The 57,671-nt window shown below is 46.1% G+C and carries 52 protein-coding genes, 1 tRNA gene and 3 pseudogenes (1 of these 56 cut by a window edge); 14 read left to right on the forward strand and 42 right to left on the reverse strand.

What is annotated here, in order from left to right:
- Positions 1 to 67 precede the first annotated feature (67 nt).
- From T360_RS0107950 to T360_RS0107960, 3 genes are all read right to left on the reverse strand, one after another.
- A complete protein-coding gene (locus T360_RS0107950) occupies positions 68 to 1,300 on the reverse strand; it encodes a permease (protein WP_028912309.1) in 1,233 nt (410 codons plus the stop codon).
- 60 nt (positions 1,301 to 1,360) lie between these two features.
- Positions 1,361 to 1,513, reverse strand: a complete 153-nt coding sequence (locus tag T360_RS16185) for a hypothetical protein (protein WP_155949442.1) — start codon at positions 1,511 to 1,513, stop codon at positions 1,361 to 1,363.
- Between the two features lie 434 nt (positions 1,514 to 1,947).
- The gene (locus tag T360_RS0107960) at positions 1,948 to 2,568 is read right to left on the reverse strand and encodes a CatA-like O-acetyltransferase, family 2 (protein WP_028912311.1); all 621 of its coding nucleotides are present in this window, start codon (positions 2,566 to 2,568) and stop codon (positions 1,948 to 1,950) included.
- A 320-nt stretch (positions 2,569 to 2,888) separates the two neighbouring features.
- On the opposite strand from T360_RS0107960, the gene T360_RS0107965 reads away from it, so the two are divergent.
- Genes T360_RS0107965 through T360_RS0107975 form a run of 3 tightly spaced genes read left to right on the forward strand, consistent with a single transcriptional unit; the run spans position 2,889 to position 6,933 of the window.
- On the forward strand, positions 2,889 to 4,271 hold the full coding sequence (locus T360_RS0107965) for a TolC family protein (protein ID WP_028912312.1): 1,383 nt from the start codon (positions 2,889 to 2,891) through the stop codon (positions 4,269 to 4,271).
- Positions 4,272 to 4,273: 2 nt separating this feature from the next.
- Positions 4,274 to 5,302 (forward strand): HlyD family secretion protein, encoded by a 1,029-nt coding sequence (locus T360_RS0107970; protein WP_028912313.1) that lies wholly within the window; start codon positions 4,274 to 4,276, stop codon positions 5,300 to 5,302.
- On the forward strand, positions 5,302 to 6,933 hold the full coding sequence (locus T360_RS0107975; protein WP_028912314.1) for a hypothetical protein: 1,632 nt from the start codon (positions 5,302 to 5,304) through the stop codon (positions 6,931 to 6,933). Before T360_RS0107970 ends, T360_RS0107975 begins: the two co-directional genes overlap by 1 nt.
- A 238-nt stretch (positions 6,934 to 7,171) precedes the next feature.
- On the opposite strand, the gene T360_RS0107980 is transcribed toward T360_RS0107975, so the two are convergent.
- Positions 7,172 to 7,516, reverse strand: a complete 345-nt coding sequence (locus T360_RS0107980) for a helix-turn-helix domain-containing protein (protein ID WP_028912315.1) — start codon at positions 7,514 to 7,516, stop codon at positions 7,172 to 7,174.
- A 298-nt stretch (positions 7,517 to 7,814) separates the two neighbouring features.
- Here T360_RS0107980 and T360_RS0107985 point away from each other — a divergent pair, with 298 nt between their 5' ends.
- Positions 7,815 to 8,270, forward strand: coding sequence for a cupin domain-containing protein (locus T360_RS0107985; RefSeq protein ID WP_028912316.1), 456 nt, complete (start codon positions 7,815 to 7,817; stop codon positions 8,268 to 8,270).
- Positions 8,271 to 8,275: 5 nt separating this feature from the next.
- Positions 8,276 to 8,731 carry a pyridoxamine 5'-phosphate oxidase family protein gene (locus tag T360_RS0107990; RefSeq protein ID WP_036929255.1) on the forward strand — a complete coding sequence of 152 codons (456 nt, stop codon included), beginning with the start codon at positions 8,276 to 8,278 and terminating at the stop codon, positions 8,729 to 8,731.
- An 86-nt stretch (positions 8,732 to 8,817) separates the two neighbouring features.
- Here T360_RS0107990 and T360_RS16350 read toward each other — a convergent pair.
- Positions 8,818 to 8,913 (reverse strand): annotated as a pseudogene (locus T360_RS16350) (YjbQ family protein); the annotation flags it as partial.
- A 178-nt stretch (positions 8,914 to 9,091) separates the two neighbouring features.
- Between T360_RS16350 and T360_RS0107995 the strand changes: the two are divergent.
- The 4 genes and pseudogenes from T360_RS0107995 to T360_RS0108010 all read left to right on the forward strand — a co-directional run bounded on the left by T360_RS0107995 (position 9,092) and on the right by T360_RS0108010 (position 10,575).
- Positions 9,092 to 9,838 (forward strand): DUF1349 domain-containing protein, encoded by a 747-nt coding sequence (locus T360_RS0107995; protein ID WP_231488134.1) that lies wholly within the window; start codon positions 9,092 to 9,094, stop codon positions 9,836 to 9,838.
- A gap of 78 nt (positions 9,839 to 9,916) precedes the next feature.
- Positions 9,917 to 10,186: pseudogene (locus T360_RS14930) on the forward strand (heavy metal-binding domain-containing protein); the annotation flags it as partial.
- 9 nt (positions 10,187 to 10,195) lie between these two features.
- A complete protein-coding gene (locus T360_RS15975; protein ID WP_081772740.1) occupies positions 10,196 to 10,324 on the forward strand; it encodes a YccF domain-containing protein in 129 nt (42 codons plus the stop codon).
- The gene (locus T360_RS0108010; RefSeq protein ID WP_028912319.1) at positions 10,321 to 10,575 is read left to right on the forward strand and encodes a hypothetical protein; all 255 of its coding nucleotides are present in this window, start codon (positions 10,321 to 10,323) and stop codon (positions 10,573 to 10,575) included. The genes T360_RS15975 and T360_RS0108010 overlap by 4 nt, the downstream gene beginning before the upstream one ends.
- 66 nt (positions 10,576 to 10,641) lie before the next feature.
- On the opposite strand, the gene T360_RS0108015 is transcribed toward T360_RS0108010, so the two are convergent.
- The gene (locus T360_RS0108015) at positions 10,642 to 13,143 is read right to left on the reverse strand and encodes an alpha-L-arabinofuranosidase C-terminal domain-containing protein (protein ID WP_028912320.1); all 2,502 of its coding nucleotides are present in this window, start codon (positions 13,141 to 13,143) and stop codon (positions 10,642 to 10,644) included.
- 174 nt (positions 13,144 to 13,317) lie between these two features.
- Here T360_RS0108015 and T360_RS0108020 point away from each other — a divergent pair, with 174 nt between their 5' ends.
- Positions 13,318 to 15,762: an alpha-L-arabinofuranosidase C-terminal domain-containing protein gene (locus T360_RS0108020; protein WP_028912321.1), complete on the forward strand. Its 2,445-nt coding sequence runs from the start codon at positions 13,318 to 13,320 to the stop codon at positions 15,760 to 15,762.
- 284 nt (positions 15,763 to 16,046) lie between these two features.
- Here T360_RS0108020 and T360_RS14935 read toward each other — a convergent pair whose 3' ends face one another.
- Both T360_RS14935 and T360_RS0108035 read right to left on the reverse strand, forming a co-directional pair.
- Positions 16,047 to 17,120, reverse strand: coding sequence for a C45 family peptidase (locus T360_RS14935; RefSeq protein ID WP_081772741.1), 1,074 nt, complete (start codon positions 17,118 to 17,120; stop codon positions 16,047 to 16,049).
- 106 nt (positions 17,121 to 17,226) lie between these two features.
- A complete protein-coding gene (locus tag T360_RS0108035; RefSeq protein ID WP_197019289.1) occupies positions 17,227 to 19,593 on the reverse strand; it encodes an outer membrane beta-barrel family protein in 2,367 nt (788 codons plus the stop codon).
- Between the two features lie 217 nt (positions 19,594 to 19,810).
- Here T360_RS0108035 and T360_RS0108040 point away from each other — a divergent pair, with 217 nt between their 5' ends.
- The gene (locus T360_RS0108040) at positions 19,811 to 20,710 is read left to right on the forward strand and encodes a LytTR family DNA-binding domain-containing protein (RefSeq protein ID WP_028912323.1); all 900 of its coding nucleotides are present in this window, start codon (positions 19,811 to 19,813) and stop codon (positions 20,708 to 20,710) included.
- Between the two features lie 3 nt (positions 20,711 to 20,713).
- On the opposite strand, the gene T360_RS15980 is transcribed toward T360_RS0108040, so the two are convergent.
- From T360_RS15980 to T360_RS14960, 19 genes and pseudogenes are all read right to left on the reverse strand, one after another.
- A complete protein-coding gene (locus T360_RS15980) occupies positions 20,714 to 21,160 on the reverse strand; it encodes a DUF418 domain-containing protein (protein WP_231488135.1) in 447 nt (148 codons plus the stop codon).
- Between the two features lie 210 nt (positions 21,161 to 21,370).
- Positions 21,371 to 21,844: a GNAT family N-acetyltransferase gene (locus tag T360_RS0108055; RefSeq protein ID WP_028912326.1), complete on the reverse strand. Its 474-nt coding sequence runs from the start codon at positions 21,842 to 21,844 to the stop codon at positions 21,371 to 21,373.
- Positions 21,845 to 21,902: 58 nt separating this feature from the next.
- Complete coding sequence (locus tag T360_RS0108060; RefSeq protein ID WP_051523468.1) at positions 21,903 to 22,622, reverse strand: esterase family protein; 720 nt, start codon at positions 22,620 to 22,622, stop codon at positions 21,903 to 21,905.
- Positions 22,623 to 22,644: 22 nt separating this feature from the next.
- Complete coding sequence (locus tag T360_RS14945) at positions 22,645 to 23,346, reverse strand: flavodoxin family protein (RefSeq protein WP_051523469.1); 702 nt, start codon at positions 23,344 to 23,346, stop codon at positions 22,645 to 22,647.
- A gap of 172 nt (positions 23,347 to 23,518) precedes the next feature.
- On the reverse strand, positions 23,519 to 24,343 hold the full coding sequence (locus tag T360_RS0108070; RefSeq protein ID WP_028912328.1) for a MerR family transcriptional regulator: 825 nt from the start codon (positions 24,341 to 24,343) through the stop codon (positions 23,519 to 23,521).
- A 180-nt stretch (positions 24,344 to 24,523) separates the two neighbouring features.
- Positions 24,524 to 24,742, reverse strand: coding sequence for a GNAT family N-acetyltransferase (locus T360_RS16720; protein ID WP_051523470.1), 219 nt, complete (start codon positions 24,740 to 24,742; stop codon positions 24,524 to 24,526).
- 115 nt (positions 24,743 to 24,857) lie between these two features.
- A complete protein-coding gene (locus T360_RS0108085) occupies positions 24,858 to 25,271 on the reverse strand; it encodes a YjdF family protein (RefSeq protein WP_028912329.1) in 414 nt (137 codons plus the stop codon).
- Between the two features lie 40 nt (positions 25,272 to 25,311).
- The gene (locus T360_RS16195) at positions 25,312 to 25,458 is read right to left on the reverse strand and encodes a hypothetical protein (protein ID WP_155949445.1); all 147 of its coding nucleotides are present in this window, start codon (positions 25,456 to 25,458) and stop codon (positions 25,312 to 25,314) included.
- A gap of 140 nt (positions 25,459 to 25,598) precedes the next feature.
- Complete coding sequence (locus T360_RS15985; RefSeq protein ID WP_081772744.1) at positions 25,599 to 25,763, reverse strand: CDP-alcohol phosphatidyltransferase family protein; 165 nt, start codon at positions 25,761 to 25,763, stop codon at positions 25,599 to 25,601.
- A gap of 1 nt (position 25,764) precedes the next feature.
- The gene (locus T360_RS0108090; protein WP_081772745.1) at positions 25,765 to 27,273 is read right to left on the reverse strand and encodes a S41 family peptidase; all 1,509 of its coding nucleotides are present in this window, start codon (positions 27,271 to 27,273) and stop codon (positions 25,765 to 25,767) included.
- 523 nt (positions 27,274 to 27,796) lie between these two features.
- Complete coding sequence (locus T360_RS0108100; RefSeq protein WP_028912332.1) at positions 27,797 to 28,291, reverse strand: cysteine hydrolase family protein; 495 nt, start codon at positions 28,289 to 28,291, stop codon at positions 27,797 to 27,799.
- Between the two features lie 76 nt (positions 28,292 to 28,367).
- The gene (locus T360_RS0108105; protein ID WP_028912333.1) at positions 28,368 to 29,387 is read right to left on the reverse strand and encodes an acyltransferase family protein; all 1,020 of its coding nucleotides are present in this window, start codon (positions 29,385 to 29,387) and stop codon (positions 28,368 to 28,370) included.
- Positions 29,384 to 29,929: a GNAT family N-acetyltransferase gene (locus tag T360_RS0108110; protein WP_231488136.1), complete on the reverse strand. Its 546-nt coding sequence runs from the start codon at positions 29,927 to 29,929 to the stop codon at positions 29,384 to 29,386. Before T360_RS0108110 ends, T360_RS0108105 begins: the two co-directional genes overlap by 4 nt.
- The gene (locus tag T360_RS0108115) at positions 29,922 to 30,536 is read right to left on the reverse strand and encodes an alpha/beta hydrolase (RefSeq protein ID WP_028912335.1); all 615 of its coding nucleotides are present in this window, start codon (positions 30,534 to 30,536) and stop codon (positions 29,922 to 29,924) included. The genes T360_RS0108110 and T360_RS0108115 overlap by 8 nt, the downstream gene beginning before the upstream one ends.
- A 121-nt stretch (positions 30,537 to 30,657) precedes the next feature.
- Complete coding sequence (locus T360_RS16530; RefSeq protein WP_081772757.1) at positions 30,658 to 31,095, reverse strand: pyridoxamine 5'-phosphate oxidase family protein; 438 nt, start codon at positions 31,093 to 31,095, stop codon at positions 30,658 to 30,660.
- A 42-nt stretch (positions 31,096 to 31,137) separates the two neighbouring features.
- A pseudogene (locus tag T360_RS16535) lies at positions 31,138 to 32,007 on the reverse strand (GNAT family N-acetyltransferase); the annotation flags it as partial.
- Between the two features lie 22 nt (positions 32,008 to 32,029).
- The gene (locus T360_RS0108130; protein WP_028912336.1) at positions 32,030 to 32,599 is read right to left on the reverse strand and encodes a flavodoxin family protein; all 570 of its coding nucleotides are present in this window, start codon (positions 32,597 to 32,599) and stop codon (positions 32,030 to 32,032) included.
- 27 nt (positions 32,600 to 32,626) lie between these two features.
- Entirely contained in the window at positions 32,627 to 33,148 is a 522-nt protein-coding gene (locus T360_RS0108135; RefSeq protein WP_028912337.1) for a hypothetical protein, read from the reverse strand.
- Positions 33,149 to 33,157: 9 nt separating this feature from the next.
- On the reverse strand, positions 33,158 to 34,372 hold the full coding sequence (locus tag T360_RS14960) for a transglutaminase-like domain-containing protein (protein WP_036929190.1): 1,215 nt from the start codon (positions 34,370 to 34,372) through the stop codon (positions 33,158 to 33,160).
- Between the two features lie 132 nt (positions 34,373 to 34,504).
- Between T360_RS14960 and T360_RS15775 the strand changes: the two genes are divergently transcribed.
- Positions 34,505 to 36,109, forward strand: coding sequence for a LytTR family DNA-binding domain-containing protein (locus T360_RS15775; RefSeq protein ID WP_051523471.1), 1,605 nt, complete (start codon positions 34,505 to 34,507; stop codon positions 36,107 to 36,109).
- On the opposite strand, the gene T360_RS0108150 is transcribed toward T360_RS15775, so the two are convergent.
- The 15 genes from T360_RS0108150 to T360_RS0108220 form a co-directional block, all read right to left on the reverse strand.
- Positions 36,104 to 38,248 (reverse strand): outer membrane beta-barrel family protein, encoded by a 2,145-nt coding sequence (locus tag T360_RS0108150; protein ID WP_036929193.1) that lies wholly within the window; start codon positions 38,246 to 38,248, stop codon positions 36,104 to 36,106. The genes T360_RS15775 and T360_RS0108150 overlap by 6 nt on opposite strands.
- Before the next feature lie 131 nt (positions 38,249 to 38,379).
- Positions 38,380 to 38,940, reverse strand: a complete 561-nt coding sequence (locus tag T360_RS15780) for a LiaF domain-containing protein (RefSeq protein WP_081772746.1) — start codon at positions 38,938 to 38,940, stop codon at positions 38,380 to 38,382.
- 131 nt (positions 38,941 to 39,071) lie between these two features.
- A complete protein-coding gene (locus tag T360_RS14975) occupies positions 39,072 to 41,453 on the reverse strand; it encodes a TonB-dependent receptor (RefSeq protein WP_081772747.1) in 2,382 nt (793 codons plus the stop codon).
- Between the two features lie 34 nt (positions 41,454 to 41,487).
- Entirely contained in the window at positions 41,488 to 43,869 is a 2,382-nt protein-coding gene (locus T360_RS0108165; protein WP_028912339.1) for a TonB-dependent receptor domain-containing protein, read from the reverse strand.
- A 150-nt stretch (positions 43,870 to 44,019) separates the two neighbouring features.
- Entirely contained in the window at positions 44,020 to 44,322 is a 303-nt protein-coding gene (locus T360_RS0108170) for a M13 family metallopeptidase N-terminal domain-containing protein (RefSeq protein ID WP_028912340.1), read from the reverse strand.
- Between the two features lie 691 nt (positions 44,323 to 45,013).
- A complete protein-coding gene (locus tag T360_RS0108175; protein WP_028912341.1) occupies positions 45,014 to 45,436 on the reverse strand; it encodes a hypothetical protein in 423 nt (140 codons plus the stop codon).
- A gap of 7 nt (positions 45,437 to 45,443) precedes the next feature.
- Entirely contained in the window at positions 45,444 to 47,204 is a 1,761-nt protein-coding gene (locus tag T360_RS0108180) for a DEAD/DEAH box helicase family protein (RefSeq protein WP_028912342.1), read from the reverse strand.
- Positions 47,205 to 48,061: 857 nt separating this feature from the next.
- Positions 48,062 to 48,892, reverse strand: a complete 831-nt coding sequence (locus T360_RS15995; RefSeq protein ID WP_081772748.1) for a DUF4595 domain-containing protein — start codon at positions 48,890 to 48,892, stop codon at positions 48,062 to 48,064.
- A gap of 13 nt (positions 48,893 to 48,905) precedes the next feature.
- Positions 48,906 to 49,973, reverse strand: coding sequence for a hypothetical protein (locus tag T360_RS14985; protein ID WP_036929197.1), 1,068 nt, complete (start codon positions 49,971 to 49,973; stop codon positions 48,906 to 48,908).
- Positions 49,974 to 50,309: 336 nt separating this feature from the next.
- The gene (locus T360_RS0108195; RefSeq protein WP_036929200.1) at positions 50,310 to 50,948 is read right to left on the reverse strand and encodes a recombinase family protein; all 639 of its coding nucleotides are present in this window, start codon (positions 50,946 to 50,948) and stop codon (positions 50,310 to 50,312) included.
- Positions 50,949 to 51,107: 159 nt separating this feature from the next.
- On the reverse strand, positions 51,108 to 52,127 hold the full coding sequence (locus tag T360_RS0108200) for a DUF3871 family protein (RefSeq protein ID WP_028912345.1): 1,020 nt from the start codon (positions 52,125 to 52,127) through the stop codon (positions 51,108 to 51,110).
- A gap of 276 nt (positions 52,128 to 52,403) precedes the next feature.
- Positions 52,404 to 53,441, reverse strand: a complete 1,038-nt coding sequence (locus tag T360_RS0108205; RefSeq protein ID WP_028912346.1) for a hypothetical protein — start codon at positions 53,439 to 53,441, stop codon at positions 52,404 to 52,406.
- 146 nt (positions 53,442 to 53,587) lie between these two features.
- Positions 53,588 to 54,436: a hypothetical protein gene (locus T360_RS0108210; protein ID WP_028912347.1), complete on the reverse strand. Its 849-nt coding sequence runs from the start codon at positions 54,434 to 54,436 to the stop codon at positions 53,588 to 53,590.
- A 59-nt stretch (positions 54,437 to 54,495) separates the two neighbouring features.
- Positions 54,496 to 55,767: a phage integrase SAM-like domain-containing protein gene (locus T360_RS0108215; protein ID WP_028912348.1), complete on the reverse strand. Its 1,272-nt coding sequence runs from the start codon at positions 55,765 to 55,767 to the stop codon at positions 54,496 to 54,498.
- A 154-nt stretch (positions 55,768 to 55,921) separates the two neighbouring features.
- Positions 55,922 to 55,995, reverse strand: a tRNA-His gene (locus T360_RS0108220).
- 206 nt (positions 55,996 to 56,201) lie between these two features.
- On the opposite strand from T360_RS0108220, the gene T360_RS0108225 reads away from it, so the two are divergent.
- A complete protein-coding gene (locus T360_RS0108225) occupies positions 56,202 to 56,987 on the forward strand; it encodes a Nif3-like dinuclear metal center hexameric protein (protein ID WP_028912349.1) in 786 nt (261 codons plus the stop codon).
- Positions 56,988 to 57,008: 21 nt separating this feature from the next.
- A protein-coding gene (locus T360_RS14990; RefSeq protein WP_051523474.1) for a zinc ribbon domain-containing protein crosses the window boundary here: on the forward strand, positions 57,009 to 57,671 show its 5' portion. Its footprint extends 216 nt past the window's final position; 663 of the gene's 879 nt are visible here — the first part of the coding sequence; it begins with the start codon at positions 57,009 to 57,011; its stop codon lies beyond the right edge, outside the window.

The raw sequence follows: 57,671 nt of genomic DNA on the forward strand, positions 1-57,671 counted from the left end.
CAAGAATTTATAGATGTTTAACATTATGTCGTCTGCGATATATAGGAATAGATTTCCTCTCTTGGGCTTACTGGGCCACCCCTTTGAAGGTGTATCCGGCGCCTTCTACGGCCTGACGGATGTCGGCCTCGGTGGCGCTGCCTTTGATGGTGAGTGTGCGTGCCGATGCGCTGGCTTTGGCTTTCTCTACGCCAGTCACGCTTTCAACGGCTCTCACCACGGCGGCTTCGCAGTGGCTGCAATGCATATCTTCTACACGATACACCACCGTATCAGGATCGGTGGGTTTGTTGTTGCTGAACTTACTGAAAAACTTCATCATAAGGGCAAATATAATTAATAATGTTAATACTGTGGCACAAACCAGTTTGAAGGTGCTGGGCATGGCAGCTTGGTGGGCGCAGCAGGCACCGTCGGCAGCCAGACTGAGTGGCAGACCGCTGGCGTTGAGCAGCAATCCGAAGAGTACCGAGCACACTACGATGGTGAGCAGGTAGATGGTGGTGAATCGGCGGCCCATCGACTTGTGGACCACCAGTATGCTGGCCAGGTTGACGGCTGGTCCTGCCATCAGCATCACCAAGGCGGCGCCAGGCGAGAGACCTTTCATCATGAGTGCTGCAGCCACTGGTATGCTACCCGTAGAGCATATATACATAGGTATAGCTATCAAGAGTATGAGCAGCATCTGCAACAGTGGCTGACTGCCGAACTGCAGGAAGAACTCGTCGGGCACGGCCACCTGTATGAGTGCGGCCACCACCAGTCCTATCAGCAGTCGTAGTCCTATGTCGCGAATCATGTCGTAGTAGGCATATCTCAGTACGCGCCACAGCCGGTTGCCCTGTTGGGTGGAGCATGAGGCGGCCTCGGCGGCTGTCATGTCATCATCTGCCACCAGACGGTTCACCAGCAGTCCGCCGCACACGCCCGTGATGAGAGCTGCCACAGGGCGGATGATGGCAAATCCCAGTCCCATGAGCGAGAAGGTGGCCAGTATCGAGTCGATGCCCGTTTGAGGTGTGGCAATCAGGAAGGAGGCTATGGCACCCTTCGATGCCTTTTCGTTGCGCAGTCCGATGGCAGTGGGTATCACGCCGCATGAACACAGCGGCAGGGGCACGCCCAGCAGGGCCGCCCAGAGCACCGACAGCCTATTTTGCTTAGACAGGTAGCGGCGATAGAAGTTTTGTGGCACAAACACGTGCAGCAGTCCTGCAATGAGGAATCCTAACAGCAGATAGGGTGCCATCTCGCACACCACGTTGAGTAGTGAAATAAAGAAACTCTGTATATTCATCGGCTGCAAAGATACAAAAAAATATTCGCAATTCGGTTGCAATCTTTAAAAAATGCCAATCTAAGGCTTGAAGCCTGTCTGCCATACGGCTTTTACACCCTCACAGAAATCGTAGAGGATGTGGCGGCCCTGAATACGGCGACCGGCTGGCAAGAAACCACAAACGATGCGGGTGATGTGGCGGCGGATATTGAATTCCTTCGGGTCATCCACACCGATGCTTTCTACACGCAGGCTGAAGCGACCTATGCCAGGCAGAACAACCGTTTTTCGTTCTTGTTTGGATTGATAATAGTAATTTTCATTGTTTTTATTGATTAATATGCTACTGTTTTCGCTGTAATTTTATTAGGCGCAAGCCTGTTCTCGCAGTTATTTTTATAACTGCAAAGATACTAAATTTTAAGGCAAAATGCAAGCTTTTTACAAGAAATCTTGCCTATAGCCCCCAGAAAGTGATAGATAAAATCAAAGTATCACTCCACTTATCCGATCAAAAAGAACTACCAGCTATACCCAAACGTGTGTTGAACGCTTTCACAGAGAGTGCCATCAATAAGATTCTGTCAAAGGATGAAATCCGCTACTGAGATACCTGGCAAGTTGGTGCAGAAGACGATAATTAGCCAGGCATGGCACCGCAATATTCAACGTGTTGTATTGATTACTCTTTGTAGTTCTTCTAGGAATCGGGTGGCGTGGGAACCATCCATCTGAGCGTGATGAAACTGGAAAGAGATGGGGAGTGTGGTCTTCAGCCAGCCTTTGCGATAACGGCCCCATGCCAGGAAGGGATTAGTGTAGATGCCGCTGTACTGGTTGACGATACTGTCGAGTTCTGTGCCAGTGACTGCAGATGTGCCGACAATGACGGCTTCATCGTCTAAGATGTCCTGACAGGTTTGTCTGATGGTTTCTGTCAGATGCAGATAATCTGTATTAAACTGTTCCAGATCGTCAGTAACGGCAACGTCGCAGAAACTGAGTCCGCCTTTGATATTGTCGGCTATCACGTTGATGGCCATACGGTCGTATTTATACAGTTTGCCGTTGTGGGGCAACATATAGAACTCATCAATCTTTGATGCTGCTTTGCCGATGCACCAGCATAGAAGCATGTTGAATTTCATGCTGCGCTTACGGCTCACTTTACAGAGCCGCGTCACGTCGAAGGTTTTTGTAAATGTCACCATCGGCATGGGTGACTTGGTCCAGAGTTCGAAGGCTATTGCCCGCTTGGTTTCTTTGGGATTGATTTCTTGTTTCATCTTATCTTATGAAATTATTCTTATTTTGTTTTGCAAAGATATAGTTTATTCTGCATTTTTTGCTACTTTTGAAGCAAAAGTTTTTTAATGAATGTAATTGTTATCGATTTTTTTTCGTACCTTTGCACCCGGTTTTTGGGATTTCGTAATTAATAGTGCTCGAAATTCTTCTCTGGATTTGTTCCCTAATCTGAGAGGTTTGTAGCGCATTGTGGCAAACGTGAGGTTTGTCCGAACCATGATGGTTCATTATTCGTATTTCCGAGGGAAGGAATATTTTAGTACGAGTAATGAATTATAAGAGAAAAAAATTCTTTTTAATGAGTAGTCACAAGTCTTTTTGTGCTCTGACAGTCTCGATGATCGTCGGAGCAGGTTGCTGTGTACCTACGTATGCACAGCACAAGATGAGTCTTCAGTCGCTTTTTGACCTGGCTGACCGTCAGAGTCAGCGCATTAAGGTGAGCGAAGCGGCATTGAAGGCTGCAGAAGAAGGGGTGGCATCGGCTAAATCTGCCATGCTGCCAAGTGTTGAATTCGGTGTGCAAGGCTCTTACACGGGCAATGCTTTCCTGATGTCGCGAGGTTTCTCTACCAATGGCACCACGGAGTATATTGTTCCGGGATTGGGGCCTCAGCAGGTGCGGAATGGCAAACAGCCTACACCACATTGGGGCAACAGCTTCACCGCTCAGGCAAGTCAGGTGATCTATACTGGTGGGGCCATCAGCTCAGGCATTGAAATGGCAAAGCTGGGACGCCAGTTGGCAGAGCTTGATGTGGAGAAGAATCGCCAGGAGGTGCGTTTCTTGCTTACCGGTTATTATCTTGACCTCTACAAACTGCAGAACCAACTGCAGGTGATAGCGAAAAACATAGAACTGACAGAGAAGGTCATCGAACAGATGAAGGCGCGCAGAGAACAGGGGACGGTGTTGAAGAACGACATCACACGATACGAACTGCAGCTGCAAAGTCTTCTGCTTACAAAGACACAGCTTGATGATGCACAGAAGATTATCCGTCATCAGATAAGCACAGCCATCCATCTGCCTGAGGGTGAGGATTTCGATGTGGATACGCAGTCGTTAGAGCAGGAGAGTAGGGCACTCAAAACACTCACCTCTGAAGGCGTGTGGCAACAGACTGCAGCTGAAAACAACATTGGCATTCGTCAGGCTTCGCTGGCCACAGAGATGTCGGAACAGAAAATCAGAAACACGCGTGCGGCTTCACTGCCATCGGTGGCTGTGGTTGCCGAGAACAACCTGGCAGGTCCATACACCTCCGACCTGATTCCAAAGAATGCCAATGTTAACGTGTGGTTTGTTGGCATTGGTGTGAAATACAATCTGTCAAGTCTCTGGAAGAACAAGCATGACATCCGGAAGGCAAGACATGAAAGCACTCAGGCTCGCCAAAGTGTGCAGTTGGCACGCGAAGGCGTAGAGAATGGTGTACAGGCTAACTATACCAATCTGCTGACCAGCTCGGTAGAGGTGAGCACTCAGGAGAAACAGGTGGAGCTGGCCGACCAGAACTATGCGGTGGTGAAGAACCGCTACGACAACGACCTGGCCTTGCTCACCGACATGCTTGATGCCTCAAACATGAAGCTCTCTGCCGATATGGCGCTGGTGAATGCGCGCATCAACATGCTATACAACTATTTCAAACTTAAATATATAACAAATACACTATAAAAATGGAAAAGAATAAGATTACGACCTATATTTATAATGCGATTGTGATACTTTGTATCGTAGGCGGCGCTGTTTATGCTGCCAGTCAGTTTATGTATTTCGGTGGTGGCGAGGTGACGGATAATGCCCGTGTGTGCCAGAATATCGTGCCACAGAACTGCCGCGTGCAGGGTTTTATCCGCGAGGTGCGCTTCAACGAGTTTCAGGAGGTGAAGAAGGGCGATACGCTGGTTGTCATTGAGGATGCCGAGTTCCGACTTCGTCTGGCTCAAGCAGAAGCCGATTTGACCCGTGCTGAGCGCGGTTCGCAGGGTACAGCAAGCAGTATCCATACCACTAAGACCAGTATCGGCGTGACCGAAGCAGGCATTGAAGCTGCTCGTGTGCAGATGGAGAATGCAAAGAGAGAGGATGCGCGTTTTCAGAAACTGCTGGAACAGGATGCTGTAACACAGCAGCAGTATGACAATGTCCACACGGGTTATCTGAGTGCCAAGGCCGGATATGAGCAGGCACTTCGTTCGCGCAACACACAGACGGCCGTTGTGGCAGAGCAAGGACATCATCTCTCAGCTTCAGAAGCTGCCATCGAACTGGCTCGTGCACAGGTGGAGATAGCCCGACTGAACCTCTCGTATTGCTACATCATTGCCACTTGCGATGGTGTGGTGGGTAGCAAGGATATTCATGTGGGGCAGCTGGTTAATCCCGGTCAGACAATGGTGAGCATCGTCGACAAACATGAGAAATGGGTGGAGGCCAACTATCAGGAGTCGCAGATGCCAAATATCAAGGTGGGCGATAAAGTGCGTTTTACTGCCGATGCTGTTCCTGATGTGGAATATACAGGTGTGGTAGAGCGTATCAGCGATGCTACAGGCAGTGCGTTCTCGTTGATTCCTATCGACAATGCAACTGGCAATTTTGTTAAGGTAGAGCAGCGCGTGACGGTACGTGTACGGATTGATGCATGCGATGAGGTAAAGCAGTTGCATGGTGGTTATAACGTGGTTTGTAAGGTAGAAGAGTAATGGGAAAACTGACTGAATTTCTGATGAAGGCACCACCGCCACCAGCTGGCATGCCTTTCTGTATGCCGATGATGAAAGGGTGGGTGCCACGCAGGTTGCAGCCCTGGATCTACGTTCTGACGGCGCTGTGCTTTCAATTCTCAGGAGGCATATATCTGGGTGCTCTCGACGAGATTCGTGGCACGACCAACTTCATGATTGAGGATGTGATGTTTCTGCTCTATGCCACGCTGGCAGGCATGGCTATGTGGTTTCCTATGCTGTTCAGGATGAAGTTCCGATTCACCAATCAGCAGTTGCTATGCACCTCGGCCATCGTGATGGGCATCTGCAATGTTATCACGATGCATAGCCAGTCGATGCCTGTACTCGTTGTGACATGCTTCATTGCAGGAATAGCCAAGATTCAAGGCACATTCGAGTGTATGAGCAACATCCAGTTGTGGATTACGCCAAAGCGCGACTTCGCTGTCTTCTTCCCCGTGCTCCATATCCTCCTGCTCACTGCCATCGAGGGTAGTGGGTGGCTTGCTGCCTGGATGGGGCACCATTTCACATGGCAGATGATGCATGCCTTCACCATAGGTACTATGTCGTTCGTGCTGCTGACACAGACTGTTCTGTGCCGCCCGTTCTGTCCGATGCCTAACAGGTTCTCACTGAAAGGTACCGACTGGCAGGGCGCACTGCTCATCTGCGTCACAATGCTCCTGTTCTCGTATATCTTTGTCTATGGCGATCACTACAGATGGTTCGCCAGCCTGCACATCAGAGTGCTGGGGGCTTTTTCACTCCTCTTTGCAGTACTCACCCTTTACCGGCTGATTCACAACCGCTATCCATACGTCGAGCTTCGCCTGCTGAAATGCCGCAACGTGGTACCCATTCTCATTGTAACCATATTGGCTGAACTGGCTTTCGGTGCCGAGCATACACTTGAAGAGATACTCTATACAGAGGTCGTCGGACTGGAAGAACTCACCAAGGAGAGTCAATATATGTGGGCATTGCCAGGCATGTTCCTGGGTATAGCGTTCGACCTCTACTGGTTGAAGGTTCAGCAATGGAAGGTATGGAAACTGATAGGCATCGCTTTTCTGTCCATCAGCGCTTACGCCTTGCTGATGTATTCCACGTTGGGTATGGCGGTAAACATCGAGCAATACCGGCTGGCTATCGTGCTCCGTGGCTTTGGCTATGGCATTCTTGCACCAACCCTGATGTGGGCATTGGACGAATCGGTACCCAGTCTTGAGATGTTCTTTATGGGACTGTTCGTGTTCAACATCCCGCACATGTATCTTGGTGGTGCTATGGGTTATGGTTTCTATACCACCATTTTCTCGCATTTCCTGAATGAGGACATGATGAACTATGGTCGTCAGCTGACACTCACAAACCTCGACCTCTCACAATTTGATTTCGGGGCGTTCATGGGCAATAGTTATTTGCATTCTATGATGCTCGTAGCTATTAAACAGGTGTATGGTTACGTCATCTGGTTTGCCCTGCTTCTGGCGTCTGTCTTCCTGTTGTGTGATATTCCCGCTGTCAGAACAAACATCCGCAAAGTGCCTCTATGGCCTGTATTGGCAATAGAATATCTGGCGAGGAAACATAAGAATGCTTAACTGAGTTTAATGGATTGTCAGCATAGTTTAGCGAGTTTAAATCCGTGCCAGTTTGACTTCAGCGATTGTCATTCTGGCACGGATTCTTTTAGCAAAACCTCGACATGAAGTGTATCGTGCCTAGGATTCAGAATCAGTCATAATACTCAATCTTCAGTTCCTCGCTGACATTGAAATCATCATGAAAGCCATCGTCATAGTTATCATCGTTATTATGAACTTGGGCAATGTCATACCTTCAATCGGTTACCACTTCATTGAAATGTTCCTTGCCCCAAGCTATCAGAGCCGTAAGTGCTGGCATCAGCGATTTGCCTGTCTCTGTCAGGGAATATTCCACTCGGGGAGGGACCTCTGGATAGACCTCACGATGTACCAGGTGGCTTTGCTCCAGATTCTTCAGCGTCTGCGAGAGCATCTTCTGGGAACAGTCCGTCATCAGACGACGGATCTCATTAAAGCGCAATATACCCGTCTCGCTGGTGTGAAGCATATAGAGCACCAGCATAGACCACTTGTCACCGAAACGACTCACTACTTGCCTGATAGGACAGGCTAAATATTCAGCTTTGATATCTGCCATAACTTCTAATTTTCCCGCAAGGACAGTGCAAACCAAATGCAATCGAGCTCGCTCGAATTGCTGAGGTGCAGCCTGTTCTCGCTGAGTTTACTCAGCAAAGGTAACAAATAGTTACCAAGTAACATCATTATACTTAGTTAATCTAAGTTAAAGATGATTTTGCAAAAGTCCGAATCTGTCACAATTCCTACCATTTGGTAACTATGGCACAAAAAAGTGCCTTCTTGTGGGAATGAAATTCTTGCCGTACCTTTGCAGCGTCAAAACGAACAAATAACATTTTAAACGAATAAGAATTATGAAACAGATTGAGACAATTAAGAGTGGTAAGAATTACAGCGCAGTAAGCGTAGGTAAGATGAGTGAGATTATCGAGCACGTGCTTCCGATGGGCCCCAACGTAACCATTCAAGGTAAGGTATTCGCAGGTCAGGCCGTAGGTGCAACTGGCAGCGAACTGAGTTTCCAGACGCTCGTTCCTGGTCAGGACAGCGGTTTCCTGCACACCCACAAGACTCACGAGGAACTTTACATTATCCTGAAGGGTGAAGGCCAGTATCAGGTGGATGGTGAGATCTTCCCTGTCAGCGAGGGTACCATTATCCGCGTCGCTCCCGATGGCAAGCGTGCGCTGAAGAATACTGGCAGCGAGAACCTGACTATGCTCTGCATCCAGTACAAGGCCAATGCCTTCACTGAGGCTGACAGCCCTATGACCGACGGTGTAATTCTGCAGGAAGAACTGAAATGGTAAGCGAGATGTTCGACAAAGCAATTCAGTTTCTGAAAGGCCACAAAGAGATTGCCCTTGCCACCAGCGAGGGCAATCTTCCTAAGTTGCGCATTTTCCAGATTATGAAGCAGGAAGGGCATGTCCTCTACTTTGCCACCTCTTCAAAGAAAGCAGTCTATCGGGAGTTGCGTCAGAATCCCAATGTAGAGATACTAGCCTACGCAGATAATATTTCCGTTAGATGTTCTGGTATGGTGAACTTCAACGTGGAAGACGATGTGAAGCGATGGATTTATGACCATAATCCCGTGCTGTCCCGCCTCTATACGAGCTATGACCAGATGGAATACTTCTGCCTGCCAATAGCAGAGATGGACTATTACGACCTGTCTCCAACACCGCCGGTATTCCAACATTTCGATCTCATTTCAGGCGAAATAGGCAACGGTTTCGTTGGTGAGAGGTACAAGAATAATCAATAATTTTAATTTCTATAACGATTCAAGATATGAATACAAACAGACTAGCTAATCCGCTATCTCAAAAAGGTAGCGGATTTTTCATATCCTTATTCGCCTATGATTGTTATTACCAACTCTCTGGAACCACCACAATTACGATATTCGCAGAAGTAGATACCCTGCCATGTGCCGAGATTCAACTTTTGTTAAAACTGATGGCAAAGATAGCGATTTTACGCTGATTATTGGTAATTTTGCAACAAAAGTTGCGAAAATGGGCTGCATCTCAGCAAAAAGCAAGCTTTCTGCATTCGATTTGCACCATCTTTGCCACCATATTTAAATGAATTTAGGGCAAAAGAGTATTATAAAACAAATAATATGAAGAGTTTTAAGTCAACAGTAGGATTTATCTGCGCAGTCCTCATGCTGGCAGCGTGTGGACAGCAGAACAAAAATGAAACAACTATGGATTTTACAGATGATGTTCAGGTGGCTCTCGCCGACAGCGGGCGCATCGATTTAAACAGCCTGCAGTGGACAAGAGAGCCAAAGGGCTACGAGGTGAAGGGCGACACCATCCTCATCACCACTGCACCAAAAACCGACCTCTGGCAGCGCACGTACTATCACTTCCAGAACGACAACGCCCCCGTTCTGCAGATGAAGACCCGTGAGAAATTCTTTAGTTTCGTGGTGAAGACCGACTTCACAGGCAGTCACCATCGCTTTGACCAGTGTGGTATCGTGATGTATCTTGGCAGCGAGAACTGGCTGAAAGGCTCGGTGGAATACGAGAACGATGAGTTTCAGCATCTGGGTAGCGTAGTGACGAACAATGGCTACTCCGACTGGGCCACGACGGCTATTCCCGCAAACGTGAAAACCATGTGGTACCGGTTCTCTCGTCGCGAGGATGACTACTGCATCGAGTGCTCTTCCGACGGACAGGCGTTCAGTCAGATGCGCGTCTGCCACATGCCAGCAGCAGCCGATGAAATCAGCTTCGGCATCTATGCCTGCTCGCCCGAAGAATCGTCTTTTACAGCCACCTTCTCCGATATGAAGATTACCGAATGTGCCTGGAAGGCTCACGACGGCCAACAGCCAGACAAGACATTGCAATAACAATGGACTAATATGGCAATAAAAGAATATTCAAAGTGAACGACTACATCACCATGCTCGGTACGGGTATTCTTACCCAACATGTTCAAAGCTCTCTTTGCAGGCATCCGCGACATCGTAGGAGGCCGTGCTGGCGCTTACGAGAAGGTGCTTTCCGAAGCCAAGGACACCTCCATGCAGGAGATGATACAGCGTGCTCAGGCTCTTGGAGCCCGCTCGAGCTCTGCTCGCTTGCTACCAACGGGACGCAAGAATGCCATCGTAGGCATTGACATCGACTATGAGACTGTCGGAGCCAATGGCTCAATGCTCATGGTAGCCACCAGCGGAACGGCCGTGGTCATCTAAATCAGATCAATGAAGACGTTAGGAAACATCATCTGGATCGTATTCGGGGGCCTGCACATAGCCTTGGAGTATTTCATCGCAGGACTGATACTATTGGGCTTAAGGGGGGCCTCAAAGACCTCAACTACCAGACGATGAGTGCTCATCCGATAGAGGTTAAGTCGGGCAAGGATTATACGGTGCATAGTGCTCTCAATAACCTCCTTAAGGTTCCTGAGTACAATGTACTTGCTGCGACTGTCATTTCTGACGAGCGTGAAGTATATCAAGAAGGTAAGATTACTTATATGCCTGTGTATTTCGTGATGTTCTTCGACGAGCGGAGCGGCAGAGCCGAGCGTACGGAAGCTGATATGTCACAGACAGATGAATCAGAATATATCTTTTAAATTGCACTACCTAAATCATCTGTGCCAACTGCTATATTATTGCCTAACTTTTATATAAACTTGTTTTTATAACTCTATCACACGGAAAGTGTAAGGGGGTAGCGTGAGGGCGTTGGGGCCTGCTACTCCTTGCTTCATCTCAAGCGTCTGGTCGGTGGGCTGACCGCTGAACTCCTCGGTCTTGCTGTCGGCTGGGATAGTGAGGCCGTTGGCTTTGATGGTGAGCTCTACGGGCAGGGCGTTTACCAACTTGAGATAGCGACGGCCGGTGGCACTGTGGCGAACCAGACTGACGCCTACGCGATGTTTAAGTTCGGGGGCAATCTGGATGTCGGTGCTCACGTACTTGTCGCCACCATATACCGAGAACATGCGCTGAACATGGTAGGCAGGGGTGGGGCGGACTTCGGTGTTAGAGAAGTAGATCATGTCGGGATCCCAGTTGTGGTGCTTATCCTTGGCCAGCATCGGGGCGTAGCTGGTCATCTCTACCACGTCGCCATTGCGCTCAACATCGGTGAGATAGAGGGCTTCGGCCAGTGCGGTCTCGATATTGGGACGCTTGACATTGGTTGAGGCTGCATATTCGCCAAGATAAACCTTAGGCATGGTGCGATCGTAACCGTCGTAATAGTTGCGATGGTGCATGAACCAACCGGTTGACTCGTAGTAGTGCTCATCAACCATATACTGCAGCTCGGGATGGCGCTTGGTGAAGTCCCATCCTTCGACGTAATCGGCACTTGGGGCGTGGAAAGGTCCTACGGTGCCACAAATCTTAATCTCGGGATATTTCTGACGGATGGCCTTGCAGATCATCTCGTAGCGCTCTTCGAACACGGTGCCGATGATGTCCTCGTTGCCTATACCTATATATTTAAGGTTGAATGGGGCGGGGTGACCGGCATCAGCGCGAAGCTTGGCCCACTTGGAGGTGGCGGGATCGCCATTGGCCCACTCAATCAGGTCGAGCAGCTCCTGGATGTAAGCTGGCATCTGATCCATAGGGATGCCGCACTGCTGACCGCCTATACCCTGGGCGTTGGCGGCTGAGTTCTGGCATGGAACGCCTGCTGCAAGCACTGGGAGTGGTTCGGCACCGATGTCTTCGCAGAACTGGAAATACTCGAAGAATCCCAGTCCGCGTGTCTGATGATAGCCCCAGATATTGAAGTCGGGTTTGCGGTCCTGAAGTGGACCTACGGTGTGGTTCCAATGGTAGATATTGTCGAGGCCCTGACCATGGCTCATGCAACCGCCTGGGAAACGGACGAACTTGGGCTTCAGGTCGGCGATGACCTGAGCTAAGTCGCGACGCAGACCGTTAGGACGGTTCATAAATGTTTCTTGTGGAAAGAGCGAAATCATATCGAGTCCCACACGGACGGACTTCTGCGGAATGATGGCCAGACGGGCCTTGGTGCAGCTCTTCTTGGTGCTGAGCACGCAGGTGTACTGTTGCCAATCGGTGCCCTGGGTTTTGAGTTTGCTGCTGGCAAGTATGGTGCCATCGGTGCCTATTAGCTGAATCGTGAAGTTCTGCTTCTGACCGTCGGCCAGAACATACATCGAGAAGTTGTACTTATGGCCGGCTTCTACGGCGATGCCATCCCAACCCTCGTTCCACAGTGTGTCGGCAGCAATCACAGCATAGTGGGGATTGTTGCTGCTGAGTGGGTGCTGGGTGGAAATATCGATAGGACTGGCTGAGTGCCAGGCGGTGGTGGCGTTCCACTCGCGACGATCTTTTGCGTTGTATTCGAAGTCGCGGTTCTGAATCAGTTCGGCATACAGACCGCCATCGGCAGCATAGCTGATGTCTTCGAAGAAGATACCTATCAGTTTGTCGCTGATGGTCTTCTCGCTGTTGCTCACGTGAAGTGTGGCTGTCACAGGCTGATGGGGCAGCAGGGAATTCTTGGCATCGTCGTGCATGCGCTCACTGCTGAGACGTGCGTCGGTCTGCAACTGTTGGAAATGACTGGTGATGGTGCTGAGTTCCTGCGCTGTGATGTCGAAGGTGTTGCCCTCGTGCAACTTGCCTGCTATGGTGGCGGTGTCGCGCGTCCAGGCAGCCTGATCGATCAGGCTCTTCTGGTCTTTGCTGAATTGACGGAAGTTGCCCGATGCAGATACCCAGCGCTTGTCGCCGGTCTTCGTCTGATAATAGATGTCGAAGGTGCCATTGTCATTGGCAAAGACTACCGGCTTGAGGCACTGTGGCGTTGACATCACAGGATAGTCTTGTGGGCGCCAGGTTACCAAGTTGCGGCTATAGGCTGCGGCAAAGAGTGGTGAACTGTCGTTGACCTGAAACACCAGGCGCCAGGTGCCATCGGCAGCGCGGGCCACTGAGGGGTGGTACATGCGCTTCTCGGCTCCCCATGTGCCATAGTCGGACGAGCACAGCTGACCCATCTCCTGCCAACCGTTGGGGGTGAATTGTGCTACATGCAAGCCGGCGTGCTCACCTGGGCTATAGACAAACACGCGCTTGGTGGTCTGAGCGCAAACGCTGATAGACGCTGTGGCGAAAATGCCTAAGAGGTAAAATCTTGATTTCTTCATTATTATTGTGTCATTAATTCTTTGAGGATGCAAAGGTAATGAATTATAGCGTAAAAATGCAAGTGAAATTCAGAAAAAGTTGCTTGGGAAGGAAATGTCTTCAAAAACTTTTGTATATTTGCACCCGATATGATTATTACTATCTTTTTAAAACGTTACTATTTTGGAACTATTATGAACTGTAAAAAATCGCTCTTTATGGCCTGCTGGGCTGCTATGGCTGCCACTGCACAGGCTCAGATAACCATTGATATCGATGCACAGCAGCGAGGCCCTAAGGTGAGCCCCATGCTTTATGGCATCTTTTATGAGGATATCAACCATGCCGCTGATGGAGGCATCTATGCCGAACTGATCAGGAACCGCTCGTTTGAGGATGGACCGCGCTTTGGTGCTCCTGCCGACATGCAGGGGTGGGCTACCGTGGCTGCAGAGCCTTCTGTGTTGGCCGCCCGTCTCATTCAAGACTCGAAGAAAACGCCTCTGCTCAATAGTGCCCAGCACCATGCCCTGCAGTTGGATGTCAAGGCATCACCAGCTGCGCCTGTAAGTCTGATTAACGAGGGCTACTGGGGAATTAACGCCGTGCAGGGACGCACCTATCGTCTGTCGTTCTGGGCCAAGGCGCCAGCCTATAGGGGCACCGTGAAGGCAGAACTGCGCTCGGCCGACGGAAAACAGGTGTACGCTCAGCAGCAGGTGGCTGTATTCGCCGCTGCTAAAAAGCGGGGGTGGACAAAATACGAGGCCACGCTGACCGCTCTTGACAATGATGCCCAGGCGCAGTTCGCGCTTGTGTTCGATGGTGTAGGACAGGTGCAGCTGGATATGGTGAGCCTCTTCCCACCCACATTCCGCAATCGTGAGAACGGTATGCGTCCAGATCTGGCCAACATGCTGTGGCAGTTGCATCCTAAGTTTATGCGATTCCCTGGTGGTTGTTTCGTGGAGGGGCAGGAGAGTCCCGACAATGCCTTCCGCTGGCAGCGCACCATCGGTCCTGTCGAAGAGCGTGAAGGCCACTGGAATGTGAACTGGGGCTACCGTACCACCGACGGACTGGGGTATCATGAGTATCTGCAGTTGGCTGAGGATCTGGGGGCCAAACCGCTCTACGTGGTGAACGTGGGGATATGGCACGGCGGACAAACACCTTACGATAGTATCCAGCCATGGATAGACGAGTGCTTGAATGCGCTGGAGTATGCCAACGGTCCCGTCAGTTCCAAGTATGGAGCCATGCGTGCCAAAAACGGTCATCCAGAACCCTTCGGAATAGAATATCTTGAGGTGGGTAATGAGAACAACCAGCCCGATCCGCGGCAGCAGAGCGATCACTATTACGAGCGTTACGAACAGTTCTACAATGCCATCAAGGCCAAATATCCCGATATGAAAATCATAGGCAACGTGGTGGCTTGGGGCGACGATAATCCGAAATGGGGCAGCAGTCTGCCCGTGGATTTGTTGGACGAGCATTATTACCGCTCGCCCGACTGGTTTGCTGATGCTTTCCACAAATACGACAGCTACGACCGCCAAGGACCTAAGGTGTATGTGGGTGAATATGCCGTGACCAATGGCTACGGCACGCTGGGCAATATGAATGCTGCACTGGGCGAGGCCATCTATATGATGGGTATGGAGAACAATGCCGACGTGGTGGAACTGGCATCTTATGCCCCTATCTTCGTCAACGAGAATGATGCCCGTTGGCGCCCGGATATGATACGCTTCAGCAGCAGTCGTGCGATGGGCACTCCGAGCTACTACGTGCAACAGCTCATGCCACAGCATCTGGGCACGCAGGTGCTGAAAGTGCAGCAAACTAATCCTTATAAAGATAAGGTGGTGAAACAGATTACGTCAAAGCAGAGTAGAGTGGGGTATGGTACATGGAACACACGCGCCACTTTCCAATGTGATAAAGAGGTGGACTGCATGTATGGCGACTGGCAGATAGAGGGTGGCATGCTGCACCAGACTGGACATAAGGATGCCACGCGCTGCATTCAGAAGGATGTCATAGACGGCGATCACTATACCTGTAAGTTCCGCTGTCGCAAAGACGAAGGGGCCGAGGGCTTTATCATCATCTTCAACTATGTGGATGACAAGAACTACTGTTGGGTGAACCTTGGCGGATGGACCAACTCGCAGCATGCCATCGAGCAGATTAGCAATGGCGGCAAACTGCTGACCGACAGTAAGCGTGGGCGCATTGAGGCAGGACGCTGGTATGATGTTACCCTGCAGGTGGCAGGCGACAGTGTGAAGGTATGGCTCGACAATGAGCAGCTGTTTGATACTGTGCTCAAGCGCGACCACACCAAGGGCATCTACTCATCGGCCACCATCAACGACGCCACTGGCGAGATTATCGTAAAAGTGGTGAACAACGATGATGCTGCCACCACAGCTCGTATTAGTCTGAAGAACTTTGCGCCAAGCGAAGCCCGAGTAGTGAGGTTGGCAGCCAACGACGGTATGGAGGAGAATACGCTCCAGCAGCCCACAACCATTCATCCCGTAGAGCAACAACTCTCGACAGTTGATGACCACGTGATGCTAACCGTGCCCCCATATTCGCTGAACATCGTCACAATAAAAACGTCGTGACTTGAAGTGCACCCCGAAAGTTTTTTGTCTAACTTTCGGGGTGCACTTCATTTGAGGAGCCGTATTTCATATTAATCTTTCAAGAATAGGCTTCAACCAGGAGTCAAGTTCACAGAAATCCACGAAACTCAACGCTGGGACTACGATGGCAGAGCAAAAGAGAATGTTATGCCAGATCTTCAGATGTCTGCCCTCATTGTAAAAGAGCCTCTGACGCCCCAACTGTATGCCTCGCAGGGCATCAGCCACATCGATTCGGGTGTTGGGGAGTTGATTTATACATCTTAATTCGTCTGTGAGAGTTCAAAATGGAAAGGCTTGTCGAAATGCCGACGGGAATAGTAAGTGACGGATGGATGCTTCAGATCCATCACCATTGTCCATAATGTACCACCTACGATGGCACCTTTCTCTGGAAGCTGTGTTACCGATGTGATAGCCTTTGTCAGCTGCTCTTCATTCATCACACCGCCAGTCTTCAGGTATTGCTCCATCAGTTTTTCGTGACGATGGTCTCCCTCATGGAGTCCCACTTCAAACTTCTCTTTGCACAGATAGTGGTTCGTCACAAAGGGCGACTCTGTTACCACCATTCTATTATCTACATATTCCACAGCCACACTTCTGCCCGTAGCATCAGCCATAGAGAAATGATAGGCAGAACCTGGATCAGAGTTCATGTCGATACCACGAAGCAACTCAAGGGCTTCTTTTACATTGGCTGCATTTTTAAGTAGGTATTGTACGGCTGAAGTGGTGGTAAGGTCAGGCTTGGGGGTATCCTGTTTAGTCACCACTTTGTCGCCAGCATCGAGCACAGCAATAGCAAGACCTTTCTCATTGATACCGTCTAGTGCCATGAACAAGCTTGCCAACGCCATGAACTGGTTCTGGAAACCTTCTGGCTTGTAATTCTCACCGAAGCCAAAGAAATCGGTTGAGAAGGTTGTGATAGATTCAAAGCCATTGTCAGGTGTGGTATGCAGAATCATGGCTGTGCCGTATGGGAAATCGAAGTTGCGGGCCATCATGACACCACCATCAGGAGTGCTAACAGTCAACGTAGAGCAGCCTACAGGCTTGAGCGGGCAGTCAATCTCGGCAGTCTTGAAATGCCCTTTTGACAAGAAGTCTGTGATATAATTGGCCAGAACGTTGATATTCGCGCAGCCACCTCGTTTCATCAACTCGTCAAACCCGTCGTCGCCCGCGTATTCCATATAATACATACCTTCGTCAAGTTTCTCACACGACATGGCTCCCTTTATCAGCGAACCAAACTCCATCCAAACTAACACGCCGGCTATGACTACCAGCCCCAGAACGCTGAACAGCGCGATTTTTAATGCTTTCTTCATTGTTTATTATTGATTGGTTTGATGTCTGTTTGACGCTACAAAATTACATAAAGTTGCGTAAAGTACCAAATATTTGGGATATACGGCGTAAAAATGTGATGAATGGCTAATTATTACCCATTCGCTGCTGCTCGGCTTTACCAGCACCTGTTCCCTTATACTTACTCTTCTGGGCGTTGAAGGTGTAACGGATAGAGATGTCTAAGCGGTGGCTACGGCTTCGTGTTTTCTGCACAGTGTAGAAGAAACCACAATCATGAGCCATATCCTGTACGCTACGCTGGAACACATCACTGATGCTGGCACGCAGGCACAGGGCATCATTCTTCAACCAGCACTTCTGTACCACAAAACTGACATTATACGAAGGTGAGAGAATACGGAAGTTCAGCACATCACCCTTTGTCTGGATGTTGGCATTGGCCTCCAACTGCCAGCTGTGCTTAAAGCGGAAGGTGTTGTAAATGTCGAAGAAGAAGATGGGCTTAATAAAGGTCACATCCGTCTTGCCTGTGGCGCTACGAGGATCGTCGTAGGTCATCGTGTTCCAGAACTTCTGCCCGCCAATGGTCCAGCTTGGGCTATATACACCCCAAGTGGGATTGGCCGAAAGGAAGATGGCCAGATTACGAACGGGATCGGACAAGTTAGCCTGCTTCATCAGCATGATACCTTCGTTGTTATAGGCCATTGGCACCTGAGTGATAGTGTTGTCGCGACGCTCGTAGGCAGCAAACAGGTTGATCCACTTCCAACGGGCATTGATGCTCACCTCCTGCATCGTAGCATTCTTCAGTTTCGAGTCGCCCTGCGACAGGGTATAAGAGTTCAGATAGTAAATATGGTCGTTCAGTGAGTTGTACTTCGGACGCACGGTTTTCATAGTGTAGCTCAGCGAGGTCTGGATGGCTCCAAACTGCTTTGACCATGTGATATTGGGGAAGAACTCATCCTGATAGCGCGTCATATTGTTCTCAGCATCCAGGTTGTCCGTATAGTCGAAACCCACATGCTCGTAACGCAGTCCGGCACTTACGATACCAAATTTATCCAGATTGGCATTGTAAGCTACAAAAGCAGCCACGTTGTTCTCCTTAACATCCGCATCAGTAGAGGGGAGAGGATAGTTAGTAATCGACGTATAGCTCTGTCGCTTCACGAAACTCATCTCCGTTCCAGCCTGCAACTGTCCCTTCCACACAGGATAGCTCAACACCAGTTTGGTAGCCCAAAGTCGCGATGATATATGCGAGTTCTGTTGCATGGTCTGGGTTTCAGGCAAATACACATCTATCTGGTTGTCGTCATTCTCCTTATCCGTCAGGAAATCCACGTTCAGATCAATGTTCAGTTTGTTCACCTCACCGTTATAATAGGCATTGCCCTGCCAGTTATAGGGGTAGTGTGTATGACCACCCTGATGCGAAAGGTCGCGGCCAGTGAGGTTGTTTTCTGTATCCACCCACATGTCATTATACGTTTTAAACTGATCGTGGCGTTCCACTCTGGCACCCAGCGAGTGTTTGTCGTTAATCTGCCAGTTAAAGCCCAGGTTGTAGTTCAGACCCTCTCCATGCCAGTCGTTACGCATGTGGCTGTCCTGAAGAATATTCCTGATGCCTTCATCGGCCCGGAGGAATGTGGATTGCGTAATATGCAGGTCGTTAGGGCTATCCCACGACCAGTAGTTCACCATACCAAACAGGTCCAGATTGTTGCGGCGATAACGTAGGTTCAGCGTACTACTGGGATCGCTGAAGCCAAATGCTAAGTCCTGATTGTTGGCAGCCATCAGGTCGAAGCCGAAACCAGCCCCCTCACGACGAACAGTCTTGATACGTACCACTGCCGAAATGGTGGCATCGTACTCTGCACCAGGATTGGTAATCACCTCTACGCTCTGTATCTCCTCCGAGCGCAGTCGTTTCAGTTCATCCTTATCCTGCATCTTTCTTCCGTTAATATAAAAGATAGGTGTACCCTTGCCCAGCACCTCCAGGTCTTCGCCCTTCAGCGTCATGCCAGGCACCTTGGCCAGCATTTCCTTGGCTGTACCCGACTTACCTAAGACTGTACCCTGAATGGTGGTTATCATCGAGTTGCCTGTCAGCTTGGTTTTAGGCATCTGCCCCTTCACCACAATCTCACTGAGCATAGCTTGGTCTTCCTCCATCTGGATGGTACCTATTTCCGAACTATTCACGTTCACATACTTGGTACGATAACCGATGTACGAGAATCGTAGAATGCAGCAGGCATCGGTAGTCTTAATCTGGAAGATACCATCCACATCGCTCGTTGCACCTTGTATATAAGTAGAGTCGGATGCGAGCAGTGCCACACTCACAAATGGCAAGGGTTCACCCTGCGCGTCAATTACACGTCCACCTACATCCTCGGTCTTTGCCGCGGCTGTTAAACACATCATCATTGCAGCCATTATGGCCATCATTTTAAAACTAATCTTTTTCATTTTCCTCATTATTAAATGTTATAAAATGTTTTGCCTATTTGATGCTACATAAACATAAAAAAGTTGCAATCCTCCCCTATTTTGGGACGAATTGCAACTATTTGTGACGAATAACAGGGATAAACAGCATGAAAATGCAGCAGAGAGTACGACAAATTGTAAAAATGTGAGAAATTGTTTGTTTTTTTACTCGCTTCTTTGTATCTTTGCGGCTTGTATGAAACAAGGACGCAAAGAAACGATAACAACGAGAATTATCAGCACTACGTTTACAGTAGTGGCACTGGCAGTGTTCAAGCCTTTCTGGATGTCGGATTGGCAATGGCAGGGATATGCACATCTGATAGTGTTGGGAGTGATTGGCTTCCTCATCTGCATGATGACGGACATCATCCTGAAATATGTTGTCAAGATGCCGAGGTCATTCAAGAAAGGCGCCGAATACATCATCCGCCGCAACCTCAGATTTCAACTTATCAATACACCGCTCGTGGCATTGAGTATCTGCCTCTATCGCCATTTCGTGCTGAACGAACATGATGCAGGCAACCAGCTTTCAGTTGTCAATTTCCTTGAAACCCTTGCCATCATTGCCTTCTGCTCGTTCGCCATCGGACTCTATTGGCGCTTCAAGTACCGTAGCAAATATTTAGCGATAGAACTGGAAGATACGCGGCTGCTGAACGAGGAATTGAAGAAGATGCAGGAGCCCGAACAATCATTGCCGAACGAAGCAGAACACTCCGTTGAGAATTCTCAACCGCAAGAGCTCACACTCACTGGTACCACTAACGAATCGGTGACGTTACAGATTTCCGACCTATTATATATAGAGGCTGTGGGCAATTACGTCAGGGTCAGTCATCTGCGCAACAATCAGGTACATACCGACATGCTTCGCGCCACGATGAAACTCATGGAGGAAACGCTTGAGTCCTATCCAATGATAGTCCGTTGCCACCGCGCTTTCATGGTCAACCTAGGTCAGGTAGAGCAGATTATCTCACATTCTGGCACTACCCAGCTGCTCATCAAGCACTGTCACGAATCACTCCCCGTTTCGCGCAGCAATATGGCTCAAGTAAGGGCCGCAATTCAGATAGCCCAGGCCCTCTAAATATTACATCCTCATCCATGTCAGTTTTCTCCAAAGCCCCTCTAACGGACCGCGAGGATGATTGGAGAACCAATATCTGGCAAAGAGATACTGACAAACAACCATGCCACATCCTACCATCACAGCATAGGTAACACCTAAATGGCGATAGCAAGCCAGGCCATAGCCACAGAAGATAGCACAGCCGATGACGGACTGAAGCAGATAGTTGGTAAGACTCATACGTCCGAAAATGCATAGATGATGCAACACCTTGCGCACGCCCTCAGAAGCATACCATGCCGAAATGATGGCCGACACAATCATCATCAATATCATCAGATTGTAGATAGGGTTAAGCCACGAGGCTATCTCGCTAAAATCCACAATACTCAGCACAAGCACCACCAACGCCGATCGCCATAACAGTTGATGCCATATCTGCAAATTACGCCCTTCGTTATAAAACATACGCTGGCGGCCCAACTGCATACCTAAAATAAACAGGCACAGCAGCTGGGGCAGTCGCCAGCGTATGGGTTATCGGCTCCTGCGTAAAGATATTAAAGTGTTCCACCGAGTGATACAGGATAATGCCGGCTACAGCGATGCCTCTCAGAGCATCAGCCACATCAATTCGAGTGTTTGCCAGATGACGAGATTGATACATAGTCTTTACTTTTATAATTCCATTTCAAATTCTTTCCATTCATCACCGTCGATCAAATAGGAACCGTCGCCTATGATGCGGAAGCCTACCGATTTGTAGCATTCTACGGCAGAAATATTCTCGCAAAACACACCGAGCGTAATCTGCTTAGCGCCGAGTTTCTCCCTTGCATATTCGATAGCCTGTCGTAACAACTGCTTACCATATCCATAGCCTCGCTTCGTATTATCTACAATCACAAAGCCGAAACGGATGATGCTTTTATCCTCAGAAGGACGTCGTAACAGAATATGGCCGATAATCGTATCACCCACTACTGCCGTCAGTGGATACATGTTGTCGCCATTGTATTGCGCCATCATCTCCTCAGGCTTGGCAGGAAAATCCTTATACCTGTCGGCACTCCAAAGTCGGAAGGCATGCTTATCCTTACACCAACTCAGAATTGTTGCTGCATCATCAGACAGAAATGGTCGAAGAGTCATATTCTTGGCACAACAGTTTACGTGCTTTGGGGGTGTCATGAAATCACTCATAGTCTATTTATTTTGCGTAAAACATAAGATATTCCTCCAAATGAGCTTTGATATAATCAATGGTATGATGCCCTTCGTTTAAATGATTCTGAACCAGAACGCCACGGACTGCCAATCTTTCTGCCAGTTGCGCACATCCTCGATAAAATCCACCTTCGTCCTCACTTCCTGCGTCAAGATAAATCTCCATAGTTGAAGGCAAAGTACACTTCTGAACCAGGAAAAGCGGATTATTTGCTTTCCATTGCTCACTGGTTCCGAAATAATGCAGGTCGTTATCATCCAATACGTCTTCGATGGCAGGCATGTGACCGCCTACTCGCTCAAAAAAATAAGGATGGCGGAAAGCGTAGTTCAAGGCAATGAAGCCTCCAGCCGAAACCCCTCCAATGCAACGTACACTCGTTTTATATTGTTTCTCTACAATTGGCATCACCTCGTTAAAGAAATAATCTTCGAAAGCACCTAATCCTAGCGCATCTTCCATCCTTGGGCAGACAATTAGCATTGGTTTCATCCTGCCATCTGCAATCATTCTGTCTGCAACGGTTTGTATATCCAAAGCATGAATAATAGACTCGTCGCCACTACGCCCGTGCATAAAATAGAGAACAGGTAATCCCTCGCAAAAATTGGTTGGCACATAAATCGTAACAGCCATAGTATTACCTAGAGTTCGGCTTTGTATTTCTATTGTATCAATTCTTGATTTAATCATCCTCTTCATAATTATTCAATTACAAAACTAGTTAGCGTGCCAGCATTCCTTCAAAAATGCCATTCACGGTCTTGACGAATGCATCTGCAGGGAGCATCGGTGTATCAAGATACGCCTGTGTCTCGTCAGAGATTCTTTCTGTTTCCTTGTACTCTGCACCAGCTTGCTTGACTTTCTCTAAGTAGGGAGTAGTGAAACTCTCGGTATTGGGACTCATAAAGAGTGAGCCCTCGGCACTACAGATGTAACTGATATTCTTGCCATACATGTGGCGCATGGCAAACAGGAGTCCGTCGAAATTCCCCTTCATGTTAGGCAGTCCTGCAGTTGAAATCAGTACCGTTTTCTTGGTGCCTTCCTCATAACCATAGTGATGGGCAATGCCATCAGAATCGATATACATCAAAGGCGTGTTAAACGATACTGTTCTATCCATCAGTGCCTTACAATGCGAGGGTACGCCATAGGCATAGAGAGGTATCGACCAGATAACCAGGTCGGCTTGGCGAATTTTCTCCATCACTTCTGTTGCATCGTCCTTCTGCACACACTTGCCTGATGTTTTAAACCAGCAGGCATAGCAAGCCCTACAGGGATTGATATTGAGCCCAATGGTAGTTACAAACTCCACTTCTGAAGCCTCTACTCCGAGACCTTCCAGAAATATTTTGGTAAGTTTAAGCGTAGTACTACGCTCCTTATTTGCTGATGCGTTAATAACTAATACTTTCATTATTATATTTTATTTATAATGATTTGACGCTGCAAAGGAACGCATAATTGCTGAGACAGCCAAATATCTGGGATAAACAGCAATGATTTGTGACGAATGGGGGTTAGCATAACCTAAGCCATAACTCATCTGAATTGCCGCCCCATTTGTTATGGGGCGGCAAAAATGATTTCTACTCTATTGGTATCTGAATCACCGACAGCCATTTCTCTGGATCTTCCTGATTCCAGGCACCATCAATATAACAGGTGCGATGCAGGCCAACTACTTTGTACCCTTGCTCCTCTATGTAGCGGAAGGCTTCGGTAAACGACTCGTAAAAACGCTCGTAAGGACCTACGTGCTTCATACAGAGGGCTTTGGGTACAGCAGGCAAACGCTTAAACTTGATGATGACGCTGTCTTGGCCCATCTCCTCCACCTGTTCGCAATATTCGATGTCGATGTCCGTCGGTGTGTACTCCTTGTTATGCTCCACGGTGAAACAGTAACCTGGCGGTGGACACTTACAACCCAAACGCTGCATTTCGGGTCCAATCTTCTCTACACACATAGGGCCGATAGCGGCATAGTTAGGAATAACTTCACGATGACTTGCCACGATGATTTCGGGCAGTGATTGAATACTGAATTTTTCCATTGTCTTCATTTCTTTGCGAGCGTTCCTCCAGTCGAGCAGTTGGTTCCTGCGGGCTATCAGCTGTTTCAACTCAGCCTCTGTTTCCTTAATCTTCTCAGTAAGCTGACGGATGGTTGGGGTATGCGAATATGAGTCGCACAGGTCCTTAATTTCATCCAACGAGAAACCGAGACGTTGCAGGTCGCGTATGGTTTTTAGCCGCTGCATCTGGTCGATGCTGTAATAGCGATAGCCTGTCCACTCGTCTACCTCATCAGGTACCAGTAGTCCCTTCTGTTCATAGTGACGCAGGGTTTTAACTGTTACCTGCATCAACTGTGAGAACTCTCCGATTTTTAATCTTGTTTTCTTAATCATATCGCGCGATGTTTTTTGCTAAGCAACTACAAGTCTTGTGCAAATGAGAGGAGAAGGAGCTCGCTTCTTATCCCGAGTGCAGCCGAGACTCGCGGCTGATTTCAAAATCAGCTGCAAAATTAAGGCATGACCTTAGGGACGAGTCAAGAGAAATAAAGACTTTAACACGGATTTAACATATTATTTCTCCATGAACACCCTTGTTAATCCAGGTCCAATCTCCTCGGTTTTGAACGTCGTGAATCCTTCTTTTCTGTAGAGATTGTAGTTCCTCTGTATCTGTACACAAGTTGTAAGCCATGCCCTATTGTGCGGAAGACACTTCTGAATTTCTCGAAGTAAGAACTTGCCCAAGCCTTGTCCCTGATAATCAGGATGAACAACAAGATGTCCAATCACCCCAACGCCTTACACTGGGGGGCAAAAGCTTGGTGCTGTATCTCCAGTATTTCAGGCACATCCTCTATTGTTGCTAATTCAAAAATCTTGTGTTTCATCTTTCTCATTCTTATTATCAATGACCTTTATGTTTCTCTTTCTTCTTGGCCTGGCGCAGGTCAAACTGACGTTGCTTTTCGGCTTCACGCTCAGCTTTCGAACGCTGCTTCCGCTCCATCTTGTTCTGTTCCTGTTGCAACTTCAGGGCCTGTTGCGACTTGGTTCCTATACCCTGCGACTGCATCTGCTTCTTGGCTTCGCGAAGTTGTCGTTTGGGATTCTTCCTTCTTTCTGTGGTTGGAACAACATCAATAGCCTGACTGAACTGGAGGCGATGCCAGTTCTTGTCAATGAACTCCATCACCTCCTTATCAGTCGGCTCGGCACCAAAAGTCACCTTGCAAACGTGCAACCCTTCATGATCGGTTTGCTCAAACAAACCAATCCAGAAAGGGTCCTCAAACAATACCGTTAGCATGCCTGTGTTCATTCAATTCTTTTCGCTTTTACTCCCGGCCAATAGCACCATGCTATAATGGCGGGAATGAGGGATGAGATACATTGTAGCCAGGTGAAATCATTGATACAGCTAATGCCTCATCCAGAGCGAACAGGCAGCCGATGTGGCCAATGGCTATAAGGAAGTGGAGCACCGCTCCGAGTCGCAATCTTTTCATCTACGATGTAGCAATCAATGCACAAACTATAGTTACTATCTTTCTCATATTATTTCTTGTCCTTATGAAATGCCCTTCTTGAACCGCTGCAAACGTGGCGACGGAAGCTACAATGGTGATGGGGACGATAGACCAAAATGTTATGGGTACTGCAATGGTTTCCGAGCCAACCACCCGTCGGCTATGTCGCTGATGCCGCAGAGCGCATAGATTATCCAATATGCCATACTCGTCACGTCACAAAGGAGCAGACCCAAAGAGTCTGCAATCCTAAGCAGCGTTATGATGTTCGGCAACTGAGTCATCTTATTTCGTTAGCTTTTCTATAAACAATAATTCTGCATCCTTACTGAAGTCGAACTGGCGATAGTCGTCATACGACAGTTGAATGCCAGGGATGAAAGTCTTCGCCATAGGATGATCTGTGGGTAAGAAACTCTGCAGGGAGTTGGAGACAGAACATTCAAGACCAGTATTCGGTAACTTGAATAGTGTGACCTCCATAAACGTGTTTGGAGCCTGCCCCGAAGGAACACCTACCACCTTGGCTCCCATCTTCCACAGCATGTAAGCGGTATGGAAAGCGGCGCTGAAGGTATGCACGTCGGTAACCACATAGATTTCTCTTGGTGTGTAGATGGGCTCACCGTTTTGTGCTTTGAGAATGTTCATGTCGGCACACATGAACCAGTCGAAGCTGCTGATGTTTGATGGTCGTTCAATGAAATCACCCATCTTCAACGATGTTCCACTATTTTGGTTGAACTGTTCTAAGGTAGTGTTATTCTTCTTGAGCCAACCCTCTGATACTTTGGTGGCATAGTGCATGCCTAAGTCGGTATCCATGAAACGCTTTCCGTAGAGTTCGTACAGCGCTGCATACATAATCATCGTCCACCCTCCATGATTGCTGCGCAGGTCGATGATGAGACGCTGACTGTTAGCCGCTTTCATCTCGCGCAGCATCTTGGCGAAGGCATCAGCCACAATCACATCCGATTTCAAACCGTAGCTTTCGAGATTTGGTATGTCGGCACTCACTATAGAGTTGATGCACATCACCATCGTTTGTTTGTTGTCATCTACAAAGCGGTATTCGAAGTTCTTTTTGGGGAACCGCTCATCAGTAGATGTCCATACTATGTTTTCCCACAACGGGCCGTTGGGATAGAAAGGCAGACTGACGAGTGTATCTTTGCCATTAGTCATACGGAACTTCATTGAGATCTGATTCTTATTGAATGTGGGGAATAGTTGTCGCAGTGTGTTGGTGTTGCCAATGTTTCTGCAAGCATACCCCATCAGTCCATAGCGATTCTCAGAAACAACAAGTTTGTCGAAGCGATCAAGTACCGATTCTAATGATTTCCCTTCCACCTCGCACAACATTGCTCCCTTTAACGCCTTCAGTTCTGGAGTATATCCGTTTACAATGATGCCTTCGGGAATAACTTGAAATTTCAGCGGTACCCATTGATCTTCTATCTTCTTTGGCGCTTTAGCATTCCCTATATAGGTGTGTCCGTCGTGGAGTGCGGATATCAGTTTGGTTACCTCAACATGTATATCGTTAGGTGTCAAGGAGTCGCAGTTGGCCAGCTCATTTCTCAGTCGTTTCACTGCTTTGTCAAAGCCGTCCTTCCCGCCAAAAGCGCTGTATGGATCGGGATGTATCTGCTCCAATTGCCTGAAGAAATAGTCGTAATCCTGAAGCAAACTGTCTTGCTGGGATATATAACTGTTTTGTGCCTCGAGCCCTTGTGCACTTGCAAGTGTCGCCACAAATAGGGCAAATTTTACTATTGTTCTTATCATATTTATTTAACTTTCGTTGTGAAGATAAAAGAAGTTAGAAGCCAAATGTTTTTTGGCACACACAATTAAGTCAATAACCTTCATGTCTTGTTATCTGCTTAGCGCATAATGCTATCGCTCGGCATGATTCAGTCAAATTTGATTCAGCTTTTGCTTACTCGCATTATTCGGAATGTGCAGCGGTCGCTTCCCCTGAGAATGGTATTCTCGATGTGCACTTCGAAATGACTGTTTGGTTCAAGTTGTGACAAGATATATAGAATGCTCTGTCGTGAGCACTCACACTGCTGCGGATTTTTTCTCTGCCCACATTTTACTTTAGGGCACGAACATTCCAGATAACTCAGTTCATATACCTTTCCTGGCTCAATCACTCTACCAGTATATGACTTATTATTGTACCCTTCCGTATAGATCCTGTCAAAATCCCCTTCATACTTGGCATATATTTGCTTATGTATCTGGAGAACATGATCCTTAACACATTCTATTGCTTCTTCTCTATAGCGCATAGATTCCAAAATTATTTATAATCGGCAAGCGTTTTCACCTCACAGCCTTTGCTTTCGTAATAAGCAAACATCTCTGGTAACTTTTTCAAATCATAGCTGGTGACACAGTCGGAGAGGACATGAACCGAGTATCCAGCCTTGGCTATATTGAAACACGTTGATTTTACGCAACCAGTAGCATCAGCACCAGCAATATAGAACTCATGGATGCCATTCGCTGCTATGAAAGCAGAAAAAGCCTCGCTGGTAAGGGCATTGCTTTTCGTTTTCACGAAGATGTTGTTTGACACAACCTTCATCTCAGGAACCAGTTCTTCGCCCTTGCTACCTGGCTTGAACGTTCTCGTAGCAGCGGTGATGTTGTTGTGCTTAATATACACAACCTGCATACCCTCTGCCACAGCCCATTCGATGGCTGCATTGATATTGTCGATGATGTCACGATAGTGTTTGGTGATATCATTCTGAATGTCGATAACGACAAGTGCTTTATTGTTTCGTGTCATTTTATTTTTTTTCTATTTTTCTCCATATAACCCCATGTTAATCATGGATTGACTATCTCGTCTTTATATCTTTTAGTTATAGTACCTTCTTAAAACCAGGAATCATCCGCAGCAACCAAGTAAGCCCAAAGGATGCTATACTGATGGCAACTCCAATAAACATAAACTTGCCGAATGCTCCCATCCAGATGCCGTCAACTGCATTCTGCAAAGATATCATCAGTAGTAGATGGACGATGTAAGCTCCGTAAGCCTGGGCGGCACACCACTGCCAGAACTTGCTGTGCCAATTTCCGTACTCACGAAACAGCCAGAGCAGTCCGAAACTAATGAATACGCAAAGTAACGACTCGTAGATGCCGAACCACTGAGCGACAAAGTCGTTCCACTCACCGCCATCACGCAGATAGATGCCTAATGCTAACAAACATCCTATCACAAGCGACAGAAATCCTGTGGCTTTGGAAATTCTCTCAAGCCAACAAATGCGACTGGTTAGAATGCCGACAACGAACATCATCACGTATTGCAGATAATGAGCTGGTTCCATTGGCAAGGGGATGATACCGAAAGGCCATATCCAATGATCCTGCGGACTGACCAAACGTATCAGATAACTGCCAATGCCCATGATGCCACCGAATATCAGCAGGCCAATGATGGTAGGTTTCGACGAACACTTACCATTGATGGGCTTGCATATCAATCGTATCAAGGCATAGAGAAGACAGAACACCAGCAGACTCTCAATATACCACATGTGACCAATCTCGAATTTACCTGATAGTACCGATAACAATCCTCCCATCACCAACAGGGGGATGCCCAGGCGTATCAGTTTCTTTTGGACAAATACCGAGGCTCCCTGTTTATCGTAACTCGCAGGGACAAAATAGCCAGAGATCAGAAAGAACAGTCCCATGAAGAAGGCTGCATTTACTGAGAAGAAATGCCATATCCATGGCATCACCTCGGCCGGATTACTGGGCGTATAGGCCCAGGCTCCGCCATCACCGTATGCCTGACCAGCATGGTGGAATATCACCAGCACCGTCAGGCATACTTTCAGATTGTCCAGATATAAAAATCGTTTCATTCTTTGTTTCTAATTTCCAGTCTCAACACTCTAATTGGCCTATTCTCACCTTGATACTGATTCGCATCGATGCAGGTTTCACCTGTAGGGACGAAGCCACATTTCTCCATCACTCGGCCTGAAGCGGGGTTGTCAACGAAATGACCACTGATTAGCGATTTGATGTCCGTCGTTTGTCGGATATGGTCTAACATCAACTGTAGCGCCTCCGTACAGATACCTTGATTCCAATAGGGTTTGGCCACCCAATAACCAATGAGCGGTTCACCCTCGCGGGCCGGCAGATCGCACTCGCACGACGGGCCGTACCCCATAGCGCCAATAGGCTCGTCAGTCTCTTTTAGAACAATAGCCCATGTGTGCAGCACGTCATTAAATACAGTGCGAATAATCTCCAGACTCTCCTCCACATTCTGATGAGGTGGCCATCCTGCACGAGGCCCCACATCAGGATCAGAAGCCCATTTATACAGTGTCTCCGCATCCGATTCGCGCCAAGAGCGCAATATGATACGATTTGTTTCCATTGTAATTCTATTCATTTGATATTATCGTTTTCTCTTCCCATGCTTTCAGGAAAGCAAGCTGTTCTGGCGTATGAAACCAATGTTCTCCATCAGGCATGATAGTGACCTGACACTGATGCTGACTGATGAAGTCGTGACCTACTTCCTCGCTGACAATCAAGTCCACTTCTGGGCGAAGAATGTATGTGGGCGCAACCCAACTTGTAATTGGATTATTAACAACCCACTCGTAATAGTCGTCCTCGCGCTGTGGCATCAGCTCTATAAACCGCTTCATATCGAGAATTGGAGAGACAAGCAATGCCTGCTCCACTTTCTTGCTCTGGAAAGCCAACAACGTAAACCACGAACCTATGCTGTTAGCACGAACAGATACCGATTGCCAATTATCATATAGATAATCACAGATATCGTTCAGCAAAGGCAGTACCTCCCAAGGCTTGCGCTCTACAGGCAGGTCGATACCCATAACTTGATAACCTTTGGGCACAGCCACCTCTGCAAAAGCCAATGCCTCTTCCTTATGTCCATGCAACCCATGCACAAACAGGAATACTTTTTCGCTCTTTTCGCCAATAATCAGCGCCGGCGTAGAGCCAATATTTAATTCAACAACCTTCATGTCTTGTTATTCGCTTACGTGCATTATTCGGAATGTACAGCGGTCGCTTCCCCCGAGAATGGCATTCTCAATCCGAACCTCGATATGACTGGATAACGACAAGTGCTTTGTTGTTCATCATTTACTCAATTACAAAACTGCGTGGATAGAAATCGCTGTAGAAACGGCCATCGGTAGCAGTGAATTTCAATACGCAGTAATTAGGATCGGTGACGCCGCCTGGATAGTACTCTGTGTCGCCATCGCGCCAGATCATCTCCTTCGAGGCAGCATCCGTCAGCACCTCCATCGTACCTCTGAGCATCATACCCTTGAAGCCTTTGGCATCGCAGAAATAGATGCTTGCCTTGGGATTAGCCTTGTATTGAGCCACACGTATTGAGAATGTGTTGGTTGTAAAGTAGAAGGTTTTGATACCCTCACGCTTGCGTGGCTTCAACATGGCCTTGGTCCAAGGGAATCCGTCCTGATCGACCGATGAGATGTAAGTGATGGGCTGTTTGTCGGCCATCTGTGCAATGAGTTCTTTGACGCCTGCCAAAGCGGGGTTAACAGTCATGACTTCATCGCTACTAACATTCAGCGTTTTGCGCCAGCGCTTCAGCTGGGGGAAATACGTTTTCATCATACCGATATACTCCTCTTTGGTGATGGGCTTCTCCAGCCCCTCGTTTACTGCACCAACAAACTGCGCACAATGTTCAATCATCTCTTCCATCGTGCAGTCCTGCAAGAATTTTCCATCCTTGTAGCAGTACATACAGTAATCTTCGTTCTTCGTGCCGTCGGCATTCGTGCCGAGGACATCTTCTGTGAGCGGCATGCCGCAACTCTGGCAGAACTGTGGCAGTTGGCCCTCTTTGAATGCTTTCTCCTTCTGAGAGAAACTGGCTTCGTAAGCCTCGAAAGCCTCTGGGTTTTCATCGGCTACAAAATAGCCCTTGGGAGGGCAATAGGTTGCCTCGGCGATACCATTGTTCTTAAGCCAACCAGGAATTAGTTCCTGAGCCAGGAAATAAGGCACTTCGGCATCTTTCGGCTCGGCATGATAGTGAATGTTCAGTTTGCTGGCAAGGTCGAAGCCTGCATGTTTGTAAAACTCGATGTTACCCTCCATACAGATAAAGCCGATACCCATGTTGCGAGCCTTATCCAAGGCATATTGCAGCAACTTCAGACCATAGCCCTTGCGCTTGTAGGCAGGATGAATGCTGATGGGGCCGAATGTCCACGAAGCTTTCTTGCTGCCATCATCAAGCACAAGTTCAGCCTTCGAAAACATCACATGACCGATGATCTTTCCATCTACCTCCATCACAAAATCCAGCTCTGGTATAAAGTCGGGATTGGTTCTATACTGATTGAGCACGTAATGCTCTGTGCATCCAGGACGATATACGTTCCAGAATGCCTCACGCGTCAGGTTCTCTACCTCACGATAGTCTTTTGTATCTTCTAATCTAATAATCATTGTTATTTTTGATTTTAATTATTTACAACTTATTGATAGCCTTACGGCACTTTTGTTTGTCTTTCTCGGTCAGCGCGGGATGCATGGCTGTGCCGCCACGCTCGATGGTACTTACGATTTTGAAACCTGCATAGCGGGCTATCTCACGCATGGCACGGATAGCTCCGCGCGACTGTTTGAACAGAATGTTCCAAGGCCATGGCGTAGTGCAGGTGCTGATAAGGATACCCTTCTTACCTTTCATCAGCGGTTCTGGAAAACGATTAGTATCACGCATCATGCCATACACCTGACGGTCGAACATCAGTTTCATCTGTCCAGGGATGTTGCCCCAGTAGCAAGGTGCACCCATGATGATCGCATCAGCCTGCTGCATCATCTTCAACACCCGCTGCGAATCATCTTCTGCGAGAACGCATTTCTGCTTCGTGCGACACGCCATACAGCCTGTGCAAGGCTTCACGGTCAGGTCGTTGGTATAGACCATCTCCACCGTATCGCCTCGCGTTTTAGCCTCCTCCTGCATGATGCCTAGCATCTGGGAAATCAGCCCCTTCTTCCGAGGACTGCCATTTATAATCAGAATGTTCATATTCTCTTTTGTACTCAAAAATCTATTTTATTTGTATTGCCCACTAAAAATCCTTTTACGCAGACACTTTATGGCGGGTTTATAATAATCTATCTCCATCGCTTCGAGGGTACGTTTCAACTCGTCCATCAGTTCTGGATAGAAGGTGCACATGCGAAAGGCGAGTTTCATGCAGAGCGTTTGGGTGCCAGAAAACTCTTCGATGCTGACCATGTGCTCGAAACAGAAATCAAGGAAGTCAGTCCGCAAATCATCCTCGTCCATTTTCAGCTTTTCGATGATGTTCAGCGTTAGCCGCCTCACCGACGAGTTCTCCGTCTGCATGGCCTGATCTATCAGCTCATTGTATATCACCTTCAATTCCGACAACTCTTCGTCCTTAGCTTTGGTCAGTCCCCACAAAGCAGTTCTCGCCACACGATAGTCGGTGTCGAAGGCATAGCGTTGGGCAAAGCCCAGAAAATCACCTTTCGCCTTAATCTCTTGGTATATCTCCTGAGCTCCGCCCTCACTAAAAGTCTGGTTCAATCTCTCACTTGTTATCGCCATTGTAACTATTTATTCTGGTTTTGCCCAGAATACCTCTGGGTCGGTAGTGGTATCACATTTCCAATTGTTGTTAACGAAGCCTACTGGTATAAGTCTAACGTCACCTTCAGGATCGTTGTCGCGATAGACGCTCTCAGGATTAAAGCGGTTAAGCTTCTTGCACACAAAGTAGTACAGGTTCTTCGCCATATAGGTTTCCAAATAGTATTCCTTTGTCTGCTGCGACTCATGGTTCCAGTTGGCTGTCTCACAAAGCACCAAGGGCTGGTTGTTAATGAGTCGTTCGCGCACTTCGGCGATGCTAAGCAGCGTGCCGTTCTCATCAGTCACCCAGGCATCCATCGTGGGGTCGATATAAAGCCATTTCTGCAACTGACTCGACCACACCGTGTTAATCACATGGCACTCATAGTCGAGCGAATCGGCAGGCATACAAGTCACATAGCGAGCAGGAATGCCCATCGACAGGTACATCTCGCAGAGCGATATGGCCAGCTGGCGGCAGTTCACCCCCTTGCCAGTAGCCTTGTAATAGTTGTAAAGGTCGATGGCATCCAACTCGGCAAACGCCTGGTTGCTGCCGTCGTGGCGGATGTTGTCGTGGGCAAAGTGCAGCAGATTGATAATCTTCGACAGTTCGTCGCCCTGACCTGCTACAGAATCGAGCTTAAAATAATCGCGAACCTTGCAGAGATTGTTCGATATCTTGGGTTGATAACGGAACTCTACCTTCGCATCATCCTTTGCATACGGGGCTGACTTCTTCAGCACATTCAGCGGCTGACGGTCTTTCACCTGCGCCAGTAGCGCCTGGTATTTCTTGTCCTTGCGCAGCGAGACGAGGTCGTTGTCGTTCACCATATTATTATAATCCTTATAGCCCAGCTCGACAGACTGCCCCAATGCCGCAAGCGCCTGTTTCTTTTGTCCCACTATCGCATAGCAGCATGCCTGGTCGTAGTACAGCAGTCCTTTCTGCTCCAGAATGGCTCCCTCGGGGATGGGGGCCACTTTGAAAATCGTGGTGGTGTCGAGCATCGCGATACAACTTGCCAGTGGGGCCAGCGCATCCTTGTGCTTTCCACTATGCATCTGGTCACGATACTGTGTCTGATACTTAGAGAACTCATTTTGAAAGTCCATCATTCGTTGATTCTGAGCCTTTGTGTTCATAGCACTCATCATCACAATGGTCAATGCCATCAATAATTTAAGTTTATTCATACTTTCCAGTTTTTATCATTTGACGTTGCAAAGATAAGTATAGTTGCAAGAATGAGCAAAAATTTGGGATAATCTGCGTACTTTTGTGATGAATCGCTTGGTCAAATCGCAGAATTACACTATTTTTGCGGCATGAAACGAATTAATTATCTATTCATTACATTACTATTGGCTGCATGCAGCAAGACAGACAAACAGCTTATCAGCGAAGCTGAGACTATGATTGGCTCGAATGCCGACAGTGCTCTGTGCTTATTAAATAAGGTAGAAGATGCCACCCACCTATCAGGCGAATGGAAGGCACGTTACTGGTTGGCAACGGCCGAGGCACATATTGGGTCCTACCAATCGTTGTCCGAAGATTCGTTGGTGCTCTATGCCATCGACTATTATCAGGATAAGGATAGTGCCATGCTGTGCAAGGCCCATGCTTTGGCATCGTCGTACTACTGGTGGCGCGACAGTTTCGACAAGTCCAAGGACATGATGCGCCTGTCGTTAGACGAGAGCCGACGTGCCGGCGATCGCACTGGCACCATCTCGAAACTCAGAAGTCTGGCCCGCATGGAATCGCTCGAAGGCAATCTGGAGGGACTGAAGCGCTATACCGAAGAGGTAGTGAAACTGGATGGTGGCGATAAGAACCAGGCCAAGTTGCTTAACAGTCTGGCCATCGAGTATTTCTATCACGGCAACTACGATGCAGCCATCGCCACGATGGAACGTATCGTAGCTTACAGGGATACAGCCGCCGATTCCATCTATATCTGGAACGATGTGATGCGCAACTATGCCGATATGCTCATCGCCATGGGCCAGCTGGATAAAGGTATCAAGATGCATGAATATCTGCTTGACCACTACCGGCATTCTACGGTTCTTGAAGATAACCAGATAGGGGCACTCTTCTCGCTGTCGCATGCCTGGCTGCTGAAAGGCGACAAACAGAAGGCACGCCAGTATATGGATATGGTTGATGAAGAAAAAGCTACCGATGCCACCCGTTTCTGTATGATGGCCCATCGCATGGTGCTGAACTATGCCACCACTGGCCGTTACGACATGACGGAGATAGCCGAGTATGCCAACAACAAGCGCGATAGCCGCGAAAAGAGCGAGGCTGTGGTCGAGGCCAAAGAGTGGTCGATGCACAACCTTCGCGACCATGAACTGATGCTCACTGTTTCGCGCCAGCGCCAGCTCATCTTCTTCCTGATTCTCACCTTAGCCCTGATGGGCATCATCTTCGGCCTGAGTGTGTTGGCCCAGAAGCGCAAGAAACTGCTCGCCAAGCAAGAAGAAGAATTGAAACTGCTGAACGAGCAGTTAAAGAGTCTGCAAACTGTTCGCAAGGAAACGCCCGTTGCTACAGCCGAACAGGCAGCTCCTGCCCGCATCACACTGACTGGCTCAACCAGCGACACGTTGGCGCTCGATGTTTCCAATCTGATATATATAGAAGCAGTTGGCAACTATGTGAAAGTTTACCAACTGCTTAATGAGAAAATTAAAACCGACATGCTGCGTGCCACCTCCAAACTGATTGAGGAGCAGTTAGCAGCCTATCCGATGATGGTGCGCTGCCATCGTGCCTTTATCGTCAACCTCGACCAGGTAGAACAGATCATCTCTCGCGCTGGCACCACCCAGCTCATTATGAAATACAGCCACGATGCCGTTCCGGTTTCGCGTAGCAATATGGCACAGATCAAGGCTGCGATTAAGGATCTGTTATGACCCCATGCGAGCCTGCACGTCCTTACCAGCACCTGTGCCCTTGTACTTACTGCGAGTAGCATTAAAACGGTAAATCAGCGTTGTTACCAGCTTGTGAGATGAGTAACGATTGGTTTGGCGGAACTGATTGTAGCCCAGATCCCCCACCTCGTTCACATGATAACGCTGCAGACAGTCTATCACGCCCACACGTGCTATCAGCGAGCGGTCCTTCAGGAAACTCTTCTGCGCATAGAAACCTAAACGCAGGCTGTTGGTATCGTTGTAGAAATTATACGAGCTACCCTTTGAGCGGAACATCACGTTGGCATCAAACTGCCAACCATGCTTCAGTATAAACGTGTTAAAGGCATTCACCGTGAACTTGGGCTTATTGCAATACACACGATACTTGTTGTTGTGCGGTCCTTCTACATCCAGATACAAATCCTGTTTGTCAACACCCAGTGTGGCATTGAGCGACCAGATGCCCACACGTGGTGTCAGCGACAAGTAAGCACTCAGCACCTTGATAGGTTTATCCAGATTACGATGCTTTACAAGCGTCGCATCCTCCTGGGCATTGTCGATATATGTCCACTGGATAATCGCATTCTTGGTATATTCGTACGAGGCCGAGAAGTTGATCCATTTCCAGGCCACGTTCAGCGTCAGGTCGCGGATGCGCTCGTTCAGCAGCTGTGAGTTACCAGCCTGCAGGGTATAGCGACTGATGTAAGTAACGGCATCGTTCATGGCAAAAAAGCTGGGGCGTTCGGTCTTAAAGCTATAGGAGAGTCCAGCCTGCACCTTCCCAAGCGTCACCGCATACGAAACAGTGGGGAACCATTCATCCATCGAGCGATGCAGAAAGTCGTTATTGCTGGCATCGTCGTAATCCAGGAGCGTGTGCTCGTAACGCAGTCCGGCACTAGCCTGTCCCCAATGGCCAAAGTCGCAACCATATTCAGCAAAAGCCGCAATATTATTCTCCTTGATGTCGGCATCGGTGTTGGCAATAGTAGCCTTGTCAATCCAGTAGGTATTATTACGCTTCACAAAACTCATTTCGGTTCCTGCATCCAGCGAACCCTTCCAGATGGGGTACGACAGCACCAGCTTAGCCGCGAACATTCGGCTATCCGTGCCCGATTGACTACGCACGAAATCATTCTGTATCTGGCTCAGTTCCACATTCTCGCGATCGGTATCGGTACCGCCCTTCATAAAGTCGAAGTTAAAGTCGATACCCAGTTTCCCCACCTTTCCATTATAATAGGTATTAGTAAGAATACCCAAAGGTTTGGTTTCGCTGCTGGTCTGGTGCGAGTACAGATGGTCTATCAGCACACCGTTTTCTGTCACATCCTCATCATATATCACTTGGTTGGTACCGCTCTTAGGGCGGTGAGTCAGGTCGGCACGCACACCCAGCGAGTGGTTATCATTCAGCTGCCAGTTCACACCAGCGCTGTAATTAAGTTGGTTGTACTTCCACGTCATAAAGTAAGGACCATACTGCAGAAATGTTTTCTTGTCGGTCATGGTTTTATCCTCAATCGTACTATACTGGCGGTGGTCCTGGTGGTAGAAATACACCTGTCCAAACACATCCATCCCATCCTTACGATAGTTAGCACCTAACTTCACCTGCGGACGGTCGAAATCATAACGCAAGTCGCGCTCGTTCGAGAGTGTTGCGTTCAGTCCCAGTCCCTCGCCCTTCTGCTTCTTGGTACGTATGCGCACCACAGCACGAATCTGAGCATCATACTGGGCACCAGGGTTGTTTATTACCTCTACATCCCTGATATCCTCGCTACGTAATCGCTTCAGTTCGCTATCGTCGCGCATCTTTCTACCATTAATATATATAAGAGGTGTACCTTTTCCCAGCACCTCAGGTGCCTCGTCGGTACCAGTCATACCTGGCACTTTCACCAACAACTCACCCAACGAACCCGACGAAGCCAGCGCCGTGCCTTCAATGCGTGTAACCATCGCACCTGCTTTCAGACGGGTGTTGGGGAGGCCGCCTTTGATGACGACCTCCTTCAGATTTAAATACTTGTCTACAGATTCTATCGAGTCCTGTGGCGTTTGAGCCCAGTCTGTCGTACTGACAAGGGCCAGAGCTGCGGCAATAAACATTTTCTTCATACTTTAGTAATTATATATTAGTTAAACGATAACTCTTCAAGCAAAAAACGAAAGCAACATGCGTCATCGCGACGGATGTTGCTGAAATTATAAAAAAATCTAACTTAATATTAATAAAACCTTATTCAATTCTAGTTTTTCAGATCAACACCACCTAAGAAATTGCTGACCACAATATGCAGGCATGGGGCGTTCTTATCGGGCACATGAACGGTTGAATTGCCCACACCGCCGATAAAACTGCGACTCTTTACCAATACATTGACATGCGCCGGTACAAAGAGTTCGACACCGCCACAGAAGGTGTGGATATCTATCTCCTCGTCCTCGGTAATCACAGCCTCGCGCAAATCCATACGAATGCCACCACAGAAGGCATCGAGACGGGCGCCATGGAACTGCTCGCCACGGAAGATATACTCGTCACCACCGTAATGCACGCTACAGCAGATGCGCTTGCCATCCTCGCCGATGGGCAGGGGGCGCTGCAACCACTGATCGGGGTCGCGACGGTAACTATCTACAATCAGATGCGCACCTACCCACATAATAACAAAGATGCTGAAATACATGCACCATGGCCCTTCAGACATTGTTTCGAACCACTCCCACTGAATCAATCCCCAAATGGTAGCCAGCTTAACCAGACCGCCCGAAACTAAAACTAATCCGATAATCGTTCTTGGTTTCATAACACTTCTCTTCTTTTAAAAAATTCTACGTTTCGATTATTTGATGCTGCAAAAGTATAAAAACCTACATTACAATCCTAATTTTTGGGATATTCGGTACAATTATGTGACGAATGAACTTATTGCAGTCATCAGAACTCCACACGATAGGCAATATTGGGGAATGTGAGCGAGGTGAACTTATCTACAATCTCGTGAGTACGCAGGTCGAACGTCTGCCCCTGGAACGTCTTTATCTGCAGGTATTCGAGAATAAAGTGATGCGAGGTGTGACGCTTGTTGATGGTGTACTTAACCGAGAAAGCAGAGCCCAAATTCATGCCCTTCTGCTTGGTGTAGGGATCGACACCATCGATTTCTGGAATCGACTTATCAGGGCGCTTCATCACATCCTCGAAGGTGATATCAGCGGGAATGGGTGTATAGCGATCGCCACCCATCAACGTGAAACGGACATTGACACCAAATACATTCTTCTTTGTTTTTCCAACCATCCACTCCTTACCGCCAAGGATATTGGTAATGTAACGGCGATCGTGGCGCGAGTGGTGCCACTGCCCCTGAGCATCGCGATACTCCGACTTGAACAGCGTGGCAGTGATCATGCCATAGAAGCCATCCTTGAGATAGCGTTCCAAGGTAAAGTCGATACCATAGTTGCGACCAGCGCCCTCGTTTACCAAAGCACGATCCTGGAAGAACTGGCGATGATTTAATATAGAATAGGTGGAGCCTAACTCTACAGGCACATCGAACAGCCACTGCCAGTAGGGTTCAATCTTCAGCATGGCGTTATCACCCAAGCGCTGGGCAAACGAAGCTGAGATATGGTGCGAACGGGTGAGTCCGAGATCGTTATTAGGTGTTGGGTGTTGGGTGTTAGTGGATAGAACGAAGTAGGTATCTGTGGTTTCCTTGCGGCTATTCATCGCATAAGCCAACGAGAGGGTGCTGGATGGCGAGGTCTTGTACTGCATGCTGACACGAGGTTCGACCAACCACTGGTTATTCAGGTTAAACCACATCACATTGACACCTGCCACAGCTGAAAGACGACGACTGAGTGCCACCTTATGGTTGGTATAAAAACGGGTAAGACCTGTATTGCCCTCAGAATCGTACACACGATAGAGTGGACCACCCGTATAATGGATGTAATCCAGCCAAGTGTGGAAATCCAAGTGCTGATGCTCAAAGCCATTCTGCATAGTGTATCGTGATGAGAACTTGTGCTGGTGCTGGGTGCTGATAATCACATTCCACTGCGAATTGCGTCCAGCCATATTGGGCATCTGATGCATCTCGGCATCATAGTCGCTAACACCCAGTTTACGATAGGCGCCAGTAAATGCCACACTTGAGTGCAGTGTACCACCGGTTTTAAAACGGTAGGTATGGTTTAAGCCCAACGCACAGTTGCGCTGGCGCGACCACGAGTCGTTCATGTCCCACAGCGTTTCCCACTCCGACACATCGGGTACCTTATTCTCATAGTGGTCGATCAGTCCGGTAAACCACACAGCAAAGGTACCTGCCTTCTTGGTGGGCATATTGAGTTTAAAGCTCAGGTCCTGATAGTCGAGCGTTTCGTTCTCCATATTGATGGCGTGCAGTTTCTTGGCTATCTCGAGGAAGCTATAGCGATAGTTTACCAGATACGAGGCCTTTGAACCTTTGGCCAAAGGACCTTCGGAAGCGAAATCGACACCAAGCGTACCAACCTGCACGGCATGCTCGTACTTGGTATTATTACCCACGCGCATCTTCATGTCGAAAGCACCCGAGAGGGCATTACCATACTCGGCCGGCATGGCTCCCGTGAGGAAATCGCTATTGGCCAGCACGGTACCATTGAGCGAGGTAAACACACCGCCACCAGCTTCGGTTATCTCGGCAAAGTGGTTAGGATTGGCCACCTCGACACCCTCAACGCGCCATTGCAGCATCTGGGGCGAATTTCCATGAATAGAAATGCCATTGGTGGCACCACCTGTAGCTACACCTGCAAACATCGAGGCTGTACGGGCGGGATCGGCCATACCACCAGCATATCGACTGGCCTCCTCGACGCTGAACATACGAGCACCAACCTGTGCCATCTCGTTAAGTGGCAACTGCTTGTTGACACGAGGTTTGATGACCACCTCGCTCAGTTCGGAGATGCTCTCACGCATACGCAGGTTGACGACCAGCTCCTTACCCGACGTAACCAGCTGCTCCTTCAGCACTACAGGTTCGTAACCAACAAAACTGGCTCTGATGGAATGGCGGCCCACGGGCACATGCTTAATTTCGAAATTTCCATCTACATCAGAGACGGTAGCCAAAGTGCTACCGTTCTCTACTGTGACAGTTACTCCAATCATTGGTTCGCCCGAAGCGATATCACAAACCTGTCCGCGAACCGTTTGCCCTATGGCCGAATGCTGCTCTATCGCAGAATTGGTCTGAGCCCCTGCCTCTGCAGGGATGAGCAGCATCGTCATAGCTGCTCCTAAAAATAATCTTTTCATCTTATATATCTAATATTTCAATTATCAATTCTAATTACATGCGTGCCTTCTGTTTCTCGCCAGCACCGCTTCCACGATACTTAGAACGAGCCTCGTTAAACTTCCAGGTAAGATTTACCATAAAGGTGCGACGGGTAGGATTTAATATAGTCAACTCACGTGGACCATACAAGGTAGCCTTGGTCTCGTCGGTATTAAACAGGTCGTTACAACGCAGGTCGAGGGTGAGCGAGCCCAGACGGCGCAGGTTGATGTCGTGCTGCACTCCAATGTCGCCACGTCCCTGAGCCTTCAGCAAACGGAAGTTGCCCACATCGCCCTTGGGAGTGAAGCGCAAACCGGCATTGATGCGCCAACCCTTTGGCAGCACGATGGTGTTATCCCAACCTATCTGCAGGTAAGGGCGATCGAGTGTGATTGTGGTATCGTAGGCTGTAGGTGCCTTGTAATTCTGGAAAAGCAGATACAGATACCATGTGGGATGCCAGCAGCCAATGGTAGGACTGGCGTATGGATTAAAACTCAGCTGGTTATAATCCTCCTCGGTATTGATAGGACGTACCAGACATACCAGTGGATCGTCGGCACCAGGATATGGCTCAGATGACATCGTTGTATTATCTTTCACACGTCCGTAATCCACGCAGATACCCATCCACTTATAGCCCACGTTAAGTACAACGCTGCTGGTGTACATAGGGCGCAGTGTGGGGTTACCACTCTGATAAGCATAACGATTCAGATAGATGGTAGAACTGGTGAGGTTTCCATAAGCTGGGCGCTGAATGTCGCGACGATACGAGAGCGACATCTGCACCTTGCCAATCGGTGCAGAGATGGTGGCAGTAGGGAACCAGTCGCCATAGTTTCGACTCACCTCATCATCGCGTTTGCCAAAATTATAGTAGTCGTTCTTCAGATGCTCGTAGCGCAAACCGGCCTGAACGAATAGCTTTCCGAACTGATGTCCATACTCGATAAAGGCTGCTTCCGACTTCTCGTTAATCTCTGTATCGGTAGCTGTTACAGGCACAGCCTCCGACGACTCGAACGAGTAGGCATCGGTACGATGGTTGTACGAATACTCACCACCAAACGAGAGATTGCCCTTGAATACAGGATAGCTGAAAACAAGCTTTGAGGCCCAGAAATTGTTGGCACTCTTGGTATTGCTTTCGATGTTACGCACATCATAACTGCCCGTTTTTGCAACATCGGCCCAAGCCAGTTCACGAGTGTGACCTGGTGTCTCAGTATCATCAAAAAGTCCGTCGATATTCAGGTCGATGCCCAATTTGCCCACCTTACCATTATAATAGGCATTAAAGATATGCTTCTTAAACTTCTCGTCCTGCCATACGTCGCTCTCCGAACGCTCCATAAAGGCGCCATCCTGATACTCGTCGGTATTAAACTGGCTGGTAAGCGTGCCATTGGGATGATAGTCGTACTTGTATAACGCACCCAAACTGTGATTCTCGTTAAACATATAGTTAATCTGCAACTGTGGCGTCAGCCCCTTCCATTTATGTCGGGTTTCCTGCACGGAATAACCATAGATTTCATTTTCCTTATGTTCGCCGACCAAATAGAACATATCATCCTCTTGCAGGCTCTTGGTGTGACCATAGGTACCAGCCCAGAAAGTGGCTGTAAGGTCGAGTCCACCCGTACGGTAATTCACGTCAAGCAGATTGTTTGCCGACCAGCCATACTGATACATGCCCTGAGTTTTGTTCTGAAAGCTGATGCCTTCGCCCTGAGCCTTCTTCAGGGTGATACGAACCACAGCCTTGGTTGATGCAGCATAACGGGCACCAGGATTCTGAACCACATCTACATGCTGTATCTGGTCAGAACTGATACGTGCCAGTTCGTTTATGTCCTGCAACTTTCGGCCATTGATGTATATCTCGGCATCGCCACGACCCAGCACCTTGATGCCCCCTTCGTCACCAGCCTCAAGCGATGGGATTTTCGTGAGCGCATCGCTCAGCGTTCCTGCCTTCTCCAAGATGGTTCCAGCCACAGTAGTGCGCATGGCATCACCCTTAACATGGGTTTTAGGCAGTTGTCCCTTGACCACAACCTCTTTGAGCAACTGAGTGTCCTCTTTCATTTGGATGGTCAGGTTCTGACCGGCCTTAATATATAAGGTCTGGTAGCCCACGCTGGTTACCTTAAACAAACCTTGGTTCACATCGGTTACGATTTTAAACATGCCCTGCTCATCAGTCATACAGCCCTGTACAAATGCAGAATCGGGTAGCGACAACAACACGACGTTTACAAAGGGCATGGGTTCGCCTTTCTCGTCGATCACACGTCCGCCCCAATCTTGTGTATCAGCAGAACTTGTTAGCGTCATCATCATTGCGGCCATCAGGGCCATCAGTCTAGAATTCAACTTCTTCATACTTTCATTAATTTATTTTTTCAACTCAAACTTTGTCAGTTTGACGCTGCAAAATTACAGATAGTTGCAGAAACCCCTGCATAAGTGGGATATTATGCAGGGGTTTGTGACGAATGGTGTGATAAACGGTAGATCTGTGACGAATGGCACTTACCACACTAATGCTCGCTTCTCCTTGGGGATAAACATCTTGTCGGGATAGCCTACGTTGATGTGCATGGCGTGCAGCTTCTCCAGAGCCTTGGCTTTAGTCGAGTCGCTCATCCAGGTGTTCTCCTTCAGACGGTCCTCGAAGGCTTGCTGTAAGTCCTTCACCAGACGGTAAACACGCTGTTTGCTACTCTCGGGGAAGTATTTCTTGACGTAGAGTTTGCCGATGGTTTCGCCCAGATTGCCACTGATGGTAGCGACGGCACGCTGTCGTTGTCTTGCCGCACCATTTAGGTCCTTCAATCAACACTGCACCTTTACCTGCCAGCTTGCGAGCCAACAGTCTATCGGCAATTCTTGGTTTATAAATATTATCCATCATTTTATTCGTTGTCGATTTTGTGGGCAAAGTTGCTGATTAATAATGAATTATCCAAATTTTTTAGTAACTTTTCGGTCGTCTGCTGTGAATTTGTTCGGTTGTTTGTGACGATTTCGTTCGGTTGTTTGTGGCGATTTTGTTCATGGACAATAATTGAAATGAATGCTTATGACTCTTAAAAAAATACATACATAAGGCAGTTGGATTTATGTGAAACTCAGTGGTTTTTTATGGCATTTTGGGCTTAATTTTGATGGAACAATTTGAAAATGTTCCATTAAAATTAAAGGTGTTTGAAAATAAAAGTCCCTGCAAGTTTTTAACTTACAGGGATTCATTTTGAAGGGTGCCCGGTGGGACTCGAACCCACGACATTCAGAACCACAATCTCTTCTGAGAGCCCTATATCCTGTTGATTATCACCACGTTAATGATCTCTAGTGCCAATCCTTGGTAAACTATAAGTAAACTTTGGAATGCTCTGCAAAGGTATCACTTTCTGGTGAAAAAACAGCTATTATTCAGTTAAATTATCGAAATGTGAAAAAAGAAAAGGGATATAATCCGTATTTCTAACGAATTATGTCCCTTCAATTTTTACGGTAGTCTCATTCATTCATGGACTCTCCACTTTTCGTGCTGTGTTTGTGAGAGATCCAAATTAGACTCCGTGCTGAAATATCTAATGAAGTTCAGGTATGGAGTCTTTTCGTATCTTTCAACAATGGCCTTATTGGCCTTCTTATTTCTGTTATAGAAGTAATCTTCAATGCCATTCTTTGGTTTTATTTTGAAATAGTCTAGCCATATCTGGGCAATCTCTTTGTCCCACACGCACCACTCACCATAATGATATAGCTCTTTTGGTATAAATGCGTGTATCATCTGCTCGTCATTCATATCTCCTTTATGTAAATCTAGTATCTGGAATGAGGGATTATGCGTTAGATATGTCCTCATCCTGCTGAAAAATGCTTTAGCGTCTCTGGAGAATCCCACCTTACAGTAGTCTCCGCTCTTAATAAAATAGAGCATAATATGATTAGAAGTTAAATAGCATATCGCCTAGTTCGTAACCATCTACCCTTTTCTTATTTATGTAATGACAGTGTTTTTCAACATGGTATATGTCACAGTTGAGTATTTGAGTGGATTTAGGAGATAACTTGATCCCAAGCCTATTGAACTGTTCGGTGAGTAGCCTTCTCATTTCTTTATTACTGATGAAAGCTCCCCTTTGGTATATAGCCCTAAAAGCCTGTTGGAGTTTCTTCTTATCTTCTACTTTCTGCATCATCTTCTCTTTATTCCAGCGGCAGCTATTCATTTCTGTTTCTTTAAGGTAACACTTGAAGTCCTTGAACTCTGGATATTCGATTTCGTATTGTTCTGATGGATGTTCCAAGTAATCTCTTAGTAATTGTTCATATGAGATCGTTATAGCCCGTGCTAGTAATAAATCGAACTCATCCCAGTATTCCTGTTTTGCCTGCACGAACTTTTCAGACTTGTTATAGGCAGCTCTCAGGTTTATTCCGTCTTTGTATGCCTCCCTTATCTTCTGTTTCCTGATAAAGGCCTTCTTCTTCAATTCATTGCGCACTAATCGACCTTCTTCTATAGATAATATATCATTCTCGATGTTGACCCTCTTGATGAGAGCTTTTAATTCATTCTCGTCAGCTTTCTTCTGTAAGGATAACAATCGTACTGCTGCATCCTCTTTCCTATTCATTTCTGCTTTAAACTCAGCCTGTGACAAAACACTGTTGTTAGTTGAGAAGATATGTACCATTGTGTTTCGAAAGATGTTGTGGTACTCGTCATTCTCTCTGAGTCTACCGCTTATCTGCTCCATCGTAGTTGATATATCCACCAGCGTTTGTGTCCTGTGTACGTCACTAGCTACGATGATAAGTCCATTGTTAGAAAACAGATTACAGCCTTGGAAACTCTTTTTGGTAAAGAAGTTGATCCTTTTGTTCGGTGTAATAGCGGATTCTCGTTTGAACCTCCCGAGTATTAGTCTGTTTCTTTGCCTTTGGGCACAACAAACCTTCACCTCATCCTCTTCTAGTTCAAGTGTATCAATAACTTGTTTAATGGTCGTAACTGAGTTTAAGAAGATGAATAGTTGCTCAACCTTCTTCCTCTCTCCACATATATCTGGCAGGTAGATTCCTTCTTCTTTAAAAATTCTAATCAGTCTGGCTAGTCCATGTGGTAAACATGTAGCTTTTATTTTTCTAACGATAATTGGTATTCCTTGTGGCCAAACAACCTTGTAATGAGGTAATTTTTTTAAGAAGTCAATCTCGTAGTCTTCATCAATCGGAGTAGCTGAAAGGAAAGTATAGTGCTTAAACTTTTGTATGCTACAACACATTCTTACAATAGCAGATTCTCGATAATCCATGTCCTCTAGAATTAAATGGTACTCGTCTATCAGGACTTTCCAACCATCTATGTTATTACCCATCCATTTCAATAGCTTGTCTAAGCTGTCATAAGTAACGGCAATCTTGTAAATATTGTGTTCCTTGATGTACTTTCGGAACTGATATTCTTTGACTCCACCATAACACTTGAAGACATCGTATTTGTTATTCTTATCTGCTGCTATGCTATCCACCAAGTCCCTGAACGGACACACGATGATATAGTTTGATCTACAGTTAGCGGCGACGTATGTACCACCAACGTCTGTTTTTGTTTTGTTGACTATCCCATGAGGTAAGCCATCTTTAAAATCGGGAAGCTCTGACAAATAACGAGCATTTCCGCCATTAATAATATTTTCCATTTTACAATCAGATTATGGAGTTAAAAAAGAAGGATCTGCTGACTATGATTTCATCTTCATTTTTAGAACAGAATTTTTTTCATGCTTTTATATAGTAGCCTTGAAAAAAAATGTTCTACTGCGGGGCAAAACAAAGGACGCATTTCTACGCCCTCCGTTTCCCCATATATCTGATAGTGTCTTTAGTGATTATCTCACAGGGATTTCAACGGCATTTTCTTTCTCGCTTTTTCAAGTGGTTCTAGCTATTTTTTAGCCTCTTTAAAAATCAGAAATCACCGTGTATGTTCTTCAAGTATAGATTAGTGAAGTGTACCTTATTCAAGTAGCTTCTATCCTAGCTTAATGTTGGTCTGAAACACCATTTCTTCCTAGAGTTTGTGACTGTACCCAAATACGGCGAACAAAGTGCATTTTCAGTCCAAGGAATATTTTTCTAACTTCTATAGTATGATCTGAAAAAATATGTTCTATAGCTGCACTAAAAAAAGAGGTTCCAGAGAAGACAAAAAAAAGAAAAACATCTGAACAAAAAATAAAGCATATAATCATGAAAAATATTCCAAAGTACAAATTGCAACTAGTACCTTTTGAGAGTCTTCTCTTTCCCCTCAATTGTCTGTAATAAATGTATCTGCTGACTTCAAGTTGTCAAAGCAAAAAAATGTTAACATCAAAATCGGTCGATTTGATCAATAATTTTGTGTTGGAATTTTTTCTCTCTTTTAGTAGGGTAGCTCTGAAAAAAAGTGTTCCATGCAAGAAAAGAAACAAAGGAACCCCCGATTTGGAAAGTTCCTTTGTCTTTGATAGCAATTATTTTGCAATTTTCATTAATTCCACTTTCAATCAGAAAATTATTCCCATATTATTGTCGATATTGATTTCTGAATTTTATTCGTTTCAACAAAAGGTGTTGTTACAACTTTAGTAACATAACCACCTTCAAAGGAATATTCATATGTAAAATCACTAGTCTCAGAGTAAGTGTATTTTGATGGTAAATTTTTGGGGATATTCCCATAATAGCCCATCGCGAACAAATTAGCATCCGTATTGCTACCTTTAAGATAGAATGGGAAACCCTTTGCCCAAGGATAATTTGAATATTCAAATGAACTGTCTCCCAGTTTGATCAAATTTCCATCAGACCACGTAATGATCTTAGTTTTACTCTCAATATTAGAACCTTTGCTGCTTATAGATGATAAATAGTTATTTACATCGTAAGAGAATGTTTCTATAGAGCTACTGCTATTTCCATTATATGCCTGTATTTCTTCATCTTTAACTATCCTACCATTTTCAAGTGTGTATGAATGAGATTCAGAAAGAGAGGAAGATTGTCCATTAGAATACGTCTCTTCCATAACACTTTTGGTTACAATAAGCATTTCTCCATATTGATATGTTTTTTCTGAATGGCTGTTTGTACCAGCACCTGATTCTGTTTCAATAATCTTAGTTACCCTACCTTGTGAATCATAAGAGAACGAAGACTCATAAAAAGAGCTCCCTTCTTCTGTTGTAATTTTGACAACATGCTTGGAGGATTGGGGCGTTTCAGAAGATCCAGATCCACTATTACCTCCAGAGCTAGGCTCATTATCGCTCCCACAGGCACTAAATACTGTTACACATATGAATAAGCCCAATAGCAGGCTCAGAAATGAAAATCTTTTGTTCATAATTAGAATGTTTTTATTTAACTACTTTCTTTGATGATCCATTTTTGAATCTTATAATATTAATTCCTTTCTTTGGACCATTCAGTCGATGGCCTTGCAAGTCGTACATACTTACCACTTCGTTTGATTTTCCAATAGATTGAGTTGTAATACCACTTGTCAGATACTCGCCGAATGATGGGAATCCATCTCTTGTCCATTCTCTATAATGTCCTTGATTACAATTATTATTTACCCAAGTGTTTAGCAATTCATACAGGTAGGTACCAGAATTAGTTATTCCAGAACCATCGAACGTGGCCAAACCTGAGCATTGTCCCCAATTCAAACTACCACAATAATCAAAACTACTATTCAATATGCTCGCTTTAATAAAATAGCAATTATAAACTTTTCCTGAAGTATCATTATATCCAACGATTCCACCAGTTGTCCAAGCTTGGAAAGAAGTCGCATTTATGGTTCCATAAAAATAGCTATTTTCTAATGTACCACAATTGTATCCAACTAGACCACCAATTTGACCATATATTTGTGCTTTTGTATGTTGGATAGAGCTGAAACAATTCTGTATAACGGTGCCACTTCCGCTATATCCGACTATAGCTCCATCACAATAGTCACCGCGAATATATCCACGAGTGTAGCAGTTTGTGATAAGTGTGTTATTACTGTAACCAACAACACCTCCAATATAAGAACTACTATTAAGATCAGCATCCTCAATGCCTATGTCGTTAATGGTTGCCCCATCAGTACATCCAAAAAGTCCAATCTCTGATGAGGATTTTATGGTTATGCCTTTAACAACAAAACCATGACCATCAAAATTACCTGAAAAAGGATGTCCTTGATGTCCAATTGGTACGAAGGAAAAACCTGTCATATCTATGTTATTTGTCAGGCAGAAATAAAAACCAGAATATGAGTTCCCAGAATTGACAAGATTAGCCAGATTAGCCAGATTATCCTTAGTTTTTATTTGATAGGGTGAATCTTTCGTTCCATTCCCATCAAAATCACTAGCATTAACAAACATTGGTAACAATGAAAGTAAGAACAAGAGTAGTCGTATCTTCATAATTGTCACAGTTTGCCAACCAATCCCCAGAAGTCAGCGGTAAAAATTAAAGGCGTGGGAACTTTCAGCTTATTACCTCATTGTGGCTCTGGACTGCCTGGCAGAATAATAAGCAAAAGCCCACGCCAAAATGATATAATAAACCCATAATGGGATATAATATCAATCGCGTGGGCGTTCTTGCTCATCACCCTCAGCCATGAATTGTCCAGATTCCAACGAGAGGTAACGTGCTAAACGCCCTGTCTCAGCTAACTACGAAGAGCCGCTTTGACGCTACAAAAGTAGTAAAAAGACGTTTATCTTGGCAAGAACTTGCTTATTATTTAAGATTCATTAAATATTGAACTCTGTTTTTATCCGTTGAACAGTGCTTATTCCTCTGCTAGTTAGTTTAGCCACATTCCTAACAGAGTAGCCGCGTTTCAGGTAAGAGATAATGTCCCTGTATTCTTCGCGTTTCTGCTCTATTGTTTTGACGCTTCCAACTTTACGACCAAGTTTACCACCTCTTTCTATATAGAGCTTACGACCACTATTCAAACGGAATTTAATATTCTCTCTTTCTAGCTGCGCACAGGTGCTAAGAGTAGCTATCATTATCGGAGCGAACATCGTGGGTTTACTATCTGCATCAAGTAACGTTAGTTGTTCCTTCTGCATATAGAGATTGATACCGCTGTCAATGAGATCTTTTACTGTAGCCAGAACTTCAAAGGCATTTCTCTCCAATCTACTGAGCTCACTAACTAATAAGATGGAAATGTGGTTACTCTTACAGTATTCGATAGCCTCTTGTAGCACTGGACGTTCAGTATTCTTCTTTGCTCCAGAAATATGTTCCTCATATATCTTGGAAATCTCTAGATTCTGGTATTTCACATAGTCCAGAAGGTCTGAAACTTGACGGTCTGTATTCTGACGATCACCGATACTAGACACTCTGGCATAAATAACAGCTGTTGTTGTACTCATATTAATCAAAGTATTTGTTGGTTACTAAAACGGCATGCCCTCCCTAGCTGTTACAGATTAAAAAGAACACACCAATTAAAAGAATACGGTTTAGAAGTAAAGAGGACACCACCACCTTATTAATATATAATAGGTAAGTGATGCCCTCCGCTCTATCAACTAACCAAGAAACCATTGGTAAGTTGTTTCACCGTGAAGAGCATTGTTAAGTCCCACGGCGACATCTGTCGCATTAACAGCTCTCTGAAGATAACTATCAATATAGCTTGACTTGTTAGCCTCAGTTAGCAGATTGTGGAAGTTCCACATAGAGAGTGTACCACCTTTACCACCAAATTCCTCACTGTGATAGTATTCACGACAAACGTTGTTGATCTGTGAATCAGTAATCAGTAAGCGTGGAATGCTTCTGGATAGTCCCTGTGGTAAAGCCTGATAGAGTCTCATGCGCCCGATAATCTGAGCAAACTGTGTTTCAGTAAGGTAAGTGTTACTGAGAGTCTGCATTAAGTGAATGTCTTTAGCAGGGTTGAACTGATTGAAGAGCTCCATTACCTGTTGGTAGAGCTGCTTCAAATCCATGACCTCCATAGAGAACTTAACACCTTGACCTGTGAGAACCTGATTAGAACAGATTACCACACGCCATCCAACAAAAACAGAAAACTTTTCTACTCCCTTAGAAGATCTGTAGAGGTTGAGATCGTTGTAATTGCGAACACCGCCCACAGTAAGCTCCAATCTGTGACCATCGATAGTCTCATAGATAGTGGGAATGGTGAAAGCAAATGCTAAACGCTGGTAGAACTGAGTCTTTTCACACTCCAAGAGTTCAGAAGCTCGTTTACCTAAAGCGTCTGGAGTACGACCTCTAACGATGTGGGACACACGGATGGAAGGACTAGAAATAGACTCACCCTGATAGAAGGACTTGGCGGCATCGTGAACAGTTTCGATAAAGTCCTGATGAGAGATCGTTAGCTCCTGATTAGCCCAAGTAGGAACCACACACTGAGTTTTTAGCTCCTCCATGGTGATGCTGTTGGTATTAGCATCCAAGAAGTTAACGAAAGAGCAAGAGCTTACAGGCTGTTCTACAACTTCTTCGTAGTCAGCATACTCAAACTGATTGCTGTTATTATTAGCCACAGCAGCAGGCATCAACAATAAATTGTCCATAACTAAATGTATTAAATGGTTATTGATAGAGTGAACTGTATGAGGTACGTGTTTACCTCTTAGAGGTACAGATGCCTTACAAATTGACTACGTTTTTTGTATATTGCTCAGGTTTCCCTTGGAAAAACGTTTTACCCATTGAGATGGGGAGGGGGGACTTGTTGATGGTGAAGTGGCGTGCTCAGAAAAAATAAAAATTTTGAAATTGGTTACAAATGGTGTAGCAGGCTCTCAGCATTACCTGAAAGTCCGCTTCCCCAATTGTTGCTGAGTTTGTTATGCAGTCTCTCTAAGTATCTTCACAAATTGACTACCGTCCTTAATCTCTTTTAGCATCTTTTCTGTAAGATTCGTTCCCTTTAATTTTTCTAGCTTTTTGAAGGCTGCATCATCGCCAACCTCATCTGCATAAGAGTTGAAGCCAGCAATAAAATAACGCTTTGTTATAAACTTTACTTCAATTTTAGCTTCTAAGCATAGCTGGATAAACTTGTTCCCCCGCTTGATATTTAACTTAGCCCCTTCTGGCAATGTCCATTCCTCTCCCCGAAGCAACTTTTTAACTTGTGTTCCTGATATTTTCTTTCCAGTGTATATCAAAGATGCTGTTGTTGGATTGTATTTTTCACTAATTCTTTCTGATATTTCATGTGCAAGCTCGTTATTTGAAACCAGAGCTGCTACAGCAAATCTGTCTTGTTGATTCCAGCTCGTACCCACATCATTGATATCAACGATGTATTGGCCAATATCTATGCCAGTCTTAATGAATGTGCTGGGAACCTCTCTTGGCTCCGTCATATTGCACATCAGGAAGGCTAGTGTCCTGTGCTGACCATCGAGAATGACGAGGTAGTCCTCTGCTTTTTCTTTTTCGACCTTTTTGCCATTAACGTCGGTCACTTCATAACCACTTTCAAGAGTCTCTTTAGCAGTTATCGCAAATATTGGTGCGTTCTTTTCGTACTTTCCATTAGCAATTATGCTTATATAACCATTGACCTTATTTTTATTAATAGGACGATTATTCTTGACGAATGCCACCTTGTACTGCTTCTTAGTCACTTTACGAGTTTCGTCGTCAATAATAGCAAAAGTCAGAAATTGGTCCTTGTCAAAAACACCTTGTTCAGCCTGTGCTTGCTTGTTCAGTTTCTCATAATTCTGCTTTTTCTCGTTAAGTGCAGTCTCTTGTTGAGCGATAGCCTCAGCACTAACACCTGCATTCTTTTTCATGCTTTCAAGAGCTTTTTCCATTTTTTTAATTTCCTTTCCTACTGTGACCATTTCGGTCGATTTTTTAATTGTATTCATAATTAATATTTTTAAAAATAATCTCCGTCTGAGGCAAGGAGAGCTCCCTCAGAACAACTCTAGCCCAATCGCTGCTATTTCGTTCTGGGTGCAAAGGAACAAAAGATAAAATGATTATTTGTGTAAAAAAGAAAAATCTGCGAAATTCACTCTTCCGCAGATTTGAAAAACGTCTTCCTTTCTTTGATGCTTTCAGGATTCTTTATAACGCTAAATGGTAAAACTCCTACGTCTTGTAAAAAACTAGCTTGATAGTAATTGTCACATATTGGTAAGCGTTTATTCTTGGCATCACTAAACAATTTATTATAATCAGTATTATTAGCTGCTTTAGCTGCAAGATTCAAATTTGAGAGAGTTGCCATTATAATATCTTTCAAAGATTCGTCCAAGGATTCTGTCTGAAACATGTCTTCAAATAGATGTGTCAGTTCGCGGGCAATCTGAAATGCTAGTGTCCTTTTGGGAAGAAGATCTATTGCTAAGTAACAATGAGTCTTGGGATAGCTTTTAAGATTCTCCTCTGTTAAGACGTTTTTAATCAGCTCTTCTGAATATAGAAATTTTAAAAACTCTCCAATAAGAATGTCTTCATTTAATGTTATATTGATATCCTTTGTTTTTTGGGGTTCCCTTCCTGTAAACACAATTTCCTTCACATCAAGACCTTCATTAAGCCTATTGATGAGTTTGAAATATTGGTCAACAGCTCCCATTTCTGGCATGACAATACGGCTAAATAACTTCCACATCCAAATAGTAATGCTGAATTTCCATAATGCATCAATATTAATAGGTCTCTTGCTGTTATTTACGCGACGCTTCAGTGAATTGACGAATGCTTCTTTATTTATTCCACACAACTTTGCATTATGCAGCGCATGCTCATAATTCTCTGTTTTAATATTGTTATCATAAAAGCCTGTCTTCTCGTCTATATGAACAAACACAAGAAGGTGCTCACAATAGTAATCAATATATTCGTTCTCGTTCATGGTGGCAAAAATAAATAAAAAACTCCACCTGACAAAATTCAAGCGGAGTTTTCTATGGATTATTTACCAAAAACGTATTTCACTACCTTGGCATTAGCCTTATTTTCGTTCACGAAGTCACGCTCAATGTAGATGTCGGTGACTCTCATGGACTCGTCCACATGGTTGAGTGCAGCATGGACTGTGTACTTATCGATCTTACATTTGTTAAGTGCTATTGTAGCCCATGAGTGACGGGCTGCATAGTATTCCAGATCAGAGAGATTAAGAGCCCTACCTATGGTCTTTAAACCAAGGTTAATAGCGCGGTTGAAGTTCTTCTCTGTATTATATATATGGTGGAATTTGAAGACTCGCTCACCCTTCTGGTCACGATACTTCTCAACAAGAGGCCTTATAATGGCGGGGATCTTAATTACCATCTTAGCCTTGTCAAGTCTACGTTCTGTAGTCTTGGTACGGTAATAGGTTATTGTATCTCCAGAAATCTCTGTGCAGTTAAATAAGTCAGCTGAGTTCATTCCCATTAAACAAAACGACAAGCAGAAGCAGTCTTTAGCTAGATTAGAGACACTCTCCTTTTTTAAGGAACCATCCTTTTTGCATTCGTATGGATAATCCCAGATATCCTTTACTGATTTAGCTGAGATAGCCCTCTTTCTGGTAGCTTCCTGCCTGGGGATGGTTATATATTCAAATGGTGAATTGCTTAGACGAATGATATTACGATCGTAATCATTGTATTTTTTCTTAGCTTCATTAAACAAATGTCTCAGGCTACTTAAATACAGCGACACACTTCGATTTGATGGTACTCTTTTTCCAGCCAATTCAAGTGCTTTAGCTCTCATTTTACTCTGTTTGTTAAGATAGTCCATAAAACCATTTAATAAAGATACTGTAATTTTGGAAGCCTCAAGATTCTCTGTTCCAAGATATGTTGTAAAAGCGTTTACTGCAGACTGATAGTTCTTTTTACCTTTGATAGGAGAGGTGAGAATCCACCATCTACAGAATTGGATAAAATCAACAGGTTTCTGTCTCTCTTCCTCGTTTTGGATAAGTTCAATAATCTCATCTAGAGTGTAATCATGAATGTCAACTTGTAGCTTATCGCACATATCTCGATAGGCATCTACAAGCTTATCCACTTTCTGTTTGATAGGAGTTCCCTCTTTAAAAGCCAGTGTTTTTGTTAGGTCACAGGGACTCACAAATAGACTAGTAGACAGCCTTTTTACTTTCCTCTTGTAGGTGAAACTTACTTTTACGTTGTACTTGCGGTCAACACGTAAACCGTCCTTTTTTACCATAGCCTTGATAGTCAGCATGTTACGTTAATTTTTAGCGGTAAACAAAAAGGCGAAAAATCAGAGGATTATGACTGAATCATAGTGGATTTGAGGGTCAGAATGCAGTATTTTGATATAAAAAAGAACTCCCATAAGTACTTGACTTACAGGAGTTTATCTTATTCTTTAAGAGGGTGCCCGGTGGGACTCGAACCCACGACATTCAGAACCACAATCTGACGCTCTAACCAACTGAACTACGGGCACCATGTTGGTTTTGCGGGTGCAAAGGTACGGAGTTTTTTTTATTCTACCAAATATTTCGTGCAGTTTTTTTTGTAAACATGCATTTTTTCGATTTTCTTTACGGTTTTGTGTCAATCAGTGGGCGTAAAATGTTAAAAATGGCAAAATAGTGCTTAACTCTTAACTCTCAACTCTTAACTCTCAACTAATTTTTGTAACTTTGCACCGTGAAAATAAAAGAAGTGCTGAGCGCCCTTGAACGATTCGCGCCTCTGCCCTTGCAGGAAAGTTGGGATAATGCTGGCTTGCAACTGGGACTGACAGAGACGGAGGTTTCAGGGGCATTATTGTGTCTGGACGTGAACGAGCGTATCGTTGACGAAGCCATCAACAGGGGGTGTAATCTTATTGTGAGTCACCACCCGTTGTTGTTCCGTGGCCTTAAAACTATTAGCGATCTCACTGATGTGCAGCGCACCGTGATGCATGCCATACAGCAGGGGATAGCCGTTATCTCAATGCATACTAATATGGATAACGCGCGCGGAGGAGTGAATTTCCGCATTGCTCAGAAACTGGGATTAGAGGATGTAAGATTCTTTGCTCAGAAGCAAGTGGGAAGCATTGAGGCAGGAAGTGGGGTAGTAGGAGAACTTGCAGCCCCCTTGGCGGCCGACGATTTTATTATCGCTGTGAAAAAAGCTTTCGGCGTGGAGTGTGCGATGTGTAACGAACTGTTGCGCCGCCCTATCAAGCGTGTGGCCATATGTGGTGGCGCGGGCGATTTCTTGCTCGACGAAGCGGTTAAAAATCAGGCAGATGCGTTTATCACAGGCGAGATGCACTACCATCAGTATTTTGGCTACGAACAGCAGATACAAATTTGCGTTATAGGCCACTACCAGAGCGAACAGTTTACAGCTGAAATCTTCGAGGAAATCATTCAGAAAGAGTGCCCGGGAGTGAAGACTTGTATCGCTCAGACGTGTACGAATCCAATATTGTATATTTAAATAAATTTCAAAAAGAAAGTTATGGCAAAGAAAGATCCATCAGAATTGTCAGTAGAAGAGCGCCTGAAGACGCTCTATCAGCTGCAGACCGCCCTCTCGGCTATCGATGAAAAGCGCATGTTGCGTGGCGAGCTGCCACTCGAAGTGCAGGACCTGGAAGACGAGATTGAGGGTTTGACAACACGTGTTGAAAAGATTGCGGCCGACATTGCCGACTATCAGCGTGCTATCAGTCAGAAGAAGGGTGAGATTGCTGATGCCGAGGCCAGCGTAGAGCGCTACAAGGCTCAGTTGGACGAGGTTAAGAACAACCGTGAGTATGACACACTGTCGAAAGAAATCGAGTTCCAGACTCTGGAAATCGAACTCTGCAATAAGAAGATTCGCGAGGCTAACAACAAGATCATGGATAAGCAGCGCGAGCAGGAGGCCAGCGAGGCTCTGATTGCTGAGCGTCAAGGCGACCTGGAGGTTAAGAAGAACGAGCTCGATGAAATCATGGAAGAGACTCGTGTGGAAGAGGAGAAGCTGAAGGAGCAGGTGAAGAATCTCGAGGCAAAGATCGAGGGCCGACTGCTTACATCATTTAAGCGTATCCGTAAGAACGCACGCAACGGTCTGGGTATCGTTTACGTACAGCGTGATGCTTGCGGTGGTTGCTTCAACAAGATTCCACCTCAGCGC

It is taken from the genome of Prevotella sp. MA2016 (assembly GCF_000619825.1).
Taxonomy (GTDB): domain Bacteria; phylum Bacteroidota; class Bacteroidia; order Bacteroidales; family Bacteroidaceae; genus Prevotella.

Bases quoted from the DNA above. Each gene is read 5' to 3' on its own strand.
- T360_RS0108200 (WP_028912345.1), bottom strand. From the start codon at position 52,127: ATGGACAATTTATTGTTGATGCCTGCTGCTGTGGCTAATAATAACAGC.
- T360_RS0108090 (WP_081772745.1), bottom strand. From the start codon at position 27,273: ATGATAAGAACAATAGTAAAATTTGCCCTATTTGTGGCGACACTTGCA.
- T360_RS0108195 (WP_036929200.1), bottom strand. From the start codon at position 50,948: ATGAGTACAACAACAGCTGTTATTTATGCCAGAGTGTCTAGTATCGGT.
- T360_RS0108165 (WP_028912339.1), bottom strand. From the start codon at position 43,869: ATGAAGAAGTTGAATTCTAGACTGATGGCCCTGATGGCCGCAATGATG.
- T360_RS0108040 (WP_028912323.1), top strand. From the start codon at position 19,811: ATGAAACAAGGACGCAAAGAAACGATAACAACGAGAATTATCAGCACT.
- T360_RS0107970 (WP_028912313.1), top strand. From the start codon at position 4,274: ATGGAAAAGAATAAGATTACGACCTATATTTATAATGCGATTGTGATA.
- T360_RS15780 (WP_081772746.1), bottom strand. From the start codon at position 38,940: ATGAAACCAAGAACGATTATCGGATTAGTTTTAGTTTCGGGCGGTCTG.
- T360_RS0108115 (WP_028912335.1), bottom strand. From the start codon at position 30,536: ATGAAGGTTGTTGAATTAAATATTGGCTCTACGCCGGCGCTGATTATT.
- T360_RS0108150 (WP_036929193.1), bottom strand. From the start codon at position 38,248: ATGAAGAAAATGTTTATTGCCGCAGCTCTGGCCCTTGTCAGTACGACA.
- T360_RS0107995 (WP_231488134.1), top strand. From the start codon at position 9,092: ATGAAGAGTTTTAAGTCAACAGTAGGATTTATCTGCGCAGTCCTCATG.
- T360_RS0107965 (WP_028912312.1), top strand. From the start codon at position 2,889: ATGAGTAGTCACAAGTCTTTTTGTGCTCTGACAGTCTCGATGATCGTC.
- T360_RS0108175 (WP_028912341.1), bottom strand. From the start codon at position 45,436: ATGCTCTATTTTATTAAGAGCGGAGACTACTGTAAGGTGGGATTCTCC.
- T360_RS0107950 (WP_028912309.1), bottom strand. From the start codon at position 1,300: ATGAATATACAGAGTTTCTTTATTTCACTACTCAACGTGGTGTGCGAG.
- T360_RS16530 (WP_081772757.1), bottom strand. From the start codon at position 31,095: ATGACTGTTAACCCCGCTTTGGCAGGCGTCAAAGAACTCATTGCACAG.
- T360_RS0108110 (WP_231488136.1), bottom strand. From the start codon at position 29,929: ATGAATAGAATTACAATGGAAACAAATCGTATCATATTGCGCTCTTGG.
- T360_RS14945 (WP_051523469.1), bottom strand. From the start codon at position 23,346: ATGAAAGTATTAGTTATTAACGCATCAGCAAATAAGGAGCGTAGTACT.
- T360_RS0107990 (WP_036929255.1), top strand. From the start codon at position 8,276: ATGTTCGACAAAGCAATTCAGTTTCTGAAAGGCCACAAAGAGATTGCC.
- T360_RS14960 (WP_036929190.1), bottom strand. From the start codon at position 34,372: ATGAATAAACTTAAATTATTGATGGCATTGACCATTGTGATGATGAGT.
- T360_RS0108100 (WP_028912332.1), bottom strand. From the start codon at position 28,291: ATGACACGAAACAATAAAGCACTTGTCGTTATCGACATTCAGAATGAT.
- T360_RS0108180 (WP_028912342.1), bottom strand. From the start codon at position 47,204: ATGGAAAATATTATTAATGGCGGAAATGCTCGTTATTTGTCAGAGCTT.
- T360_RS0108055 (WP_028912326.1), bottom strand. From the start codon at position 21,844: ATGACTCTTCGACCATTTCTGTCTGATGATGCAGCAACAATTCTGAGT.
- T360_RS15975 (WP_081772740.1), top strand. From the start codon at position 10,196: ATGAAGACGTTAGGAAACATCATCTGGATCGTATTCGGGGGCCTGCAC.
- T360_RS15980 (WP_231488135.1), bottom strand. From the start codon at position 21,160: ATGTTTTATAACGAAGGGCGTAATTTGCAGATATGGCATCAACTGTTA.
- T360_RS14975 (WP_081772747.1), bottom strand. From the start codon at position 41,453: ATGAAAAGATTATTTTTAGGAGCAGCTATGACGATGCTGCTCATCCCT.
- T360_RS15985 (WP_081772744.1), bottom strand. From the start codon at position 25,763: ATGACTCAGTTGCCGAACATCATAACGCTGCTTAGGATTGCAGACTCT.
- T360_RS0107980 (WP_028912315.1), bottom strand. From the start codon at position 7,516: ATGGCAGATATCAAAGCTGAATATTTAGCCTGTCCTATCAGGCAAGTA.
- T360_RS0108130 (WP_028912336.1), bottom strand. From the start codon at position 32,599: ATGAACATTCTGATTATAAATGGCAGTCCTCGGAAGAAGGGGCTGATT.
- T360_RS15995 (WP_081772748.1), bottom strand. From the start codon at position 48,892: ATGAACAAAAGATTTTCATTTCTGAGCCTGCTATTGGGCTTATTCATA.
- T360_RS0108205 (WP_028912346.1), bottom strand. From the start codon at position 53,441: ATGAATACAATTAAAAAATCGACCGAAATGGTCACAGTAGGAAAGGAA.
- T360_RS0108135 (WP_028912337.1), bottom strand. From the start codon at position 33,148: ATGGCGATAACAAGTGAGAGATTGAACCAGACTTTTAGTGAGGGCGGA.
- T360_RS15775 (WP_051523471.1), top strand. From the start codon at position 34,505: ATGAAACGAATTAATTATCTATTCATTACATTACTATTGGCTGCATGC.
- T360_RS0108070 (WP_028912328.1), bottom strand. From the start codon at position 24,343: ATGATTAAGAAAACAAGATTAAAAATCGGAGAGTTCTCACAGTTGATG.
- T360_RS14985 (WP_036929197.1), bottom strand. From the start codon at position 49,973: ATGAAGATACGACTACTCTTGTTCTTACTTTCATTGTTACCAATGTTT.
- T360_RS0108015 (WP_028912320.1), bottom strand. From the start codon at position 13,143: ATGAAGAAATCAAGATTTTACCTCTTAGGCATTTTCGCCACAGCGTCT.
- T360_RS16195 (WP_155949445.1), bottom strand. From the start codon at position 25,458: ATGAAAAGATTGCGACTCGGAGCGGTGCTCCACTTCCTTATAGCCATT.
- T360_RS14935 (WP_081772741.1), bottom strand. From the start codon at position 17,120: ATGAAGAAAGCATTAAAAATCGCGCTGTTCAGCGTTCTGGGGCTGGTA.
- T360_RS0108085 (WP_028912329.1), bottom strand. From the start codon at position 25,271: ATGAACACAGGCATGCTAACGGTATTGTTTGAGGACCCTTTCTGGATT.
- T360_RS0107960 (WP_028912311.1), bottom strand. From the start codon at position 2,568: ATGAAACAAGAAATCAATCCCAAAGAAACCAAGCGGGCAATAGCCTTC.
- T360_RS0108215 (WP_028912348.1), bottom strand. From the start codon at position 55,767: ATGCTGACTATCAAGGCTATGGTAAAAAAGGACGGTTTACGTGTTGAC.
- T360_RS0108010 (WP_028912319.1), top strand. From the start codon at position 10,321: ATGAGTGCTCATCCGATAGAGGTTAAGTCGGGCAAGGATTATACGGTG.
- T360_RS0108035 (WP_197019289.1), bottom strand. From the start codon at position 19,593: ATGAAAAAGATTAGTTTTAAAATGATGGCCATAATGGCTGCAATGATG.
- T360_RS0108060 (WP_051523468.1), bottom strand. From the start codon at position 22,622: ATGAAGAGGATGATTAAATCAAGAATTGATACAATAGAAATACAAAGC.
- T360_RS0108210 (WP_028912347.1), bottom strand. From the start codon at position 54,436: ATGAACGAGAACGAATATATTGATTACTATTGTGAGCACCTTCTTGTG.
- T360_RS0108105 (WP_028912333.1), bottom strand. From the start codon at position 29,387: ATGAAACGATTTTTATATCTGGACAATCTGAAAGTATGCCTGACGGTG.
- T360_RS0107975 (WP_028912314.1), top strand. From the start codon at position 5,302: ATGGGAAAACTGACTGAATTTCTGATGAAGGCACCACCGCCACCAGCT.
- T360_RS0108020 (WP_028912321.1), top strand. From the start codon at position 13,318: ATGAACTGTAAAAAATCGCTCTTTATGGCCTGCTGGGCTGCTATGGCT.
- T360_RS0107985 (WP_028912316.1), top strand. From the start codon at position 7,815: ATGAAACAGATTGAGACAATTAAGAGTGGTAAGAATTACAGCGCAGTA.